Genomic DNA, 55,856 nt, shown 5'->3' with positions numbered 1-55,856 from the left:
GGAGATCGCATACCGCTATCTGCCGGCGCAGGCCGGGGTGGGCGGGGACTGGTTCGACGTGCTGCCGCTGTCCGGTGCGCGGGTGGCGCTGGTGGTGGGGGACGTGGTGGGGCACGGGCTGCACGCGGCGGCCACCATGGGCCGGCTGCGTACGGCGGTGCACAACTTCTCCGCGCTGGACCTGCCGCCGGACGAACTTCTCGGGCTGCTGGACGAGTTGGTCGGCCGGATCGACCAGGACGAGAGCGCCGCGGACGGGGCCGCGGCGATCACCGGCGCGACCTGTCTGTACGCGGTCTACGACCCGGTCGCGCGGCGCTGCACGGTGGCCCGGGCCGGCCATCCGCCGCCCGCGCTGGTGCACCCGGACGGCCGGGTGGAGTTCGCCGAGGTGCCGGCGGGTCCGCCGCTGGGTCTTGGCGGGCTGCCGTTCGAGACGGCGGAGCTGGAGCTGGCGGAGGGCAGCCGGCTGGTGCTGTACACCGACGGGCTGGTGGAGGACCGCGAGCGGGACATCGACGTGGGTCTGGAACTGCTGAGTGACGCGCTGCGCGGTGCGCCGGGCGCCTCGCCGGAGGAGACCTGCCGGGCGGTGCTGGGCCGGTTGCCCGCCCGGCCGAGCGACGACGTGGCGCTGATCGTGGCCCGTACCCGGGTGCTGGGCGCCGACCGGGTCGCCGAGTGGCAGGTGCCGTCCGACCCCGCGGCGGTGTCCGAGGTACGGTCCGAGGTGACCCGGCGGCTCGCCGACTGGGGGCTGGCGGAGCTGGACTTCACGACGGAGCTGATCCTGAGCGAGCTGGTCACCAACGCCATCCGCTACGGGCGCGCCCCGATCGGCGTCCGGCTGCTGCGCGACCGCACGCTGATCTGCGAGGTCTCCGACCGCAGCACGACCTCGCCGCATCTGCGGTACGCGGCGAGCACCGACGAGGGCGGCCGGGGCCTGTTCCTGGTCGCGCAGCTCGCCGAGCGCTGGGGTACCCGGTACACCTCGCAGGGCAAGATCATCTGGGCGGAGCAGCCGCTGCCGCGAGCCCCGGGGGAACCTGTTGGGGACACATCATCCGACGGGTGACGAGCTCCGGCATGGGCGCGCAGGAACCCACGACCGTACTCCGCCGGTCTCCGCACGAGCGGGGCCCGGCGTACGACCGGCCGGAGGCTGAGATCGCCGCCGGGGTCACCGCTGCCGCGCCGGCCGCCGGCCCGGGGCACGGCGAGGGCCCAGGGGACCACGACGCGGAGTCCACCGCGTGCGCCAGGGCCGTGAGGGGCACCTGGCTGCGCGGAGACCGGGCACGTGTGCGGTCCGCCGGGCCCGTTCCGAGTTCCCGGTTCGCCTGAGCGGAGGAGTGCGGTCAGGCGCTGAGCCGCGAGCGCAGCAGCTGCTTCCCCATCTCGGCGCCCTTGCGGCTGTCGGACTGAGCCTTGTGGAACAGGTCGATGAGCTCGGTGTCGTGCTCGCGTTCGGCGTCCTGGATGTACGTCTCCAGGCGCAGGGCGTTGTCCAGGCACGCCTCCACGTACCAGATCAGGTCGTAGTTCTTGTCGCGCGTACCGGTGACGTGGCCGGTCTCGCTGGTGCTGGTCATGCGGGTCTCCTCCTTCTGTGGACCCTGCGTCGTTCTCCTTCCGGAGACTCCCGGGTACCCGTGCGACCTGCGCACACACCACCCCGTTGGTCAGCCGAGGGCGCGGTCGAGGTTGAAGGCGGCGCTGATCAGGGACAGGTGGGTGAACGCCTGCGGGAAGTTGCCCTGTTGCTCGCCGGTGCGGCCGATCTCCTCCGCGTACAGGCCGAGGTGGTTGGCGTAGGTGAGCATCTTCTCGAAGGCCAGCCGGGCCTCGTCGAGCCGGCCGGCCCGCACCAGTGCCTCGACGTACCAGAACGAGCAGATGGAGAAGGTGCCCTCGTCGCCGCGCAGTCCGTCGGGGCTGGCCTGCGGGTCGTAGCGGTAGACCAGGGAGTCGGAGACCAGGTCCTCGGTGAGGGCGTCCAGGGTGGACAGCCATTTGGGGTCGGTGGGGGCGACGAACTTGGCGAGCGGCATCATCAGCAGGGAGGCGTCCAGGACGTCGCCGCCCTCCGACTGCACGAAGGCGCCGCGCCGCACGGACCAGCCGCGGTCCATGATCCGCCGGTAGATCGTGTCGCGGGCCTGCCGCCAGCGGGGCAGCTCGGCGGGCAGTCCGCGCCGGTTGGCCAGGCGGATGGCCCGCTCGATGGCGACCCAGCACATCAGCCGCGAGTACAGGAAGTTCTTGCGGCCGCCGCGGGTCTCCCACACACCCTCGTCGGGCTGGTCCCAGTGGGCGCACACCCAGTCGACGAGATGGCACACGTCGTCCCACTGGCCGCTGGAGATCGGCTGGGCCCACTTGTCGTACAGGTAGATGGAGTCGATCAGGGCGCCGTAGATGTCGAGCTGGAGCTGCCCGGCGGCGGCGTTGCCGATCCGGACCGGGGCGGAGCCCAGGTGGCCCTCCAGGTGCGGGAGCACGAACTCGGGCAGCTCGGTGCGGCCGTCGATGCCGTACATGATCTGCAGCGGGGCGCGTCCGTCGCCGTCGCACGGCGTGATGTGGGTGGTGAGGAACCGCATGAAGGCCGCGGCCTCCCCGGTGAAGCCGAGCCGTAGCAGCGCGTAGACGGCGAAGGCGGCGTCGCGGACCCACACGTACCGGTAGTCCCAGTTGCGCTCGCCGCCCAGCTGCTCGGGCAGGCTGGTGGTGGGGGCCGCGACGATCGCGCCCGTGGGGGCGTAGGTGAGCAGCTTCAGGGTGAGGGCTGAGCGGTGCACCATCTCGCGCCAGCGGCCCCGGTAGCGGGACTGGTGCAGCCAGCGCCGCCAGTAGGCGACCGTGACGTTGAACTCGTGCTCGGCCTCGGCGTGCGCGCAGCCGCGGGGGGCCACCGCGGCGCCGAGCTGGTCGAGCGCGAACACCGCGGTCTCGCCCTCGGCGAGCTTGAAGTCGGCGCGCGCGTCCCGGGCGTCGCACTCCAGGACGACCGTGGAGGTGAGCGCCAGGGACCGCTCGGCGGACTCGAAGACGACGGTGCCGGCGACGGTGCGCAGGGTGTGCGGCACGGCGCCGTAGCCGAAACGGGGGGCGACCAGCACCCGGAAGGGCACGGTCCCGCGGACGCAGACCACCCGCCGGATCAGCCGGTGTCGCCCCGCCTCGCCCGTGCCGTCCGCGCTGTCGCAGGTCACCGGCATGAAGTCCTGCACCTCTCCGACGCCGTCCTCGGTGAAGAACCGGGTGATCAGGACGTTGGTGTCGGGGAAGTAGAACTGCTTGGTGCGCGCGGGTACGGAGGCGGCCAGTTCGAAGGAGCCGCCGCGCTCGGCGTCGAGGATGGCCGCGAAGACGCTGGGCGCGTCGAAGGACGGGCAGCAGTACCAGTCGATCGTGCCGTTCGTGCCGACCAGGGCCACGCTGCGCAGGTCGCCGATGAGTCCGTGCTCGGCGATCGGCAGATAGCGGGGGCTGTGGCGGGCGTCCTCGGAAAACGGGGTCTCGGCCATCGGTGGCCTCCCGGTGAGTGTGCGAGATGTTTTCCAGCTTAGGAGCGAGTGCTTCGCGGCGGGCTGGGAAGACACTCCTCACCCGCTCCCCGCGCGCCTGAAGATGCAGGGTGCGCCGATGCGGGCAATGGTGAGAGGGTGCCCCGTTCGGCGGCACCGGCACGGATGCGGTCATCCGGACCGAGGAGGAGGCATCATGTCGACATCCACACCCGACGAATCCCGGTCGTCCGACGACCACTGCACCCCGGACGCCCTGCTCCACTCCGCTCCTTCCCGGGACATCACCCCGGAGGACCTGGTGATGGCGGCGGGCAGGGACGTCACACCGAAGAACCTCGACTGGGCCCGCCGCAAGATGGAGAAGGAGGGCCCGACGGCCATCGAGAGGCTGCTGCCGTAGGGCGGTCCGGGGAATCCAGGGGAACAGGTCAGACGGGGGCTGAGCAGCCGGCCGAAAGGGGCGCGGGGACCACGCAGGGCCCGCGCCCCGCCCTACGGCACCAGCCCCTACGGCGACTCGGCGACGCCGGCGCAGACGACCCGTACCCAGCGCACCGCGTTGTTGCCGAACCCGCCTCGGTTCCAGTACTGGTCAAGGGGCTGGGCACGACCCGTGGCATCCGTCGCACGCGCACCCACCGCGTGCTCGCCGGGCCGCGCGGTCCAGTCGTGGTGCCAGGCCCGCCAAGCCCAGCGGTGCCCGTGCGGCACAGGGCCGAGGAGGGCCGGCTCCCAGGTCGCGCCGCGATCCGTACTCACCTCCACCGCCGTCACCGGTCCCTGCCCGGACCAGGCCCGCCCCTCCAGCCGCACGTGCCCAGGCCGCACCACCCGCGTACGGGACATGAAGTCGGGAAACCCGGGCGGCACGAACAACGCGCGCGGCGCGATCCGCGTGACCGGCTCGCCCTGCTCGTCGGCGGTGCGCCGGATCCGGTAGGCGACCGACTGCTGGAAGCCCGTGAACGGTACGTCGCTGACGGTGACGCGGCGCAGCCACTTCACCTGGGCCATGCCGTACCAGCCGGGCACGATCAGCCGCAGCGGCCGGCCGTGCTGCGGCGGCAGCGGCGCGCCGTTCATGGCGGTGGCGACCAGTACCTCGGGATCGTCGCCGTCGGCCGCGGCCAGGGGCAGGGCGCGCCGGTAGTCCTGCTCGACACCGCGCTCGACCCCGTGGTCGGCGCCGGTGAAGACGACGTCCACGGCCGCGGGGTCCGCGCCCGCCTCGGCGAGCAGCAGCCTGAGCGGTACGCCGGTCCAGTCGGCGGTGCCGACCGCCTCCACGAGCCAGGGCTGGCTGACCGGCCGGGGGGTGAGCAGGGCCCGGCCGTTGCCCGCGCACTCCAGGGTCACGCGGGTGGTGACCTGCGGGAACGACAGCAGGTCGGCGAGGGAAAGGTCGAGCGGGCTGCGCACCCGGCCGTCGACGGTCAACCGCCAGGCACCGGCGTGCGGGACGTACGGGATGTCGTAGTGCGTGAGGACGTAGTGCAGTCCGGGCGGCGTGATGTCGTAGCGCAGGGCCTCCAGGGGCAGGGCGTGGTTGCGGGCGGCGAGCGCGAGTTCGTCCGCGCCGATCCCCTCGTCGGGGCCGGCCAGCCTGGCGGGAGCGCTCAGGTCGCCGGGTCGCTGACCCATGGCGTCATTGTCCTCCCGGCGCAACCGCGTGGCGAGGAGAGCGGACGGCGACCGCAACTCCCGGGCGGGCCGGGGTGTTTCGGCACCGGCGATCGCTTCCGGAGCGGGCCGGAGGGCTGTCAGACTCCCGAGGGTGCCCGACTTCGACATGCTCGTCATCGGATCCGGACCCGGCGGTCAGAAGGCCGCCATCGCCGCGGCCAAGCTCGGCCGCCGGGTCGCCGTCGTCGACCGCCCCGACATGCTCGGCGGGGTCTCCCTGCACACCGGAACCATCCCCTCCAAGACCCTGCGCGAGGCCGTGCTGTATCTGACCGGTCTCACCCAGCGCGATCTGTACGGGCAGAGCTACCGGCTGAAGGACGACATCACCGTCGCCGATCTGACCGCGCGCACCCGTCATGTCGTCGCCCGCGAGGTGGACGTCGTCCGCAGCCAGCTCGCCCGCAACCACGTGAGCGTCCACTCCGGCACGGCCCGCTTCGCCGACCCGCACACCATCGCCCTGTCCGAGCCGTCCGGACGGGAACGGCGGCTGAGCGCCGGGCACGTCGTCATCGCCACCGGCACCCGGCCGGCCCGTCCGGACAGCGTGGAGTTCGACGGGCGGACGATCATGGACTCCGACAACGTGCTCTCGCTGGAGCGGGTGCCGCGGTCCATGGTGATCGTGGGTGCGGGTGTCATCGGCATGGAGTACGCCTCGATGTTCGCCGCGCTGGGCAGCAGGGTCACCGTGGTGGAGAAGCGTGCCGCGATGCTGGACCTGTGCGACGTCGAGATCGTGGAGTCGCTCAAGTACCACCTGCGCGACCTGGCCGTCACCTTCCGCTTCGGCGAGACGGTCGCCGCCGTCGAACGCCATCCGCGGGGCACGCTCACCGTGCTGGAGAGCGGCAAGAAGATCCCGGCGGACACGGTGATGTACTCGGCGGGCCGGCAGGGCCTGACCGACGAACTGGACCTGCACAGCGCCGGGCTGGCGGCGGACGCGCGCGGCCGGATCACGGTGGACGCGCACTACCGCACCGAGGTGCCGCACATCTACGCCGTCGGTGACGTCATCGGCTTCCCGGCGCTCGCCGCGACCTCGATGGAGCAGGGCCGCGCGGCGGCGTACCACGCGTGCGGGGAGCCGGCCGGGCGGATGCACCAGCTGCAGCCCATCGGCATCTACACGATCCCGGAGATCAGCTTCGTCGGGCGGACCGAGGACCGGCTGACCGAGGACCGGGTGCCGTTCGAGGTGGGCGTGGCCCGGTACCGGGAACTGGCCCGGGGACAGATCATCGGGGACTCGCACGGCATGCTGAAGCTGCTGGTCTCCCCGGTGGACCGGACGCTGCTCGGGGTGCACTGCTTCGGTTCCGGGGCGACCGAGCTGATCCACATCGGGCAGTCGGTGATGGGGTGCGGGGGGACGGTGGACTACCTCGTGGACGCGGTGTTCAACTACCCGACGCTCGCGGAGTCGTACAAGGTCGCCGCGCTGGACGCGACGAACCGGCTCCGCCAGGTGGACCGGTTGGACTAGCGCCGTCGGGGTGGCCGGGAGGCTCAGGTTTCTTCCTCGACCACGTGTACCGCCGCCTCTTCCGCGCCCGCCGCTCCCGCGTCGACGCCCACGTCCTGGGCGACCTCCTCCTTGACGGTGGCGGGGTGGGCGCCCTCGTCGGGGGCGACCAGGCGGCCCGCGCGGGACGCGCCGGCCTCGGGGTCGAGCGGCTCGCCCTCGCCGCCGGGGAGGTCACCGATCGCGTCGCCGGGCGTGGGCTGCGCGTCCGGGACTTCCTGGGCGAGCCGTTCGTCCAGGGTCTCCCCCGCGCGCTGCTCGGCGGCCGTGGTGCCCTTCTTGGTGACGCCGAGGGGGCGTTCGGGCGGGGAGTAGCCCTCGTCGAGGATGTCGTCGTAGGTGCGCTCGTCGACCGCGTCCTGGAGGTCCAGGGGACCGGCGTCCTCCTGTTCCTCGTTGGACCCGGTGGGCTGGTAGGCGTCATCCGCCATCGGGGTCTGCTCGGGCTGCTGGTCGCTCATGGTCCCCTCCTTCGCGGCTCGCGGTCGGTCCTCGTCCGCGTTTCCCGCAGCCGGGCGGTTAACCCCGTCGGCGCGCGCTCGGGTCAGTCGGCGGGCTGTTCCGCCAGGCCCGCCGTCCACTTCTCCTCGATGCGGCCCGTCTTCCACACCAGCAGGGCGATCGCCCAGGTGGCGACGAAGAGACCGACGACGACGAAGCCGACGGTGTTGAGGTCGAGGCCGGAGATCCGGTCCCAGAACGGCCCGTGGAGGTCCAGCCGGTCGGCGAGGAGGCCGAGGAGCTCCACCGTGCCGATGACGAGGGCGACGGCCACGGACAGGCCGGTGATGGTGAGGTTGTAGTAGACCTTGCGGACCGGCTTGGAGAACGCCCACTCGTAGGCGAAGTTCATGAACGAGCCGTCGATGGTGTCGAGGAGCGACATGCCCGCCGCGAACAGGACCGGCAGGGTCAGGATGGCGTACCAGGGCAGGCCGGAGGCGGCGCCGGAGCCGGCGAGGACGAGCAGGGCGATCTCCGTCGCGGTGTCGAAGCCGAGGCCGAAGAGCAGGCCGAGCGGGTACATCTGCCAGGGCTTGCTGATCGAGCCGGTGACCCGGCCGAGCAGGCGGTTCATGAAGCCGCGGTTGTTCAGCTGCGTCTCCAGGGCGGCCTCGTCGTAGGCACCGGAGCGCATCTGCCGGAAGACCTTCCAGATGCCGGCCAGGATGACGAGGTTGATGCCGGCGATGAGGTACAGGAAGGTGCCGGAGACCGTCGTGCCGATCAGGCCGGTGACGTCGTGCAGGTGCGAGTGGTCGTCGCGGACCGGTCCGGCCAGGGTCTTCATGCCGAGCGAGAGGAGCAGGGCGAGGCCGAAGACGATGCTGGAGTGGCCGAGGGAGAACCAGAAGCCGACCGACAGCGGCCGCTGTCCCTCACCCATGAGCTTGCGGGTGGTGTTGTCGATCGCCGCGATGTGGTCGGCGTCGAAGGCGTGCCGCATGCCGAGGGTGTAGGCGGTCACGCCGATGCCGACGCCGAAGGACTGGGTTCCGACACTGAAGTGCTGCGGCGCGATGATGCCGACCAGCGTGCCCCAGCCGATGACGTGCAGGGCGAGGACGAAGCCGGCCATCCCGCCGACCCTGGTCCACTCCTGCCGGGTCATGGAGCCCCGGACACGGTGCCAGGCCGAGCGCTTGCCGTCGGCCTGGGCGGGGAGGGACGGAGCGGAACCAGGGGCGGCCGTCATCGGGAGGGTCATCCTTCGGTGGTGCGGGTACGGCTGCACAGCGCAGCCTTGTGCCATCCTTCCGTACTTGCAACACATGTGCAGTAAAGGCGGCGGCAGGCCTTTCCCATGGGGAGGGAAAGGCCTGCCGCCGGAAGAGCGGGAGGCGGGGGACGCGGCGGCCGGTCAGGCGGAGAGCATGCCCCGGCCGAGCCAGTCCTTCGCGTCCCGGACGCCGGGCAGGGCGAAGAAGTAGCCGCCGCCCGTCGGGGAGATGTAGTCGACCAGGGGCTCGTCGATCAGCCGGGTCTGCACCGCCTCGAACTGGCGCTTGACGTCCTGGTTGTAGCAGCAGAACACCAGGCCCATGTCGAGGTTGCCGACGTTGTCCACGCCCCGGTCGTAGTTGTAGCCGCGGCGCAGGATGCGGGAGCCGTCCGTCTCCGCCTTGCGCGGGTTGGCGAGGCGGATGTGCGAGTCGAGCGGGATCGCGGTGCCGTGCGGGTCCTTGGCGTACTGGGGGATGTCGGTCTCCCTGGCCCCGTCGAGCGGGGCGCCGGTGTCCTTGCGGCGGCCGAACATCTTCTCCTGCTCGGTGAGCGAGACCCGGTCCCAGAACTCCACGAGCATCCGGATGATCCGGATGACCTGGTAGCTGCCGCCCTCGGTCCAGGCGGGTTCGCCCTGGCCGGCGCCGACCCAGATCAGCTTGTCCGTCTCCCGGGCGGAGGTGACGTCGGGGTTGGCGATGCCGTCCTTGAAGCCGAGCAGGTTGCGCTGGGCGCCGGCGGGGCGCGGGGCGTTCTGGAAGCCGTCGATGCGCCACTTGATCTGCAGGGCACCCCGGGTGTGCCGGGCGATGTCGCGCAGCGCGTGCAGCACGGTGTCCTGACTCTGGGCGCAGATCTGCAGGGACAGGTCGCCGTGGCACTCGGCGGCGTTCAGGTTGTCGTTGGGGAAGGTCCGCATGGGGGTGAGCCGGGCGGGCCGGGCCTTGGCGAGGCCGTAGCGGTCGTCGAAGAGGGACGCGCCGACGCCGACGGTGACGGTGAGGCCGTCGGAGGGGACCTCGGGGCCGAGGATGCCGCTGTCGGAGGGCGGCGCGCCGACGCCGAGGTCGGCGGGGGTGCCACCGGAGGTGAGGAAGCGGGCCCGCTCGGTGATGGTCCTCAGCAGGTCGGTCAGGCCCTTGCGGTCGTCGGCGATGACGTCGAGGGAGACGAAGGTCGCGGCGGCCGGTGCCGGGGTGATGATGCCGGCCTGGTGAGCGCCGTGGAAGGCGACCTTGGCTCCGCCGTCCGGACCGGGGGTCCCCGCCTCGGCCGTGCCGCCGCTCTCGCCGAGGGCGAAGCCGCCGCCGGCCAGGACCGCTCCGGCGGCGCCGGCGCCCAGGGCGGTCCGCACGAAGGAGCGGCGGGCGGGGCCGGCGGGGCAGGTCGGCGTGTCGGCGGTCGGCATCGGCGGGTTCCCTTCGAGGTGCTGGCGGTGCGGGTGCGCGGTGGTCATCAGGCGGACTTCCGGATCTCAAGGAGGTCCGGGACGGGGGCGAGGTCTTCCAGCAGCTGCCCGGTGGCGCCGTCGAGGCGCTGCTTGTCGGCGGCGGCGAGCCGGTCGACGGGGGTCCAGTCGGTGCCGTGGTGGGCGGCGTCCAGGAGCTTCTGCACTCGGGCGGCGTCGGCGTCGACCGTCGGGAGCAGCCGGGGTGCACGGGTGGTGAGCAGCGGCTTGAGGACGGTGAGCAGTTCGCGGGTGCCGGCGAGGTTGGCGTCGGCGGTGGCCAGGTTCGTGCCGCTGCCCTCGTCGGTGTCGCCGGTCAGCTCGAACTGGAGGGTGTTCTCCAGGATCTCGTGGGCGCGCAGCGGCAGGTCGCCGGGGTCGAAGTCCTGGGCCGGGAACGCCGTGCGCAGTCCGGCGGCGTCGGCGGCGAGCTGCCGGGCGGGGGCCCGCAGGTCGTCCGCGCCCTGGCCGTGCCACAGGCCGTACTCGATCCGCAGGAAGCCGGTGAAGTCCTTGTCCCGCTCGCCGTCCGGCAGTCCGTCGGCGCGGCCGTCGATCTTCTGGTCGTAGTCCTCGAAGGTGCCGTAGGCGGCGCCGAGGGAGGCGTAGGTGCGGTGGGCGGTGAGCCAGTCGGTGCGGGCCTTGTCCAGGTGACCGTGCTCGATGTCGTCGTCGAGGGTGCGGGTCTGGGTGACGAGGGTGTCCAGGCCCTGCTCGACGTACGTCTTGTACGCCTTCAGGGGTGCGGCGAGGTCCTGCTCGGAGACGGGGACGACCGGCTTGGCCGCGCCGCCGCCGCTCACGGTCACCGTCCTGGAGGTGACGGCCCGGCCGCCGGTGGGGACGCAGCGCCAGGCGTAGGTGCCGCCCGCGACGGTGGCGACGAGGTCGCGGGTGGTGCCTGGGGCCAGGCCCTCGATCTCGCCGTAGACCGCGCTGGTCGACGGGTCGATGAGATACACCTCGGAGGTCTTGCCGCCGGTGTTGCGCATCTGGAAGGTCTGCCGGCCCGGCTTGGGCGCGCGGAAGCCCTTGCCGCACTCGGTCTCGGAGACGGCGACGGTCTGGTCGCCGGCGGGCTTGGGCCGGGAGAGGGCGACGACGAGCCCGGCGAGCACGGCCGGTACGGCGACCACGACGGCCGGCACCACCCAGACCGGCCGGCGCCGCTCGGGCCGGGCGGCCTTCGGCTCACCCGCGGGGCGCTCCTCCGCCGGCTTCGGGGGCGTGGTCCGTACACCGCGCACGAACAGGGTCATCACGACGGCCAGGTAGGCGGCGTAGGCCACCACCTGGAGCCAGGTCATGGTCGGGGTGAGGTTGAAGACGCCCTGGACCAGGGTGCTGTACCAGGAGCCGGCGTCCACACCGCCGGCGAGGTCCACCGCGTAGGCGGACCGGCCGGGCAGGACGCCACCCTCCTGCAGATCGCGCAGGCCGTAGCCGAGGACGCCGGCGGCGATGACGATCAGGACGGCGCCGGTGCAGGTGAAGAACCGCGTCAGGTTGATCTTCAGGACGCGCCGGTACAGGCCCCAGCACAGGCCGGCCGCGAGGACCAGGCCGATGCCGGCGCCGGTGAGCGGGCCGGCCGACTCGCCGGCCGCCTGCGCGGTGGTCCACAGGAACAGGGCCGTCTCCAGGCCCTCACGGCCGACCGCGAGGAACGAGGTGAGGATCAGCACCCCGGAGCCCATGGCGAGGGCGCCGGTCACCTTCTCCTTCAGCTCGCCGGAGAGGCTGCGGGCCGAGCGGCGCATCCAGAACACCATGGCGGTGACGAACGCGACGGCGATCACGCTGAGGGTGCCGCCGAACGCCTCCTGGGCGGTCTGCGGCATGGAAGCGGCGGTGAAGGTGAGCACCGCGCCGAAGCTCATCGCCACGGCGACGGCGGCCAGCACCCCGGTCCAGACCTGGGGCAGGCGGGAGCGCGCCCCGGCCCGCACCAGGGTGGCGACCAGGATGGAGACGATCAGTCCGGCTTCGAGTCCCTCCCTGAGTCCGATCAGGAAACTCGGAAACGCGTCGTCCCACATGCCCTGCAGCCCTCCCAGGTTAGTGAAGGCATGCCTTACCTTCGCGGACCATCATGACTACGGGCATGTAGTCGGTCGGTCATAAAGCGGCAATGGCCGGGCAAAGTCCCGGAACGTTGGACACCCTCCGTTCGTCTACAGGTCGGTAGACCGTCTACAAATATGTAGTCGGATCTTGTCGGAGCAAGTCGAAGGAAAGGGCGTACGGCGATGGCCACTCCCCCACACCTGGCGTCGCAGCTCGCGGTCAACGTGCTCGACGCACACTCCCTGCTCGCCGCCTTCGGCGTGCTCGGCGTCGGCGTGGTGCTCTTCGCGGAGACGGGCCTGCTGATCGGGTTCTTCCTGCCCGGGGACTCCCTGCTGTTCACGGCGGGGCTGCTGTGCACGGGCGCGTCCGATGGCTCGGTGCACCTCTCGCTCGGGCCGCTGCTCGTCACGGCGGCCGTCGGCGCCCTGGCCGGCTCGCAGTGCGGGTTCCTGCTGGGCCGGAAGGCGGGCGGCGCGCTGCTGGCCCGCAGCCGGTCGGCGAAGCTGCGCGAGGGCGCGCGGCGCGCGGAGGAACTGCTGGAGCGGTACGGCCACGCGAAGGCCATCGTGCTGGCGCGGTTCGTGCCGGTGGTGCGCACGGTGCTGAACCCGATGGCGGGCGCCCTCGGCGTCCCGGCGCGGACCTTCACCCTCTGGCAGGTGGCGGGCGGGCTCGTGTGGAGCCTCGGCCTGACCCTCGCCGGATACGCGCTGGGCTCCTCGATCCCGAACGTCGACCGGTACCTGCTGCCGGTGATCGCGCTGATCGTCGTCGTGTCCCTGCTCCCGCTGGTCGCCGAGGTACTGCGCTCCCGCAGGGCGGCCAAGGAGGAGGCCCGCGGATGACGTACGCCCTGTCGGGCTCGTCGGTGGACGGGCCGCTCTACACCGGCGTGGTGGACCTCGCCCACCGGTCCCCCGCCTGGCTGGACGACCTGATAGCCGGCTGGTCGGCGTACGGGCTGGCGGTGTTCGCGCTGCTGATGGTCGTGGGCTGGTGGCGGGCCCGCCGGGACGGGGCGAACGCGGCGCTGACGGCGTTCGCCGTGCCGGTGGCGGTGGTGGTCGCCTTCGGGGTGAACAGCGCCGTGAAGCCGCTGGTGGCCGAGGACCGGCCGTGCCGCCGGCTGGTCCTGCGCACACTGGAGGCGTGTCCCGCGCGCGGTGACTGGTCGTTCCCGAGCAACCACACCGCGGTCGCCTTCGCCGCCGCGGTCGCCCTGTTCTCCGTCTCCCGGCGCCTCGGCGCGGTGGCCTCGGTGTGCGCCCTCGCCATGGCGGCCTCCCGGGTGTGGGTCGGGGTGCACTATCCGCACGACGTCGTCGCGGGGGCGGCGCTCGGCGGGCTGGTGGCTCACCTCACGATGCTCGCCCTGCGGCGCCGGCCGAAGGGGCTCGCGGACCGGCTGTCGGGCACCTGGCTGCGTCCGCTGCTGGTGTCGGGACCGGCATGAGGCCCGGCAGGCTCGCGGACGCGGGGGGCACGGCGGCGCTGGGCGCCTGGATGGCGTTCGCGGCGTTGACCGCGCTGGTGGTGAGCCGTCGGGGCGGCCCGCTGTATCCCGACCAGGCCCTGCTGTCCTGGTCCGTGGGACACCGGCCGCCGGTGGCGGTGACGGTGGCCCGCGCGCTGACCGCCACGGGGACCGGGGTCGTGCCGTACGTCCTGGTGGCCCTGGCCGGGCTGATCGCGGGACGCACCGTGCGGCAGCGGCTGGTGGCCGTGGCGCTCGGCGCCCTCTGCCTCGCCGCGGGCCAGGCGGTGCGGTACGGCGTGCTGGACCTGGTCGCAAGGGCCCGGCCGCCGCGCTGGGAGTGGCGGACCCACGCCTCCGGCTGGTCGTTCCCCTCCGGCCACACCACCACCAGCGCCCTGACGGCCGGCCTGCTGATCCTCGCCCTGTGCCTGCGCGCCCCGCGCGGCCGGACCGTGCTGTGCGCGCTGGCCGCCTGCTGGGGAGCGGGCGTCGGGCTGACCCGGGTCTACCTCGGCGTGCACTGGTTCACCGACGTGGTCGGCGGCTGGCTGTTCGCCGTCGGCTGGCTCGGGGTGCTCGTCTGCGCCGCGGCCCGGTGGCTGCCCGGCCCACACGTCCCGCGTGCCCCCGAACCGGGCACGTCCCATCCCAGCGACACGGCCGACGGGCCGGTGGAGAGAGATGCGCCCCAGGATCCTCATCGTCGAGGACGATCACGCCCTGCGTGACGTGCTGCGCCGTGGGCTGCACGACGAGGACTTCGACACGGTCTGCGCCGGCGACGGCGCCACCGCCCTGCGCCTGGCGGCACCGGACGTGTCCGCCGTCGTGCTGGACGTCGGACTGCCCGACGCCGACGGCCGCGACGTCTGCCAGGCGATGCGCGCCAACGGCTTCCTCGCCCCGGTCCTCTTCCTGACCGCACGGCAGGGGCTCACCGACCGCCTGTCGGGCTTCTCGGCGGGCGGCGACGACTACCTGCCCAAGCCCTTCCACCTCGCCGAGCTGGCCGCGCGGCTGCGCGCCGCCCTGCGCCGGACCGCTCCCCCGCCCGCCTCCGCCCCCGCGGGCGGACTGCTCCTGGACGCCGTCCGGCACAGCGCCACCGTGCACGGCAGGCGCGTCGACCTCACCCCGACGGAGTTCCGGCTGCTGGCGGCGCTCACCGCGGCCGGCGGGGAGCTGGTGCGGCGCCGCGATCTGCTGCGCGCGGGCTGGCCGGAGGGGGCGCAGGTCAGCGACAACACGCTGGACCAGTACCTGACCCGGCTGCGCCGCAAGCTGCGCACGGCGGGAAGCGAACGGACGATCGCCACGGCACGCGGGATCGGCCACCGCCTCACATGACCCCCACCGGCCGCACCCGCCCCCTGCTCGCCCGCATCCGGCCACTTCGCCCCCGCTCCCGACCGCTGCCCGCGAACGGACGGCCGCCGCTGCCCCGCGACGCCGGCCCGTCGGGCAGCCGTACGCCCTCGTCCCTGGGCCGTGTCGGCGCCCGTGCCTCCGCCCGTCTCGCGCCCCGCACGCTGCGCGGCCGGCTCTCCCTGGCCGCGCTGACCACGGCCGCGCTGCTGATGGTGATCCTCACCGTGGTGTTCAACACGGTGGTCCGCCACCGTCTCCAGCGGGAGGCGGACGACGAGCTGCGCACCCGCGCCGCGGCCGTCGCCACGACGGTCGACACCCGGCACGGCCGGGTGCGGGTGCTGGAGACCTCCGGTGACCGGCTGCTGGACACCAACGCGTGGATCTACGCGGGCGGCCGGCTGCTGGAGCAGCCTCCGTCCGGGGCCGGCGCGCTCACCCGCGCCGCCGGCGCCCTGGCCGCCCGCGGCCGGCGGGGCTGTGCCGTGGTGCACGGCCCCGACACGGTACGGCTGTGCGCGGAGCCGGTGCCCGGTGCCGGCGCTCGGGCCACCGTGGTCACGGCCCTGGACCTCGCGCCGTACCGCAACTCGGCCGAGACGCTGTTGCTGGGCTCGTTCGCGCTGGACGCGGTGATGCTCGCCTGCACCTATGCGCTGACCCGGCTGGCGGTGGGGCGGGCGCTGCGCCCGGTGCGCGCGATGACGGAGCAGGCGACGCAGTGGAGTGCCGTGGGCTCCCAGGAGCGGTTCACGGGCCGGGGGCGGCCTGCCGAACTGGCCGCGCTCGGCGCCTCGTTGGACGCCCTGCTGGACCGGATCCGGGCGGTGCTGCGGCACGAGCAGCAGCTGACCGGCGAGCTGTCGCACGAGCTGCGCACCCCGCTCAGCCGGATCGTCGCCGAGCTGGACTGGTGGCGCTCCCGGCCTCGCTCCGCCGCCGAGACCCGGGCCTCCCACGAAGTGCTGGCCGGGGCCGCGCAGTCGATGCGCACCGTGTGCGACACCCTGCTCACCGAAGCCCGCGAGGGGGTGCCGACGGCACCCGGCACCGCCGATGTGCCGGCGGTGCTGCACCGGCTGTCCGCGGCCGTGGCCGCCCCGGACGCGGTGCGGATCACCGTCGGGGGCGCTGCCGGAGCGCTGACGGCCGGGGTGCGGCCCGCGCTGCTCGAACGGATCGTCAGCCCGCTGCTGGCCAACGCGGTGCGCTATGCCCGTACGACGGTCACGCTCACGGCGAGCCCGGTGGACGGCGGCGTACGGGTGGAGGTGACGGACGACGGTCCGGGGGTGCCCGGCGACTTCACGGAGGTGCTCTTCCAGCCCGGCAAGCGGGCCGACCCCGGCGACGGGCACGGCGGCGCCGGCCTGGGGCTTCCCCTGGCCCGCCGCCTGGCCCGGTCGGCCGGCGGCGAGGTGTTCCACGACCCCCGGCACGGGCCCGGGGCGCGGTTCGTGGTCACGCTGCCCGCTGGATGACCGCCGTCAGCGCGTCGGCTGGTCCGGCCGCTCCTCGGTGACGTCCTCGCGGGTCACGATCAGGAAGACGACCATCCCGAGGATGACCGCGAGGTGCCGACGCCGCCAAGGGGACCTGAACGCATCCTGAGCGCCCGGGCACGGGACGGGGTCAGGGCAGGGCGTGCGGTCCGTCCGGGCGGGTGTGCGTCCCCGGCGTGAAGAACGCCTCGCTCGGCAGCCCCGCGGTGTCGTTGCCCGGCATGGCTCTCCCCCTCGTGTGGCAGCACGTGACATCCGAGTCCTACCTGCGGCGGGCGCGCCGGAAACTCCGCGTCCACTCACAGCGCCTTGCGCCGCACCAGCACCGCGAGGACGAGCAGTCCCGGAAGCAGCGGCAGCCACACGGTCAGCAGCCGGTAACCGAGCACGGCCGAGGCGGCGGCCGCCCCGGGGGCACCGGCGACGGTCAGGGCGAGGGCGAGCGCCGCGTCCAGGGAGCCGAGGCCGCCCGGGGTCGGCAGCAGCGCGGCGGCGCTGCTCGCGGCGAGGTACAGCAGGGCCACCTGCAGCGGCGGCAACGGCAGTGCGACCGCCCGGCCGACGGCGGCGAGGACCAGGCAGTGCAGCGCGGCGAAGGCCAGCGAGCCGCCCCACAGGGCCGCGGCTCGCACGGGGCGCAGGTGCAGGGCGCGGATGTCGGCCAGGACGCCGGACAGGGCTCGTCGGCAGGGGCCCCACCAGGGGCTCGCCGGCAAGGCCGCGAGCAGGAGGAGGCCGCCGAAGGCGACGGCGAGGGCCGTGGGGCTGAGAGACGGCAGGCGCAGCAGGCCCGGGCAGCCGGGGGCGAGCACGGCGATCAGCGCCAGCCGCGCGGTGGCACCGGCGGTGGCCTTGACGGCGACGGCGCTGGCCGCGCGGCCCGCCGGCAGTCCGCAGCGCATCAGGAACCGCAGGTTCACCGCCCCCGCACCGAGCCCCGCGGGCAGCAGGTGCCCCGCGGCGGAGGCCGCGAACTGGGCGGCGACCAGCCGCGGCCCGGGCAGCGGTGGCACGACCGCGCCCTGCTGGGCGAGCGCCGAGGCGGCCCAGGTGCACACGGCCACCGCCGCGCCGGCCAGGAGCCAGCCCGGGTCGGCGCCGGCCAGCCGCCAGGCCCCGTGCTCGACCGCGGGCCAGTGCCGGCGGCCCAGGTACAGCCCGCCGAGCAGGACGGCGAGCAGGACGCCGGCGTGCCAGCAGGCGCGGCGCCGGCCGAGGGAGACGGTGAGCTGCGCCGGTGCCGTCATCGGCCGCTCCCCGGCACGTGGTGGTACAGCCGCCCGCCGTCGAAGGACTCGGCCGGCCAGTCGCGGGCGTATCCGGGCGGCCGGGACCCGGCGGGGACCAGGACGGCGACGGGGATCCGCCGGGCGGTGCCGGCGATGGCCTGCTCGGTGCTGTTGGCGTTGTGTCCGCTCGTCGCGGCGGAGGCGCAGCCGGTGGAGAACGCGATCGGGATGGCCTCGTTCCCGGTGAGCAGGCAGGGCGGGCGGACGCCGAGCCGGTGGAGGGCGGCGGCCGTGCGGGACCAGCTGGCGTGTTGCGCGGTGGTGGCGTCCACCGTGTGGGTCAGGACGGCCAGTTGCACCCCCAGGTGGGCGGCGAGCCCCAGGCCCAGCAGCGTGACGGCGGCCGGCCGCCTGCGCCTGCGCGGTGCGGTGACCAGGTGCACCAGTGCGTCGGCGGCCGGGAGGGCGAGCAGGGCGTAGGCGGGCAGCAGGAAACGCGGGGCCGCGTAGTCGATCAGGAACAGGTAGGGGAAGGCGGTGGTCGCCGCACAGGCGAACGGCAGCAGCGTGGGCACCGTACGCCGGGCGCGGGCGGCGACGGTGAGCCCGAGCACGGCGAGCAGCGGCAGGACGAACCACCACACCAGGACCACCGGCGGGGGCAGCTCGCCGGTGCAGGGGCGGCACAGGGTCCGGCCGCCGAGGCTGCGCAGCTGGTCGACCACGGCGAAGTGCCGGCCGAGGCCGCCCTGGATCGCCGAGCCGTCGGCCAGGCGGCGCACCGGGCCGCCGTAGCGGACGTAGGCCTCGGCGACCCACTCGGCGGCGCCGGCCGCGAGTCCGGCGAGCAGCACCGCGAGCGGCCGCCAGTGGCGCCGGGCGACGGCGAGGACGAGCAGCGGCAGCACCGCCCAGACCGCGTCCATGGGCCGCATCCAGGCCATGAGCGCGGCACTGGCCGCCAGTCCCCGGTACGGGGAGCGCCCGGGGCCGGTGAGGGAGCGCAGGAAGCAGCCGGCGGCGGCCAGGGCGCCCACGGCGACCCAGTAGTTGGGCATGGCCTGCGGGCCGTAGAAGAGGGTCACCCACAGGGACGCGAACAGGGCGCCGGCGAGGCCGAGGACACGGGCCGGGAACAGGCCGCGCCAGGCACGCAGGGCCAGGAACAGGGCGAGGCCGGACAGGACCGCGAGGTAGATCCGCAGCAGCGCCGTGGAGGACGACCAGGAGGCGACGGGCGCGACGAGCAGGGAGACGCCCCGGGCTCGGGGCGCGCTGAAGAAGGCGGCGGGGGCGTGTGCGCTGACCTGGCTGACGTAGACCGTCTCGTCCCAGCCCAGGCCCATGCCGGGCCGGACGAGGAGCAGCTGGGCCAGGGTGAAGGCGGCTGCCACGGCCGCGAGCGTGGTCGTGCACCGGGTCCGCCGGGCCCCGTCCGGCGTGCGGTGCGGACGCTCGCGCCGCAGCCCGGCGAGTGTGGCGTGCGGGCTCCCGGCCATCGTCACCCCTCTGCCCCTCGGCGTGCGGATCACGGTCACCCTACAGCCTGTAGGGGCGCCGCGGGGTGGCGCACACGGCGACATGAGGACCTCGTCGATCCACGGGAAAACACCGACAAACTAACCCGATTCCGTGCCCTGTGCCGGGTGGACGGGGCCAGCCGGCCGCCGGCACTACGCGCTGTAAGGTTGGAGCATGGCTGGCACAGGGTCCCGCGGCAGGGCGGAGCGGCGCAGCGCCGGTGCGCTGGAGAGCGAAGTGCTGGCCGCTCTCTGGGCGACCGAGCGGCCGCTGACCCCGGCGGAGATCCAGGCCGGGATCGACGGCGCCCTCGCCTACAACACCGTGCACACGATCCTCAAACGCCTCTACGACAAGGGGCTGGTGCTGCGGGACGCCGACGGGCGGCGCGGCGCGTACCGGCCGGCGAAGAACGCGGCCGAGCTGACCGCCGAGGCGATGCACGAGGCCCTGGACCGGGGCCCGGACCCGATCGCCGCGCTCCAGCAGTTCGTGACCGGTCTGCGTCCCGAGGAGGAGCGGGCGCTGCGCGAGCTGCTCGCCGGAGGCGGCGCATGAGGTTCGACGTGTACAGCCCGCTGGTGCTGTCGCTGCTGCTGTCGGCGGCCGGGCCGGTGATCGCCCGGCGGGTCGCTCCGGCCCTCGCCGCGCGTGTGCTGACCTCGGCGGCGGTGCTGACCGCCGTGGCCACCGCCTGGTCGCTGGTCCTGCTGGCCGCCGCGCTCCTCGGGGACGTGCCCCCGGTGATCCGCGAGGCCCGCGAGGACGGGCATCCGGTCGCCGATCCGGTGCCCGGGGTGATCGGGTTCGCCGCGTGCCTGGCCCTGGTGGTGATCGCCCTGCGGGTGCGGCGGGCCGTGCGCGCGGAGTTCCGTACCCGGCGGGCCCTGCGCCGGCTGTGCGCGGGGCATCCGGCGGACACCGAGCTGATCGTCGCCGCCTCCGCGACGCCGCGGGCTTTCGCGATCCCGGGCCGGCCGGGCCGGATCCTGGTCACCTCGGCCATGCTGAGCGCCCTGCGGCCCGCCGAGCGGCGGGTGCTCCTCGCGCACGAGCGGGCCCATCTCGCCCACCGGCACGGCCCGTTGGTCACGGCGGCGACGCTCGCGGCGGCGGCCGATCCGCTGCTCGGCCCGGTGCGTACGGCCGTCGGCTTCCTCGTGGAGCGGTGGGCCGACGAGCAGGCGGCGGCCGCGGTCGGCGACCGGCGGACCACCGCCCGGGCGCTGGCCCGGGCCGCGCTCACCGCGGGCGGGGCCGGGCCGTGCGCGCTGCACTTCACCGACCGGGCGGTCACCCGGCGCGTCGCGGCCCTGCAGACGAGCCCGCCCCCGCGCCTGTGGCCGGTCGCGCTCGCCGTCCTCCTGCTGGGCACGCTGGCGGCGCTGCTCGCCGCCGACGCGACGAGCGACCTGGTGCGACAGCTGTCGGGCGTGCTCAGCTGAGAGCGCCCACGAGAAGCGCGTGGTGGTGCCGACATGCGGGCGGGACCGGGAGCCCGGTGGTGCGCGGACGCCTGCCGGCATGTCGCGGCCCGCACAGGGGAGCGCCTAGCCCCCGTTCGGGGCGCGATGCGGCGGCTGCTCCGGAGCCGGTCGCCGGCGGGCCGGCGGCACGGTCCGCACGGCCGGCTCGTCGGCGGACACCGTGACCGGCTCACCATGGTGGCGCAGGGTCAGCGGCGGCCCGTCCAGCAGCGCGTACGTCGCCTTGTCCGCGCCGATGTCCACGCGCAGCCGCCGGCCGCGGAACTCGACGTTGAAGGCGAGCCGGCTCAGCCGCTCGGGCAGGCGCGGCGCGAACCGCAGGCGCTCGCCGTCGCGGCGCATCCCGCCGAAGCCCGCCACCAGCGCCATCCAGGTACCGGCCAGCGAGGCGATGTGCAGCCCGTCGCGGGTGTTGTGCTCCAGGTCCTGCAGATCCATCAGGGCCGCCTCGGTGGTGTAGGCGTAGGCGAGGTCGAGATGGCCCGTCTGGGCGGCGATGACGGCCTGGCAGCAGGCCGACAGGGAGGAGTCCCGGACGGTGAGCGGCTCGTAGTAGGCGAAGTTGCGGGCGACCTGGTCCGCGCCGTCGGCACCCGCCTCGCCGTGCCCCTTCTCGAAGAAGTCGCCGCAGGTGTACATGGCCAGCACCAGGTCGGCCTGCTTGACGACCTGCTTGCGGTAGAGGTCGAAGTAGGGGAAGTGCAGCAGCAGCGGGTACTGGTCGGCGCGGGTGCCGGCGAAGTCCCAGCGCTGGTAGCGGGTGAACCCGGCGTGCTGCTCGTGCACGCGCAGTTCGTCGTTGTACGGGAAGTGCATCGCCTCGGCGGCGTCCCGCCAGGACGCGGTCTCCTCCTCGTCCACGCCGAGCCGGGCCGCCTCGCGCGGGTGGCGTTCGGCGGCGTCGGCCGCGGCGAGCAGGTTCTGCCGGGCCATGAGGTTGGTGTAGGTGTTGTCGTCGGCGACCGCGCTGTACTCGTCGGGGCCGGTGACGCCGTCGATGTGGAAGGCGCCGTGTCCGTCGTGGTGGCCCAGCGAGCGCCACAGCCGGGCCGTCTCCACCAGCAGCTCCACGCCTACCTCGCGCTCGAACACGGTGTCGCCGGTGGACTCGACGTACCGGATCACCGCGTCGGCCACGCCGGCGTTCACATGGAAGGCGGCGGTGCCGGCGGGCCAGTACGCCGAGCCCTCCGGTCCGGCGATGGTCCGCCAGGGGAAGGCCGCCCCGCCGAGCCCGAGCTGGGCGGCGCGCTGGCGGGCCTCGTCCAGGGTGTTGTACCGCCAGCGCAGGGCCTCGGCGACGGCCGCCGGAGCGGTGTGGGTGAGGACGGGCAGTACGAACATCTCGGTGTCCCAGAAGGCGTGCCCGTCGTAGCCGGAACCGGTCAGGCCCTTCGCCGGGATGGCGCGCTGCTCGGCGCGGCTGCCGGCCTGCAGGACGTGGAACAGGGCGAAGCGGACCGCCTGCTGGACCTCCTCGTCACCCTCCACCTCCACGTCGGCGCGGGCCCAGAAGTCGTCCAGGCAGGCTTGCTGGTCCGCCAGCAGGCCCCGCCAGCCGTCGTGTGCGGCGGCGGCGAGCGCGGCGTCCACCTGGTCGGCCATCGCGGGCAGCGAGCGGGTGCCGGACCAGCCGTGGGCTACCAGCTTCTCCACCCGCAGCGTCTGCCCGGGCTCCAGTACGGAGGTGACCGTCAGCCGGGCCACGTCGGCGCCGCTCTCGCTGCGGGTGGTGGTGCGCTCCGGGCCGCTGACGACGTGGTCGGCGGCCACGGCCACCCTCAGGCCGCTGCGCCGGGTGCGGTGCACCAGCCGTAGGCGGCTGCCGGAGGCGAAGTGGTCCTCCGGCTCCAGCGGCGACTGCAGTGCCATGGCCGCGCGCGGGTCGCCGTTCGGCTCCGGCAGGGTCTCGCCCGCGACCAGTTCGGACTGGATCACCACCCGGCTGCGGTCGTCGACGGCCTCCACCTCGTAGGCGATCGCGGCCACCGCGCGCTGGGTCAGCGACACCAGCCGGGTCGAGCGCACCCGGATGGTGGAGCCCGCCGGGGAGGTCCACTCGCAGGTCCGCTCCAGCACCCCGCGGCGCAGGTCCAGGACCCGCTCGTGGGCGACGAGCCGACCGTAGCGCAGGTCGAACGGCTCGTCGTCCACGAGCAGCCGGACGATCTTGCCGTTGGTGACGTTGATGACCGTCTGGCCCGACTCCGGGTAGCCGTAGCCGGCCTCCGCGTACGGCAGCGGATGCACCTCGTGCACGCCGTTGAGGTAGCTGCCGGGCAGGCCGTGCGGTTCGCCCTCGTCCAGGTTGCCGCGCCAGCCGACATGGCCGTTGGACAGCGCGAACACCGACTCGCTCTGGGCGAGGACGTCGAGGTCGAGGGCGGTCTCGCGGACGGCCCACGGCTCGACGGCGTACGACCGGTCGGTGATCACTGCTTGCCTCCCAGCTCGGCGAGATCCTGCACCACGACGCTCGCGCCGTGGGCGTACAGGGCATCGGTCTGCCCCACCCGGTCCACCCCGACGACATACCCGAAGCCGCCCGCGCGGCCGGCGTCCATGCCGGCCAGCGCGTCCTCGAAGACGGCGGCCCGCGGCGGCTGGACGCCGAGGTCACGGGCGGCGGCGAGGAAGGTGTCGGGGTGCGGCTTGCCCGGCAGCCGGCGTTCCGCGGCGACCACGCCGTCGATCCGTACGTCGAAGAAGTGCTCGGCGCCGACGGAGCGCAGCACGTCCTGGCAGTTGGCGCTGGAGGAGACGATCGCCGTACGCAGCCCCTCGGCGCGGACCGCCTCCAGATAGCGCAGGGTGCCCTCGTAGGCCTCGACGCCGCCGGTGCGGATCTTCTCCAGCAGCAGGGCGTTCTTGCGGTTGCCGAGGCCGTGCACGGTGCGGGCGTCCGGTGGGTCGTCGGGACCGCCCTCGGGCAGCCGGATGCCACGCGAGTCGAGGAAGGCGCGGACGCCGTCGGCTCGGGGACGGCCGTCGACGTACTCGTCGTAGTCGGCGACCGGATCGAAGGGCCTGCCCCGCTCCCCCGCGTAGTTCCGCAGGAACGCGTCGAACGTCTCCTTCCAGGCGGCCGCGTGCACGACGGCCGTCCTGGTGACGACACCGTCGAGGTCGAACAGACAGGCCTGGATTCCGTCGGGAAGACCGAGCTGAGTCATACCCAGCACTGTTCCCCGTGGGGCGCCGTCCAGTGAGTGGCGCACGCCACACATCGCGCGAACTCCTGGTGACACACTGTGCTGTGTGCCGCTGACCTTCGACGACCTCCTCGACCGCGCCCGCGCACTCCCCCGGGACGGCCGACGCGCCGTGCTCGGCATCGCGGGCAGCCCCGGGGCCGGCAAGACGACCCTCGCCGAACATCTGGTGCGCGCCCTGAACGCCGGCGGGCCGCCCTGGGCGGCGCACGTCCCGATGGACGGCTTCCACCTCGCCGACGCCGAACTGGACCGGCTCGGCCGCCGGGACCGCAAGGGGGCACCGGACACGTTCGACGCGGCGGGGTACGCCGCGCTGTTGCGGCGGTTGCGCGAGGACCCCGACGAGGTGGTGTACGCGCCCGGGTTCGAGCGGGTGCTGGAGCAGCCGATCGCGGGCGCGATCCCGGTGCCGCCGGCGGCCCGGCTGGTGGTGACCGAGGGCAACTACCTGCTGCTGGCGGAGGGTTCGTGGGCGCGGGTGCGGACCTGTCTGGACGAGGCGTGGTTCTGCGAGTCGGACGAGGACGAGCGGATCCGCCGGCTGGTCGCCCGGCACGAGGAGTTCGGCAAGGACCACGCGGCGGCCGTGGCCTGGGTGCGGGGCACGGACCAGCGCAACGCCGACCTGGTCGCGGCGACCAGGGGCCGGGCGGACCTGGTGGTGTCCGCCACCTGGGCGCCCCTCTAGGCGCGCGGGGCGGTGACGGCACCCGGCTCCGCCGCGCGGGCGCGACCCGCCGCGACGGACCCGCGGACGGCACCGCGCGGCACCTCCTGTCGCGGCGCCCGGCGGCCTCTGCCGTGCAGCCGCGGTCGGGCCTCGCCTCCCGGCTCTCCCACCACCGCGACGAACGCCTCGGTGCGCAGCGTCAGGCCCTGCCGGTCGTGAGCGAAGGCGGGCGTGAAGGCGCCGCCGGGTCCGAAGCGCACGGCGAACAGGTGCGGCCCCTCCGGTGCGCCCGGGGCCGGGTCGGCCTCCAGGGCGGTGGAGGAGACCAGGTGGCCCCAGCCCTCGTCGGGGTCGCCGTAGCCGCGCGGGTCGGCGGCGAGCGCGAACGCGGCCTGTTCCTGGGTGAGTTCGGCGCCGGAGTCGAAGTGGTCGGGCCCGCGGCCCGCGGGGTGGGTGAGGCGCGGACCGCCTGCCGAGGTGACCTCGCCCTCGGCGGTACGGCGCACCCGGTCGCCGTCGTCGGCCGCGTACGGCAGCCCGGACAGCAGGGAGGGCGCCCCGGCGAGCCGCTCCACGGCGACCGTCACCACAGGCGGGTGCCGTCGCCGAGCGGCCGCCGGCGGAGGGCGGCGTCCTGCCGGTGCCGGACGTTCCCCGGCTGCGCGGGCGGTTCAGCCGGATCGCGGTGAACTCCCACCGGCTGCGGGCCGTACCCGTGTACACGGCAGAAGGTCTGCCGGTACGACTCGTGAAGCGGTGACGCCGCCGGTGGCGGGAGCGGTGCGACAGTAGGGCCATGATCCGGCCCGCGCACGTTCCCGCCGCCCCTCGGCCGGTGCCACCGCGGGGCGGATGATGGCGCGCGCACAGTACCCGGTCCTCACCCGGACGACCCCCGCCGAGGGGCCGCCACGGCCGGCCCCCGGCCGCCGGTACGTCCGGCTGCGCCGCCACCGGCGGTGGCTGGTGCCCCTGCTGGCCGCGCTGCTGCTCGCGCAGATGGCCGCGGCGATGGTCACCACGGCCGTCGAGCAGACCCCGACCATCGACGAGCCGGTGTACGTGGCGACGGCCACGGACTATCTGCACGAGCACCGGATCCGCTACAACCCCGAGCACCCGCCGCTCGGCAAACTGCTGATCGCGGCCGGTGTGGCGGTGGCCCGCCCGCACTACGACCCGTCGTACACCGGCACCCAGGGGGACGTGGGCCGGCATCTGCTGTACGCGTCGGGCAACGACCCCTGGCGTGTGATGCTGTGGGCGCGGCTGCCGGTGATCGCGCTGACGCTGCTGTTCGGGCTGGTCGCGTTCGCGTTCGCCCGTGATCTCGCGGGCACGGCGGGCGGTCTGGTGGCGCTCGCGCTGTACGCCTTCTCGCCCGACCTGATCGCGCACGGTTCGCTGGCGACGCTGGACGTGCCGATGGCCGGGTTCGTGCTGACGTCGGCCTGGCTGGTGTGGCGGGCCCGGCGCCGGCCCCTGCGGTATCTGCCCCTCGCCGGCGCCTGTCTCGGCGCGGCCGTGGCCACCAAGATGAGCGCCCTGCCCGCGGTACCGGCACTGATGGGCCTCGCCGCCCTGTCCGTGCTCGCCGCGGGCCGGGGCCCGAAGGGCGCGGCGAGGGGTGGGCCCGCCGCGAGCACGGGCGCGAGACGACCGGCCTCCCCGGCGGACGCCGGCACGGGTCCGGGGCGAGAGGTCCGGCCGGGCACACGGGACGCGCCCATCGCCCTCGCGGGCCCGGCCGCCGCGCGCCGCCGCACCCCCATCCCCTTCCTCGCGGGGGCGCGCGGCGCTCGCCCGCACGGTGTCCTGCGCCTGCTCGCCGGGCCGGTCGGCGGAAGGCGGCAGAAAGCGTTGTCCGCTCTCGTCGGCGGCCGGTGCCGGAAACCGCTGTCGGCGATCGCCGGGGCGGGCGTCGTGGCGCTGGTGGCCGTCGGTGTCGTCTGGGCCGTGTACCTGGCCGTCGATCCGCGTCTGCGGTTCACCCCCGCCGAGCCGGTGCCGGCCCTGCACGGGCTGCGCGGGCGCCTGGTGGACCTGCTGCCGGTGCCGGACGCGTACCGGGCCGGAATGCGGGTGCAGTTCGCGCTGGAGGACCAGCCGTGGCAGGGCTTTCTGTTCGGGCACCTGTACACCGGCGCGCTCTGGTACTACCTGCCGGCCGCCCTGCTGGTGAAGACACCCCTCGGGCTGCTGGGGCTGGGCGCGGCCGGTGCCGTGACGGTCGTGGCGCTGCGGCGGTTGCGGCCCGCCGCGCCCCACCTGCTGCTGCCGCCCGGGGTGCTGCTCGCGGCGGCCATGACGGGGTCACGGGACTTCGGGACGAGGTACGCGCTGTTCGTGCCGATGTTCCTCGCGGTGGCGGCGGCCTGTGTGCCACGGCCCGCCCGGCGGTGGACGGCGGCGGCCGCGGCCGCGCTGGTGCTGTTCACGGCCGTGAGCTCGGCGCGGACGTTCCCGTACTACCTGCCGTACTCCAACGAGGCGTTCGGCGGCCCGGCGCACACCCATCGGCTGCTGCACGACTCCAACGTGGACTGGGGCCAGGACCTGGGCCGGCTCGCCGACCGGCTCCGGCAGCGGTATCCGGGCGAGCGGGTGTGGCTGGTGTACAAGGGCAGCGGTGTGCCGTCGTACTACGGCATCCACGCCGCCGATCCGCGTACGGTGCCGCCGGTGCGGGTGCACGGGCTGCTGGTGGTGTCTGACTCCGCGCTCGCCAAGGCGCACGGACGGCTCGCCGAGCTGGTCGCCAGCAGCCGGCCGGCCGGTGCGGTGGGCCGTTCGATCAGCCTCTTCCGGCGCTGAAACCTCCTGCTCAGCCCCTGTTCAGCACGGTCTGTGAGCTATGTTGAGTGCTTGTGGCAGACAAAGGAGACGGACCGGTGCCCTCGCCGCAGCAGGCCCGCGCACAGGCGTCAGCGATCACCTCGGGCAAGGCCGGGCCCGAGACCGAGGCCGCACCGACCTCCCGGCTCAGGGAACTCTTCGACGGCCCGCGCCTGTCGCCGGGACAGCGGCGCATCGCCCAGTACCTGATCGAGCACATCACCGAGGCCGCGTTCCTGTCCATCACCGAACTGGCCGACCGGGTCGGGGTCAGTCAGCCCTCCGTCACCCGCTTCGCCGCCGCCGTCGGCTTCAGCGGCTATCCCGCGCTGCGCGAGAGGCTCCAGTCGATCGCGCTGAGCACCCTGGCCGGCGGCCCGGGCGAGGAGAACCGGGCCAACGAACTGCAGGCGGCCGTCGACGCCGAGATCGAGAACCTGGAGAACCTGCGGCGCGACTTCGCCGACCCCGACCGGGTGATCCAGGTCGGCCGGGCGCTGTCCCGGTCCACTCCGCTGACCGTGCTGGGCCTGCGCATCTCGGAGTCGCTGGCCGAGTACTTCGGCTACGCCGCCCGCCGGATCCACCCCGACGTCCGCCTGGTCACCCGGGGCGGCAGCGTGGCCTACGACGCGCTGCTGCAGTGCCGCGAGGCCGGCGGCACCTGGGTGCTCGCCTTCGCCATGCCCCGGCACTCCGGGGAGACGCTGCAGGCGGTCCGGGTGGCGCGCGGGGCCGGGCTGAAGGTCGCCCTGGTGACGGACCTGGCGCTGGGGCCGCTGGCCGACGAGGCCGACGTCACCTTCGCCACCGGTACCGGCTCACGGCTGGTGTTCGACTCCTACGCCGCGCCGGGCGTGCTGGCCGCCGCGCTGCTGCAGGCCATGACCGACGCCGATCCGGAGCGCACCCAGGCCCGTCTGGAGAAGTACGAGCAGCTGTCCGAGCAGCACCAGTTCTTCATGAAGGACTGATTCCGGCAGGTTGGCGCGTCCGCATGCCGCGCTCGTGAAAATCCTGCGGTCTTCCGTGCCCTGGACAGGGATCATCCACGACAAATCACGCATGAATGTTTTCATACGTCTTGCAAAGCAGTCGGCATATATAAATACTGCTCACGGATCGCGCCCGGCCCGCTCCGGGGACGGTCCGCACCCGCGGACTCACCGCTCGCACACCGCCCCGAGAAAGCCGACGGACCGCCCATGCGTACGCACGTCCCCACGCAGCGCGGGATCCCGACGCCCGGGGCCCCCGCACGGACACCCCCAGCCGCCGTCCCCTACCCACGTCGGCGCCGGGGGTGCGCCGGGGCGCTTCGTCTGCACGACGCGCCCGTGGCGGCCCCGGTCATCCCCTAGACCGGGGCCGCCCCGCACCCGTCGGACCACCCTCACGACGCCGCCCACCGGAAGCGATGATCATGACTCTGACCAGCATCCGTATCAGCTCAGACTGGCCCTGCCAGGTCAAGACGCCGGGCTCGTACGACTGGGAGCGCTCGGCGGCCAAGTGGCTGCGCGAGCTGATCCCCGCGCGCTACGCCAGCTATCCGGCGCTCATCCGCCACCCCGTCCTGCTCGCCCGGCACGCGCAGCTGCAGGTCCAGCAGGAGATCCGGGTGGCCCGCACCGCGCTGCAGACCGCACGGGCCGAGCTGCCGATGCTCGGACTGCCCGAGTCGGTCATCGAGCACACGATCAAGCTGTACGCCGCCGAGGTCCTGCAGCTCCAGCACATCGCGCGCAGCGTCCGCGCGGTCAGCGAGGCCCTGGCCGCACGGGGCGCGGGCCGCTGATCCGCCGGCCCGGCCGGCGATCCCGCCGGTCAACGGCTCGGCGCAGCACTCCCCGCGCGCGAACGGTCCGCGGTGCCGCCCGGCGCCCCGGGCAGGGGCTGGTGTGAACCCCTTGCAAGAAGTTCGTGCACAGCTCATATGAATCCCGACCCGGCAGACGAGTGATCGAACGGCTCCGCATGTGCCATGCTCGTCGCGTGACGAGCGAGCCCGTGCACCCGCTGGACCCGGCCGGCGCAGATCTTGCAGCGTTGGCGAAGGTCGTGGCCCGGCAGCGCGCGGAGATGGAACGACTTCGGGACCTGGCCGCCACCTCGGCGGTCCTGGAGCGGGCCAAGGGCGTGCTGATGGCCGTCGCCGGGTGCACCCCGGAAGCCGCGCACGACGAGCTGCTGCAGCGCGCCCAGGACGGCAACCGCACGCTCCTCGAACAGTGCTGGCTCACCCTCGGCGCCCTGCTGCCGCCGAAAGGGCAGCCCCCCGCCGCACCGACGGCCCCCGCCGGAACGCGCTCCGCCGGATCCTGGGACGTCGCGCCCACCGGCACGGTGGAACTGGCGAAGATACTCGCGCACATCGGCCGGGACCTGGTCCGGGTCGGCACGCCGCACGAACTGGCCCAGTGCCTGCTCGACCACCTCGCGCCCGAGACGGACGCCGACGCCGTGATGCTGTACGAGCGGCTGCCCGAGGACGGGCTGGAACTGATCGGGCACGCGGGCATCGACGCCACCCTCGCCGCGCAGTGGCGGTTCGTGCCCCCGGTGAGCGGAGTGGTCCCGCTCGACGCCCTGCGGTCCGGCGAGCCGCGGTGGCTGGAGGACCTCGAAGCGGAGAGCGACCGGTTCCTGCTGCTCGGGCAGGCCCCGGAACGGTGGCCCAGCCGGGCCTGGCTGCCCGTGCCGGCCGGGGACACGGCAAGCGTCGCCCTCGGTGTGCTGTGCCGGCGCGGCGGACCGTTCGCACCGCGGCAACGCGAGCTGCTGCGGGCCGTGGCCCGGCTGTGCGCGGGCCGGCTGCGCGCCTTCGACACCTCCCAGGAACACACCGGTGACGGCGTCGCCCAGACCGTGCAGTCGGTGTTCGACGCGCTGCCGGGCGCGGCGATCCTGCTGACCCCGCTGCGCGCCGCCTCGGGCGAGGTGGAGGACTACCGGATCGAGGCCGCCACCTCGGAGGCGGTCGACGTGTTCGGCCGCACCGGCCGGGAAATGGTCGGCAGACAGGTCCTGGAGAGCTACCCGTCCGTCGCCGGCGAGCCGCTGTGGCACGGCTACCTCCAGGCCCTGCACACGGGCGTGCCGTTCGAGAGCGAGCCGTTCGTCTACCAGGACGCGGTCGGCGAGGTGCCCCTGGCCGCCACCTACTCGGTGCGGGCCGCGCCGCTGGGCGACGGGCTGCTGGTGACCTGGCTGCGGCACGACACCGCGGACCGGCAGGAGCAGCGCCTGTCCGACGTCCAGCGGCTCGGCAACCTCGGCTGGGCCAACTGGAACCTGCTCACCCAGGAGATCTCCTGGTCCGAGCAGGCGTACGCCGTTCTCGGCCGGCCCGGCGGGCAGCAGCCGCTCGGCCTCGAACGGCTGCCGGACCTGGCCCTGCCCGAGGACGCGGGGCCGCTCACCCACGCGATCGCCGAACTGATCCGCCACGCCCGGCCGTTCGACATGCCGTTCCGTATCGACACACCCGAGGGTGTCCGGCACCTGCGGCTCGTCGCGGAGGCCGTCACCGCGCCGGACGGCACCGCCGTCGAGGTGCACGGCTTCGTCCAGGACCTCACCCCGCAGCGCAGCGCGGAACTGGCGCTCGTCGAGAGCGAGCGCGCGATGCTTCTGCAGCGCGGGATCCTGCAGGCCGAGCGGGCTCTGGCCGCCCGGCTGCAGCACGCCCTGCTGCCGCTGCCGGTCAAGCCGGTGCGGCTGGCCGGGCTGCGCGTCGAGGTCGCGTACCTGCCGGCGCAGTCCGGCATACACGTCGGCGGCGACTGGTTCAGCGCCATCGAACTGCCCGACGACGACGCGTTGTTCGTGGTCGGGGACGTGGCGGGCCATGGCATCGACGCCGTGGCCACGATGGCCCAGCTCCGGTTCACCGCCAAGGGCATGGTCACCACCGGCTCCTCGCTGACCGGGGCGCTGGCGCGGCTCAACTACCTGCTGCTGCACTCCCGCGACAACCAGAGCACCGCCACCTTGGTCCTCGCCCGCTACAACCCCGGCCGGCACGTCCTCGCCTGGGCGCAGGCCGGCCATCTGCCGCCGCTGCTCGTGCGCCGGGGCGAGGTGCGCTACCTCGACCGGCCCGGCGGCATCCTGCTCGGCGCGACCGCGGCCCCCGCCTACGAGTCGGCGGAACTCCGTCTGGAACCCGGGGACCGGCTGCTGCTGTACACCGACGGCCTGGTCGAACGCCCCGGCGAGAGCCTCGATGCGGGCCTGGACCGGCTGGCCGAGGCGGTGCGCACCCATGGCTGCGGCGCAACGGACTCCCTGGAGACGCTGCTCGCCACGATGCTCGCGGACGAGCGGCGGGACGACGTGTGCGTGGTGGACATCAGGATGCCGCTGGAGGGCTCGGAGGGCACGGCCGACGGGGCGGACGCGTAGGCGCGGGATCTGCCGGCGCGGCGGCCCGGTGCCCGTGTCGGGGCGGCGCAGCCGGCGTCAGTCGTCGTCCTCGTCCTCGCCCCGGTGCCGCCAGTACCAGCACACGCCGACGACCAGGGCCAGCAGGAAGACAGCGGGCACGAGCAGGCCCGGGATGCGGGAGCCGGTCATCGGGCTGGCCTTCGGTCGTGGTGCGGCGGAGCACGCGGCCGTCGGCCGCGGGCTGACCAGCATGGGCCCGGCCCGCCGCGTCCGCCGCCAACTTTTCTGAAGTGTTGCCCGGCGTTCGAATCCGCTCAGTCCACGGGGTGACCGGCGGCGATGCCGGCCGCGTCGGACAGCCGCAGCAACGGTCCCTCCCGCCCCTGACCCCACTCCACCGGGTCCAGGACGAAGCCGACATGGTCGCCGCCGTCGGTGCGGTGCAGGATGGTGCCCACGAACCAGGCCGCCGCGTCCCGCAGGACCACCGCGCCGCCGTGCCCCTCGGCCCAGGCCAGGTGCACGAACTTGTCGATCTCGTCGCCGGTACTGCCGCCGAAGAGTTCCGCGAGGTCTCGCTGGTCACGGGTGAGCAGGTGGACGGCGAGGTGCTGTGCGGCCCGGGCGACCCGGTAGGTGTGGTTGGCCTTGGACAGCCAGACGGTGAACCGGGGCGGCCGGATGGAGCACTGCGAGGCGAAGCCGACCAGGCACCCCGCCCGCTCGCCGTCGGCCATGGCGGTGACCACGCACATGTCGGGGTCCAGCCGGTCGAAGAAGCCGTCCATGCCGGCCGTGCCGGGCCCGCCGTCCGCCGGACCGCCGTTCACCGTGCCGGCGCCGCCGGCCGCGTCCGCCCTGCCGTCCGCCCTGCCGCCGCTCGCCGTACCGCCCACGTCCGTCATCCACCACGCTCCCGTCCGCCGCTCCTGCCCGCCTCTGGCCTCACCCGGAAAGACCCGGGCCCGGCCCGCGCCTCCCCGGTGTTCCCCGCGTGCCGCTCACGCATCGTCGCCGGAGCCGGTGCGCGACTCAAGCGCGCGGCGCGTGTCGTCGCCATAGACCCCGGTCTCGTCACCACTGATGCCGTACCAGAGCTGGAAGCGGGCCACGGCCGCGGTGAGGGTGGCGTCAAAGGTGCCGCTGGTGGAGCCGTCGCGGTAGACGTCCGGGACGCGCAGCAGGCGCTGCTGCAGATCGGTGACCTCGGGGCCGGTGTCGCCCTGGCGGAGGGTGCCTGGGCCGTCCGGGTCGGCGGTGGCGGCGGGGGGCGCGAGGGACGGGGTGGGGGCCGTCGCCGGTGTGGTGGCGGGCGGTGCCGCGGTGGTCGCCGGCCGGGACGGCCGTGCGGTCGCGGCGGCCTCCCGGGCGGAGGGGAGCAGCAGGGCGCAGCCGAAGCCGAGGAGGGCGGCGGCGGCCACGGCACCGGCGACGACCGGCGGGCGCACACCGCGGCGCCGTCCGACGGCGCCGGAAGGGGCGGTGGCGGGCGGTACGGGCGGCAGTTCCTGCGTCTCCGCCTCCTCGGTGTGCGCTGTCCGCGCCGGGGCGGTCTCCATCTCGCGCATCAGCTCCGCGAGGGCGTCGAAGCGGCGGGTCCGCAGGACCCGGACGGGTTCCAGGACCGGTCCGGGATGCGGCCGTCGAGGATCGGGCGGTGTCGGCACCTGGCTCTCCTTCCGTCCCGGCGGACGGGACTCACGAGCTCCCCGTGCTCAGATACGGCGCGGACGGCGACCCCGTTCAAGAGCCGGCTCGTCGGCCGTCGGGGCCGCGCCGGCACCGGCCCTCGGCGACCCGGCGGGTACGGCCGGGGCCACCGGCGGGTCACCGTCAGGCTGGGCTGAGCACTCCCTGCACGAACCGGCTCAGGGACGCCGTGAACGCGGTGACGAAGGCCTCCCTGGGCTCCTCCGGCAGGGCCTGGAGGGACAGGTAGGGGTTCAGGTCCTCCAGTTCGACCAGCAGGAGGCCGCCGTCGCGGGTGCGGCAGGCGTCGACGCGCTGGATGCCGGTGCCGAGGTCGTTCCAGTCGATGAAACGGCGCGCGAACTCCAGGTCGGCGGCGGTGGCCGCATAGGGTTCGAGCTCCCAGCGGCGCTGCGGGTCGGGGGCGTACAGGGCGTACTGGAAGTCGTCGTCGACGAAGTAGAAGGACACCTCGTGGACGAAGTCGACGCAGGGCTGGATCAGCACCTGCCCGGTGGCGAGCGCGGCGACCTGGCCGGCGGGGACGATCCGCAGGCCGAGGGAGTCCGCGCCGAGCATCGGCTTGACGACGTACCGCTCGGCGGCGGGCAGCAGGTGCAGGTCCTCGGCGCGGCCGACCGTCGGGATGACGGGGAAGCCGGCGGCGCTCAGATCGAGCAGGTACTGCTTGCCGGCCATGTCCGCCTTGCCGGTGAGCGGGTTGTACACGCGCGTGCCGGTGCCGAGCGCCCGCGTGCGGAAGGCGTCGTACGCGCTCTGGTGGCCGAGGACGGGGCCGCTGTTGCGGACGACCACGGCGTCGAACCCGTCCAGCAGCGCCGCGGCGTCCCGCGGATGGCACAGGGCGAGGTCGAAGCGGTCGCGCAGCCGGGAGGTGAGGAAGATGTCCTCGTCGCAGTAGCGGCGCCCGCGGGCCTCGTACGCCAGGTCGGTGACGTAGAGCAGGCGGGGGCGGGCGGCGGGCATGGGGCGTCTCCTCGGGCGGTGCGCCGGTGTCGGGGCGGCCGGCCGTCCGGGGCCGGGAGGCGGGGCCGCCTGCCGGCGCGGACCGGTCCCGGCACGGTGGAGAAAGGTTACGTCGCAGGGTGCGCGGCCATGTCGGGCGGGGTCCCGCTGCCGTGCCGGAGGCCCGCCGCCCACCGTTCCTCGGCACGAAGGCGGGCGAGGCCGCCGCGGACGGATCGCTCCCGGGGCCGCCACCAAAGCACTCAGTTCCCCCATAAGCCCACTCAGACTGCACTGAGTGTCACCCGACCCGTCCGGGTGCTACGTTCCCCTCCATGAGCTCCAGCAGCGCGGCGCCGGCCGCGAAGCCGCCGATGCGGGAGGCCCTCGTCGCGGCGGCCTTCCAGCTCTTCCTGGAACGCGGGTACGAGCAGACCACCGTGGACGACATCGCGGCCCTCGCCGGGGTCGGCCGGCGTTCGTTCTTCCGCTACTTCCCCTCCAAGGAGGACGTGGTCTTCCCCGACCACGAGCGCTGTCTGGCCGACATGACCGCCTTCCTGGCCGCGGGCGGCGAGGAGCACGAACCGGTGCGGCGGGTGTGCGACGCGGCCCGTCTGGTGCTGGGGATGTACGCGGAGAACCCCACCTTCTCCGTGCAGCGCTACCGCCTCACCAAGCAGGTGCCGGGCCTGCGCGCCTACGAACTGTCGGTGGTGTGGCGCTACGAGCGCGCGCTCGCCGAGTACCTGCGCGGGCGGTTCGCGGGGCGGCCCGACGGAACGCTGCGCGCGGACGTCGTCGCGGCCGCGGTGGTCGCCGCGCACAACAACGCGCTGCGCTCCTGGCTGCGTTCGGACGGCCTGGGTGACGCGGGCGCGGCGGTGGACCATGCGCTGGGGTATGTGCAGAAGGCGTTCGGGCGCGGCACCGAGCCCGGCGCGTCGCCCGTCCGGGCCGCCGCGGTGACGGCCGGCGAACCGGCCGGCCCCGGCGAGGACGTGGTGGTGCTGGTCTCCCGCCGGGACGCCCCGCTGTGGCGGGTGGTGCAGGAGCTGGAGACGGCGCTCGGTCGCTGCTGACGAGGCTCGCGCTCGCCAAAAAGGGGTACGGAGTGCCTTTACGAGTGACACTCAGTGCCATACTCTGTCGGCGTGCACGGCGGCACGGCCACCGCGCACGCGTGTGCCCGGTGCGCGCCGGACACGCGGGATTCCGGCCGAGCGCAGGGAGTTGACCAGCGTGTACCACCACTCAGCAAACGCTTCGCATCCGGCGGCCGGCTCCGCGGCGGGTGTGCTCGATCCCGTCTCCGCGGACCCCAGGGACGCCATCGTCTTCCAGCGGTGCACCTGGTGCGGCACCGCGATGTACCACCGGCTGCTGTGTCCGGTGTGCCAGGGCAGCGAGCTGTGCACGGAGCGCAGCGAGGGCGTCGGGACGGTCCGGCACTCCACCGTGGTGCACCGCAACACGCCCGCGGCCCGCAACGTCTCGCTGATAGAGATGGCCGAGGGGTTCGTCGTACGGGGCCGGGTCATGGGTCCGCCGGTCGGCATCCACAGCGGTGACCGGGTCCGGCTGTCCACCGCCCAGGATCCGGTGCGCGGCGAGCCGGTCTTCCAGCTGCTGGACGAGTCGTACCGGAGCGCCTGGACCTGACGGCCAGGCGGTCGGGGCGGGCGCCGGGTGAGCCGTACGCCACCGGCGTGCGGTTCGGCCACGACTCCGCGCGCGGTGACGACCGTGGCCGGGGCCCGCCATCGGCTCCCCTGGACCGGCCGAGCCTCTCTCCGGCACCTCCCGTGTGCCGCATCGCCGGCCCCTGCGGGACGGGCCGGCGGAACCGGCGCGCAACTGGCCGTATGAAGACCGTCGTTGGCCTGGTCACATCATGTGAACGATCACTCTTCCTTCACAGGCAACCCACAGCCGCCGCCTTCCGTCCTCCGGAGGCGAGGGGCTCCCGGGACGGTCGGGACGCCCGAGGTCGGGGGCTGAAGGAGGAACAGTGGTCCGTGCCCGGCGCATATGGGTGACCGCCGCCGCGTTGCTCGCGGTGGCGGGGGCGTCCCCAGGGGCGGCAGTCGCTCAGGTTCAACCAAGGTCGCAGGCAGGTACGTCGGCCGTCCCTGAGGACGGGACGCTGCCGCCGGGATGGCGGCTCGCCGGCGGCCGGGCGGCGCCGCAGCTGGTGTGGCGGTCGGACCGGCCGGTGCCGATGGGTGACGCCCGGGTCGAATTCCGGTCGGGCGGACGGCTGTTGGGAGTACCGCGGCCCGACGCGGACGGGCACACCTTCCGGCTCCCGCTGGACGGGCACCGGGCCGGTGTGTCGCCCCCGCTGCGGGGCCTGCAGGTGTGGTCCGGCGGGCGGCGGCTGGACGCGCCGCGCGCCACCGGGGCCGTGGCCGCGGCCCGGCCGCCGGCCCCGCTGCCCGCGAACGCGGTCGATCCGGGCAAGCCCGGTGCGTACCGCACGACGACCGGTGAGTACAGCCTGAAGTCGGTGAAGCTGCCGGGGCTTTCGGCGCCGGTGGAGATGCGCGGGGTGGTCGTCGCCCCGGTCGGCGCCCCGGGCAGGCGTCCGCTGGCACTGTTCCTGCACGGCCGCCACTTCACCTGCTACAAGGGCCGGGGCATCACCGGCGACTGGCCGTGCAAGCCCGGTACGCGGCCCGTGCCCAGTCACCGCGGCTACCTGCGTGACCAGAAGCTCCTCGCCTCGCAGGGCTATGTGACCGTCTCGGTCTCCGCCAACGGCATCAACGGCCAGGACGACGCGGCCGAGGACGGCGGCGCCCAGGCCCGCTCCTCACTGGTACGGCTGCACCTGGCCCGGTGGGCCGACTGGGCCGCGCACCCCGAGACCGCCCCGCCCGTCGTACGCCACTCCCCCCGCGCCGACCTGTCCCGTGTGCTGCTCGTCGGCCACTCCCGCGGCGGCGAGGGCGTCAACCGGGCGGCGCTGGACAGCCTTTACCCGCCGCCCGCCGACCAGGACGGCTACCACGGCCCGGTCCGCTGGACCATCCGCGGCATGGTCCTCATCGGCCCCACCGTCTTCGGTCAGAACCCGGTGCCCGACGTACCGTCCGTGACGATCCTGCCCGGCTGCGACGGTGACGTCTCCGACCTGCAGGGCGAGGTGTACGTCGACGGCACCCGCGCGGTCGGCGACGGCCGGGCGCTGCACAGTGCCGTGTACGTCATCGGCGCCGACCACAACTTCTTCAACTCCGAGTGGACGCCGGGCCAGGCCGCGGCGCCCGCCGAGGACGACTTCTCCGACGACCCGGGGCACCCCGACCCGGTGTGCAACAAGCACGCGGCGACCCGGCTCACCGCCGACCAGCAGCACCGGGCCGGTTCGACGTACATCGCGGCCGCAGCCCGGCTGTTCCTCGCCGGGGACGACCGGGTGCGTCCGCTGCTGGACGGCTCCGGGAAGCGGGCGCCGTCGGCGGACCCCGCGCGGGTGCTCAGCCACGCGGTGGGCGCGCGCCGGAGTGCCGGGTTCCTTCCGGACGGCGGGGTGTCGGTGACCGGCGCCCGGCTGTGCGACGCGGTGGCCACCAGCCCGGCGAAGGCCTGTCTGGACCCGCGTGCGAAGGGCGCGTCGCCGCACTTCGCGCAGTGGGCGACCGCTCCGGAGACCGGCCGGCAGGCGATCGCGCTGCACTGGACGCGCACCGGTGCCCCGGCGCGGGTGAGTCTGGCGCGGCCCGTGTCGCTGTCCGGCTCCGAGGCGCTGGCGCTGCGGCTGTTCGTGCCGCCGAACTCACGCGGCACGAAACTGGACGTGTCCCTCACCGACTCCGCCGGCCGTACGGCGAAGCTGGGCGGCATCAGTGCCGACGGGCTGCCGGGGAGCGAGCGGACCGCGTCGTACTGGGCGCGCGAGTTCCGGGTGCCGCTGACCGCGGCCGGCCGTGCCGGGCTCGCGCTCGGCTCGGTCAAGTCCATGGAGCTGACGGCGCGTTCGGCGTCCGGACAGGCCTGGCTGATGGACGCGTGGGGCTGGCGGCCGGGAACACCCGCGGCACGGGCGGCGGCGCTGCCCCGCGTGGACCTCGGCCGCAGGACGGTGGCCGAGGGAGACTCGGGCGTGCGCACCTACCACGTTCCGGTCTCGGTGACGGGCCGCGGCAGCGGACAGGTCCGGGTGTACGTCGTCGACCCGGCCACCGGGAAGGCCGGCAACCGGCTGGTGACGGTGCACCCCGGCGGCCACGACATCGACGTACCGGTCGAGGTGAAGGGCAACACCCGCTACGGCACGGACGTGTCGTACGACGTCCTGGTCAAGGCGGTCCACGGTGCGGTCGTCGGCTCCTACCGGGGCGGTGTCACCGTCCACGACGACGATCCGGCCCCGGCGATGACCGTCACCCCGCTCGCCGGCCGGGTCACGGAGGGGCATGCGCTGAAGTGGCGGCTGTCCCTGTCCGAGGCGGTCGACGTCGACATGAGCGCGCTGTTCGCGGTGGCGCCGGCCACCGCGCCCGAGCTGTCCACGAAGGACGTCCCGGCGCGCTGGCTGGAGGAGACCGCCGGGGCGAAGGCCGACCCGGAGCGTCCCCTGTCGAAGGTCGGCGGTCTCACCCTGTGGGTCGACATCCCGGCGGGGCGGACCAGTGCCGACATCACCGTGCCGACGGTCGCGGACCGGGTGCGGGAGCGGGCGGAGTCGGTACGGTTCCGGCAGCTCGACATGCAGACCGGTGAGCCGCGCCCCGACGGGCTGGTGCTGTCCGGATCGGTGCGGGACGCCTCGTAGCGGGCCGGTTCCGGGTGGCCCTCACTCGGCGAGGGTCACCCGGATGCCGACCGTGCCGTCCCGGCCGCGCCGGAGCCTGCTGCCCAGCAGGGTGAGGCGGCCGACGAGGCCGTACTTGCGTGCGATGAGGTCGCGGTAGCGGGCGGTGCCGGCGGCGTCGGTGATCTCCGCGGTGGCCGGCAGCTGATCGCCGGTCGGGTTGCCGCGCAGATCGCAGGGGCCGACGAGGACGTCGGGGCGGCGCCGGATCCGCTTGACCTTGAAGCTGTCGGCGGCCGTCCACACGCCGAGACCGGCACCGTCCCGGACCACCCACACGGGGGTGGCGACCGGGGTGCCGTTCTTGCGGTAGCTGGTCACCAGCAGGTACTTGCCGGCGCCGAGCCGGTCCAGCCGCGTGTCGTCCATGCCCGGCAGTCTAGGGGGCGGCCCGCCGTCCGGGACCGGCCCGGTCAGCTCAGAACCCATCTCTGGACCTCTTCGTATGGCCGCCGCGACCACCACACCGCAAAGCCCAGAACCGATAGCCCTCGTAAACACCCAGGCCTCCACCGAGGCGCGCTATGCGTTGACATCTGCGCCGGTACGCGTACAAGTACCCACTTTGAGCTGTAAGTGCCTCGCTTCCGTCCTTCCAGGTGGTTTGCGGCGACGGCAGGTTCCAGCCCCCTCGCGCCGCGCAGGAGCAGGGTGACGCCAACGAGAGGAGGTGAGGGTGATGCGCAAGATCTCCTTGAACGCCAAGGCCGTGGTCCGGTCCGACCGTGGACGGGCAGCCAAGCGGTACTACATCCACGAGTACAAGTAGCACCGGCCAGGCAGGGGCCGGGAGCGCAGCTCCCGGCCCCTGTGCCTTGCGGCAACGTTCGTATTCCTGGAGGACTGATGCGTCATCGTCGCGCCCGCGGCCTGGTCTGCTACTGGTACGACAGCCAGTTCATCGTGCACCCCTACCCGCACGGCACTGTCACCGCTGTGCACCCCGCCGCCGCCGAAGTGCTGGCCGCGTACGAAGACTGGGCCACGCCGAAAGAAGCCGGGAAAGACCTGGCACACCTCAGCCTCGACACGATCGAGGACGCCGTGTCCGTCCTGACCGAGGCCGGCGCCCTGGTCTGCGAAGACACCCCGCGGGCAGCCCGGGACGAGGAAATCGACCGCCACTGGGGGGCATGGGCGCCCGAAGCCGCGTTCTTGCACTACGCGTCCCAGGACATCTACGACGACGGCGTCGTAGAAACCGACCACGACGCATCCGTGCTGGTCGAAGCCCAAGAGCCGGCCCTGTTCACCGAGTACCCGAACGCCGCCCGGGTGCTGTTGCCCCGGCCAGGCAGCCAGCCAGAACTGGACACCCCCTACAGGCACGTGTTGTACGGGCGGCGCACCCACCGCGACTTCACCGCCGAACCCGTAGCCGTCGAGACGCTGGCCACGCTCTTGGCCACCTGCTTCGGACCGGTCGACTTCATCGACTCCGGCCGCTCCGCGCTCTACCGCCGCACCAGCCCGCAAGGCGGTTCACGCCAGGAACTCGACACCTACCTGGGCGTCCTGAAGGTAAGCGGTCTGGAAGCCGGCTGGTACCACTACAACGGGCTGCAGCACTCCCTCGAACTCCTCAGCAAAGGCTTGACCCCCGAGGAAGCCAGCGCACTGTGTGCCGGCCAGGAGTGGGCCGGTGAGGCCGCCTTCCTCGTCGTCCTGGCCGCGCGACTGGAGCGCATGAGCTGCAAATACGCCACCCCACGGGCCTACCGGGTGTCTCTGCTCAACGCCGGCCACCTCGGGCAGACATTCGCGCTGACCGCCACCGCACTCGGGCTCGGCCCCTTCCAGACCGGAGCCTTCTGTGACACACCCCTGGCCGAACGCTGCACCCTCAACAACACCAGCCATACCCCCCTCTACGTCCTTGCCGCAGGCCATCCCAGCCCTCAGCCCCAGCAGGCCCCGCACCGGGCCACCGCCGCCACCTTCACCTCCACTCGGATCAGGCCGGGAGCTGAGGGCTGACAAATCGACGAGGTTCAAAGATGGGTCATCAGGGCCGCCGCCATGCGCCGTACGCCCTCGGTGAGGATCTCGGGCGAGGTCGCCAGGTTCAGCCGCACGTGCCCCGCGCCGCCGGTGCCGAAGGGCAGGCCCGAGCTGAGGGCGACCCGGCCGCGGTCGAGGAAGACCTGCGCGGGGTCGTCGCCGAGGCCGAGGGCGCGGCAGTCGAGCCAGGCCAGAAAGGTGGCCTCGGCGGGCTGCGGGCGGATCGCGGGCAGGTGTTCGGCGAGCAGGCCGGTGAGCAGGGTCCGGTTGGCCTGCAGCCCGGCGAGCAGGGCGTCCAGCCAGCCGGTGCCCTCGCGCAGGGCGGCCGTGTGGGCGATGACGCCGATGTGGCTGGGGCCGTGTCCGACCTCCTCGGGCAGCCGGTCGAGATCGGCGGCGGCCTCGGGTCCGGCGACGGCGACGGCGGCCTTGAGACCGGCCAGGTTCCAGCCCTTGGAGGCCGACATCAGGGACAGGCCGCGTCCGGCTCCGGGCACACTCAGGTACGGCACGAAGGGGACGCCGGGCGCCACGAGCGGGGCGTGGATCTCGTCCGCGACGACCCGGACGCCGTACCGCTCGGCGCGCGCGGCGACGGAGGCCAGTTCAGCGGCGGTGTGGACGGTGCCGGTGGGGTTGTGCGGGCTGCACAGCAGGAAGGCGGCGCGGCCGGAACCGGTGGTCGCCTGCCGGAACACCTCCTCCAGTGCGGCCAGGTCGATGCGCAGGTCCGCACCGAGCGGGGCTTCGACCACCCGGCGGTCCATGTGGGTGACGAACTGGAAGAACGGCGGATACACCGGCGGGTTGACGATCACGGGATCGCCGGGCCCCGTGACCAGTTTGATCATCTCGACCACGCCGAGCATCACGTCCGGAACGATCGCGGTGCGCCGCACATCGAGCCCGTCCCACTTCCAGCGTACGGCGGCGAAAGCGGCGAGCGCCTCGGCGTAGGCGGTGCCGGCCGGGTATCCGGTGTCGCCGAGGGTGAGCGCGTCGGTCACGGCGCGGACCACGGGTCCGGCGAGCGGTACGTCCATCTCGGCCACCCACAGCGGCAGCACGTCCTCGGGGTAGGTGCGCCATTTCATGCTCGTACGACGGCGCAGCTGCTCCAGACCGAGGGCGCGCAGCGGGTCGGGTTCGCCGGGAGTGTCGTGCGGGATGCTGGTCATGGGGCTCACGATAGGGCCTGGGGCGCGAGCGGGCGCGGGCGGAAGACCGGGGGGCGCGACGGAGATCAACTCGGGCGTCTAGATTGCGTCTTGCACGCTGTATCCCTCCGGCAGGCATCCCATCCGCATCCAGGAGTTGACCCACGTGACCGACAACCCGGCAGCCACCGACGACGTGGCCGTGTCGCTGCGCGCCCGCATCAACACCGGCCAGCCGCACACCGCCCGGATCTGGAACTACTGGCTCGGCGGCAAGGACAACTACGAGGTCGACCGCGCGGCCGGTGACCAGATCCGCCAACTCCACCCGGGCATCGGGGAGTACGCACGCGCCGACCGGCTGTTCCTCGGTCGGGCCGTGCGGCACCTGGCCGGTGAGGTCGGCATCCGGCAGTTCCTGGACATCGGCACCGGGCTGCCCACCGCCGACAACACGCACGAGGTGGCCCAGCGTGTCGCCCCGGAGTCGCGGATCGTGTACGTCGACAACGACCCGCTGGTCCTCGCGCACGCCCGTGCCCTGCTGACGAGTACGCCCGAGGGCCGTACGGACTATCTGGACGAGGATCTGCGCAACGTCGACGCGATCCTCGAACACGCGGCGAAGACGCTGGACTTCAGTGAGCCGGTGGCGCTGATGCTGCTCGGCGTGGTCATCTTCATCGGCGACGAGGAGGACCCGTACCGCCTGGTGCGGGAGTTGACCGGCCGGCTGCCGGCGGGCAGCCACCTGGTGCTGTCGCACACCGTCACCCATCCGTCGATGCCGGACGTGGACGAGGCCGTGAAGTTCTGGAACGAACACGGCACCCCGAAGCTGACCCAGCGCACCCCCGAGGACGTGACCCGGTTCTTCGACGGTCTCGAACTGCTGGAGCCGGGTGTGGTGTCCTGCTCGCGCTGGCGCCCGGAGCACGACCACGGGGCCGAGCCGGAGGAGGTCGCGATGTTCGGCGGGGTGGCCCGCAAGGGCTGAACCCGGGCGGCAGGGATCGGCGCCGTGGCTGAACGCCGCGGGCGCGGGCCGCGTATGGAGGTGCGGGCCCTCGACGACCCGAGGGCCTCGCGCCGCCCGCCACCGCGGCGCGCGTATCGGTTCGGCTTCGGGAGCCCTGCATGCGGCACGCACGACGACGGATCGTCAGGCGGGTGACACGCCTGGCGGCGGTCGGCGGACTCCTTCTCGGGGGCGCGATGGTCGCCCAGGCGGCCATGGCGAGTGAGACGCCTTTGGCCGCCAGACCGTTCGCCTCGGCCACCGGCGGCGCGGACACCGGCGCGGCGCTGGTGGCGCGGCTCGGCACGGCACGGACGGCGGGCAACTGGATCGGCGCCGACGGGCGGACCGTCGTGGCGGTGACCGACGACGCGGCGGCGCGGGAGGTACGGCGCGCGGGGGCCGAGGCGAAGGTCGTGTCGCACAGCATGGACGAACTGAAGTCGGCCACGGCCGCGCTGCGTGCGGCGCCGCGTGTGGCGGGCACCGCGTGGGCGGTGGACTACCGCACCAACCGGGTCGTGGTGCGTGCGGACAGCACGGTGTCCGCCGGCGACTGGTCGCGGATGGGTCATGTCGCCGCGGGGATCGGCGGCTTCGTGCGGATGGAGCGCACGAAGGGTTCGTTCACCACGCGGCTGAACGGTGCCCAGCCGATCCTCTCGACCGGCGGTCGCTGCTCGGCCGGGTTCAACGTGACCAACGGACAGAGCGACTTCATCCTCACGGCCGGTCACTGCGGTCCGGCGGGGTCCACCTGGTTCGCCGACAACCAGGGCAACCAGCAGCTGGGCCGGACGGTGAACAGTGCCTTTCCCGGTAATGACTTCTCGCTCGTGCAGTACGCCTCCGGCAAGGCCGGTGACGGCGCGGACGTCGTCGCGATCGGCGGCGGCAACGGAGTGCGGATCACGGGGGCCGCCGACGCGGCCGTCGGGCAGCGGGTGTTCCGCAGCGGCAGCACCAGCGGGCTGCACGACGGGACGGTCACCGCGCTGAACGCGACGGTCAACTATCCGGAGGGGACGGTCACCGGCCTCATCGAGACCAATGTGTGCGCCGAACCCGGTGACAGCGGCGGCCCGCTGTTCTCGGACGGGATCGCGCTCGGGGTCACCTCGGGCGGCAGCGGTGACTGCACGGCCGGCGGGACGACGTTCTTCCAGCCGGTGACCAAGGCGATGGCGGCGTTGAACGTCAAGCTCCTCGTGTCCGCGCAGAACGCCGGCGGGGCCGCCGGCCAGGGCTCCGCCTCCCCCGCGCCGTCCGCCCCGGCCGGGCAGGGCGCGGTCGCGCCGAGCGCGGCCTCGCCCGGCGCCTCTGCACCGGTGACGGGCGCCACGGGGCAGACCCTGCTGGCGCGGCTGACGGACACCCGGAACGTGGGTCCCGGGCTGCTGGTCATCGCGGGCAGTCTGATCGCGCTGGTCGCCACCCGCTACATCCGGGCGGAGCAGGACCGCAAGGCCTATCAGCGGTACTACTCGGCGACCTGGGGCTGACGAGAGGACGGCGGGCGGGAGCCGCCTGGAGGAGCCATGAGAAGGCCACCCGTGCGCTCACGGGTGCCCTGGACGAATGCGGTGCGGTCCGCGCGAGGCCGGTCAGGCCGCCCGGTGCGACTGCGGGGTCACGGCGGCCCACTCCATCACGAGGCGCTGGTACTGCGCGCGCTGCTCGGTGGTCAGTGTCCCGCCCGACCGGCGCCACAGGGCCCTGATCTCCTCGTTGACCTCCGCGGCCGATCGCTCGGGGGCGGCTTCAACAGTGGTGGACATGCTGTGAAGCATATGCCGATCGACGTGAAGGCGCTGTGAGTAAGTACACCCGATACGGACATTCCGGACCGTGTTGCTCATCACGTCAATGTGTCAAGCGCAGGGCGGGAGTTCACACCGGGCCCTCACCCGGCAGGAGCCCCGGACCGGGCGACGGTGAGCCACGGCACAGCCCCGCCGCGCCCCCGCGGCGGGGCCCCGATCCCGGGCCGGCCGGTCGCTCAGGTGCCCGGCTTGCGGCCGTAGACGAAGACGTCGTCGCCGGTCCTCAGCAGCGACCAGTACGCCTTGGCGTCCTTGGTCGTCATGTTGACGCAGCCGTGCGAGCCCGGCGGGTTCCACATGCTCAGGCCCACCGAGTGGAAGGCCTGGCCGCCGTCGAAGAACTGGCTGTAGGGCATCGGCACGTTGTAGACGGTCGAGACGTGATCGATGTCCCGCCAGTAGACCTTCTTCAGCCCGGTGCGGGTCGCGTAGCCCTTGCGGCCGGTGCGCACGGGTACGGGACCGTGGACGAGCCTTCTGCCGTCCTGGATCCAGCTGAGCTGGAGCGTGAGGTTCACGCAGGCGATCCGGCCCTTGTTCACCGGGCACGCGCCGTCCTTGTTGGGGTTGTTCCCGACCGCCTTCTGCTTGTTCATGAGGTCCATCACGCCCCAGGTGACGGGTCCCGCGTAACCGATGGCGGGCGTGATGCCGTGCTTGTTCTGGAAGGCCTGGACGGCCCTGCAGTCACCGGCGGACTGCCGGCCGTCGACGGGCCGGCCGAGGAACTTCTCCACCTGCTTCTGGTACGGCCCCGTCTGCGTGGTGCAGCTCGCGGCCTGGGCCGGTGCCGCGGTCAGGGCGAGCGTGAGCGGCGCCACCAGTGCCGTGACGCCGAGCGCGACGACACCTCGTCTGCGTATGTCCCCCATCTGCATCTTCTTCTCCCCTTGTCGCCCAGGGACTGCCCCGGGTACCTCCCTGCGCGATTCCCGCGATTTCGGACTACTAGACCCGCGCGGCGGCCGAAGGGTTGTGGTTCCGGTCAGGCTGTGACGAAACGGTGAACTTCGTCACCGCGCAGCCGGCCGGCGGGGAGCCTGCGGCCGTAGGCGACCAGCAGGAGGTCCTGGCCACGGCCGTGCAGGGGCGCGCCGGAGCCGAAGGACCAGTCGAGGTCCTCCGCGCACAGCCGGACGCCGCTGAGGTCGGTGCCGAAGACCCGGAAGGCGCGCGGGTCGATCGCGTCGAGGAGGATCCGCAGCCGGTCCTCGGGGACGTCCCGGTCCAGGCCGAGGGCGACGGTGACGTCCAGGCCGTGCACGACGTCGTGGCCGAGGGCCGAGGTGAGGCCGCCGACGGGGGGCGTCCAGGGGTGGTGGGCGTGGGTGCGCAGGAAGGCGGCGAGTGCGGTGTCGGGGTGGGCGGCGGCGTCGCGGCGGGCGAGCCGGCCGGTCATGCGGTGCAGGCTGCCGCGCGCCTTGACCAGTTCCACCAGCACCTGCCCGGTCCGGTAGCGGAACCCCATCGACATGTGCGCGACGACCTCGCGCACCCGCCAGCCCGCGCACAGGCTGGGCGCGTCCCACTGCCCGGGCGTCAGCGCGTCGAGAAGATCGGCCAGTTCTCGCCGTTCGGCGGCGATGGCGGCGGCCGTGATGGCGGTGTCCGCCGCGGTGTGTGCTGCTTTCCCCATGCCTCCAGGGTGTTGGCGCGGCGCCCGGAAGTCCAAGACACGCTGTGTCTCGCGTCTAGCATGATCGGTTATGGGGTGTCGAGCATGGAGCTGAGGCAGCTGCGGTACTTCGTGGCAGTGGTGGAGGAGGCCGGATTCACCCGGGCCGCCGAACGGCTGCACCTGGCCCAGCCCGGGCTGAGCGCGCAGGTGCGGCAGCTGGAGCGGGAGTTGGGGCAGCCGCTGCTGGACCGCTCGGGCCGCTCGGTGCGGCCGACGGAGGTGGGTGAGGCCGTGCTGCCGTACGCGCGGGCCGCGCTCGCGGCCGTCGACGGGGTGCGGCAGACGGTGGAGGAGTACACGGGCCTGCTGCGCGGCCGGGTCGCCGTCGGGCTCGTCCCCGGCACCCTCGCGCACGCCTTCGACATGGCCGGGCGGCTGGCGGACTTCCATGACGCGCACCCTCAGGTGGAGGTCACCCTCACCGAGGACACCTCGGACCGGATGCTGGCCGCGCTGCGCCGGGGCGGGCTGGACCTGGCCGTCATCGGGATCGCCGGGGACGCGCCGCCGGGCGTCGGTCTGCACGTCGTGATCGACGAGCCGCTGGTGGCGGCGGCCGTCCCCGGACACCCGCTGTTCGTCGAGTACGACCGCGCCGACGGGCTCCCTCCGGCGGCCCTGCGCGGGCACCGGCTGCTCGGGCTGCCCCGCGGAACCGGGGTGCGTGGGGTCCTGGAGCAGCTGTGCACGGAGGCGGGATTCCGGCCGCACATCGCGTTCGAGGCGGCGACCCCGGACGCGCTGTGCCGGTTGGCGGCCCGCGGCCTCGGGGTCGCCGTCGTGCCCGGTCTCGGCCCCCGGCCGGGTCTTTGCGCACTGCCCGTGGCCGATCCCCTCGCCCGCGGTCGGGTGGCCCTGGCATGGCGCTCGGCGGGACCCGTGCCGCCGGCGGCCCGGGAGCTCCTGCGACGGCTGCGCGAAGGGGTGGGCGGGGGCGGGTGAGCGCCGCGGGAGGCTTCGGCGGCCAGGCCCCGGCCGCCCTCCTCGGCCGCCCTCCTCGGCGAGCCTTCTCGCGGCGGCGGCGCCGATGCCGCGGGCCGCGCCCGTGACGAGGACCCCGTCGTGTCCGGCGGCGCCGGGCTGATCGGCCGTGGGAGTGCCCGCACGGGCCCTCGGGCGTCCTCTCAGCGGTATCCGGTGACGTCCGCCGGCTTGCCCGCGTCCTGGACCTCGACCAGGTACCGCCAGGCGTCGGGGCGGCTGCCGTCGAGGTCGGTGAAGCCGTACACCCCGGCGAGTCCGCCACTGGACAGGGACTGCCCGTTGAAGCGGGCCACGTCGGGGTCGGCGGCGAGAGCGGCGACGGCACGGCCGGTGAAGTGCGGGGTCTCGGAGATCGCGAAGTGCGGTTCGCGGGCGAGGGCGTCACGCCAGTTGTCCTCGCGGACGCCGTACGCGTCGAGCATCAGCTCCGAGCGCAGCCAGCCCGGCGTGAGGGCGACGGCGGTGGCGCCGCGCGGGCCGAGTTCGTGGCCGAGGGCGAAGGCCATGCGCAGCACGGAGGCCTTGGCGAGGTCGTAGAAGAAGTTCACGCGGTAGGTGTCGCGGTTGTACTCGGCGGTGCCGTCGGTGACCTCCACGACCAGACCGCCGGGCCGGCGCAGCAGGAGCGGCAGCGCGAAGTGGCTGGTGACGGCGTGTGTCTCGACGGCGAGCCGGAGCAGTCTGAGTCCGTTGTCCAGGTCGTGCTCCCAGACGGGGGTGTTCCACTCGAAGAGTTTCTCGCCGCCCCAGATGTCGTTGACGAGGACGTCCAGGCGGCCCTGTTCGCCGTCGATGCGGTCCACGAGGGCGCGTACGGCGTCCTGGTCCAGGTGGTCGGCCGGTACGGCGATGCCGTGCCCGCCGGCCGCGGTGACGAGGTCGGCGGTGTCCTCGACGGTCTCGGGGCGGTCGTACTCCGAGCGCCGTTCGCGGGTGCTGCGGCCGGTGACGTAGACGGTGGCGCCGGCCGCGCCCAGTTGCACGGCGATGCCGCGTCCGGCGCCCCGGGTCGCCCCCGCGACCAGTGCCACCTTGTCCTTGAGCGGTCCTGACATGTCCGGCCTCCCGTGCGCCACGGCTGCTGTCGCCGTCCACTGTCGCGGGAAAGCCGGACATCTCCTGTCGGGATTGCCGGGGAGTTCCTCAGTGTCCGCGCCTGATCCACTCCTCCAGGTGAGGTGCCTCGGCGCCGATGGTGGTGGCGTCGCCGTGACCGGGGAGGACCTTGGTCTCCGGGGGGAGGGTGAGAAGCCGGTCGCGGATGGAGTCGATGATCGTCGGGAAGTGGGAGTAGGAGCGTCCGGTGGCGCCCGGGCCGCCCTGGAAGAGGGTGTCCCCGGTGAAGACGGTGCCGAGCCCGGGCTCGTACAGGCACACGGCGCCGGGGGCGTGGCCGGGGGTGTGGAGCACGGTCAGGTCGGCGCCGGCGGCCTCGATGACCTGGCCGTCGAGCAGGTGCCGGTCGGGGTCGCGGTCGGGGTGGGTCTGCTTCCACAGCGGCAGGTCGTCGGGGTGCAGCCAGATGGTGGCGCCGGTGAGGTCGGCGAGTGCCGGTGCGGCGTTGACGTGGTCGTTGTGGGCGTGGGTGCACACGATGGCGATCAGGTGCCGGTCGTCGACGGCGCGGGCGATGGCCTCGGCGTCGTGGGCGGCGTCGATGACGACCACCTCCCGCTCGTCACCGACGATCCACACGTTGTTCTCGACGTCCCAGGTGCCGCCGTCGAGGGTGAACTGCCCTGAGGTGACGAGGCGTTCGATGCGTACGGTCATCAGAACTCCACCACCGAACGCAGCACGTCGCCGTGGTGCATCCGCTCGAACGCCTTCTCCACCTCGTCCAGTTGGATGGTCTCGGTGACGAACGCGTCGAGCGGCAGCCGCCCCTGCAGGTGCAGGTCGATCAGCAGGGGGAAGTCGCGGGAGGGCAGGCAGTCGCCGTACCAGGAGGACTTCAGTGCGCCACCGCGGCCGAAGACGTCCAGCAGGGGCAGTTCGAGCTTCATCTCGGGGGTGGGGACACCGACGAGGACGACCGTGCCGGCGAGGTCGCGGGCGTAGAAGGCCTGCCGGTAGGTCTCGGGGCGGCCGACGGCCTCGATGACGACGTCGGCACCGAAGCCCCCGGTCAGTTCGCGGATCGCCTCGACCGGGTCGGTCGTGGCGGCGTTGACGGTGTGGGTGGCGCCCAGGGTGCGGGCCTTGTCCAGCTTGCGGTCGTCGATGTCCACGGCGATGATCTTCGCCGCGCCGGCGAGTTCCGATCCGGCGACGGCCGCGTCGCCGACGCCGCCGCACCCGATGACCGCGACGGAGTCGCCCCGGCCGACGCCGCCCGTGTTGATCGCCGCGCCGATACCGGCCATGACGCCGCAGCCGAGCAGGCCGGCGACCGCCGGGGAGACGGACGGGTCGACCTTGGTGCACTGGCCGGCGGCGACGAGGGTCTTCTCGGCGAACGCGCCGATGCCGAGGGCCGGGGACAGTTCCCGCCCGGTGGCGGCGAGGGTCATCTTCTGCTTCGCGTTGTGCGTGTCGAAGCAGTACCAGGGGCGGCCGCGCAGACAGGCCCGACAGTTCCCGCACACGGCACGCCAGTTGAGGATGACGAAGTCACCGGGTGCCACACCGGTCACCCCCTCGCCGACCGACTCCACGACACCGGCGGCCTCGTGACCGAGCAGGAAGGGGAAGTCGTCGGAGATGCCGCCCTGCTTGTAGTGCAGGTCGGTATGGCAGACACCGCAGGCCTGGACGCGCACCACGGCCTCGCCGGGGCCCGGATCCGGTACCACGATCGTCTCGACCCGTACGGGCTCGTCCTTCCCCGGTGCGATCACGCCGCGTACTTCCTGCGCCATGGTCTGGCCCCTTCCTCGTTTGCCTTCTCCGCCGACCCTACGCGCGACCGACAGGGAGCGGGACGGACCACGACGATGATCGTGGATCTTTCCGGCCTCCGGCGGGACCGGAGTTCTCGGCCCCGCGGCCCCGGCGCGGCGACCGCGTCCTTACCGACACTTTCGAATCACTTAAGAATGTGACCAAAAAACGTCATTCTATGATGACAATCTTTTTGCAGGCTGCGGGAGTTCGCCTGGTGTGTGCGCCGGACCCGGGCGTGCCTCAATGGGGGCATGCCTGTCGACGGCCGTACCGGACGCACCGCATTCCTGTTCTCGGCCGGCGCCGCGCCCCGGCTCGGAAAGAGTCGTGAACTCCGGGATTCCTTCCCGGTGTTCGCCGACGCGCTGGACGACATCTGCGCGCGCCTCGATCCGTATCTGGAACTCCCGCTGGAACGCGTGATGTCCGCGGACGACGGCACACGCACGGCCGCGCTGCTGGACCGGGAGTCGTTCGCCGGGCCGGCGGTCTTCGCGCTCCAGGTGGCGCAGTACCGGCTGCTGCACAGCTGGGGAGTCCGGCCGGACATGGTGTTCGGGCAGGCGTCCGGGCGGATGGCCGCCGCGTACGCCGCGGGTGTGTTCTCCCTTGCGGAGGCCTGTCACGCGGTCGGCACCCTGGCCCGCCTCCTGGGCGGCCCGCCGGCAGCGGGGCCGAGCTCCGCGCGCCCGGACGGCATCCTCGACGCCTACGGCCGTACCCTCGCCACCCTCCATCCGCGTGCGCCGCGCCTCCCCCTGCTCTGCGACGTCACGACCCGCCCGGTGGGCGCCGAGACCGCCGAGCCGGAGTTCTGGGTGCGGCGCGCACCGCTGCGCTTCGCCGAGGCCGCGGGCCTGCTGCACCGCGAGGGGGTCCGCACCTGGCTGGAGCTGGGCCCCGGGGACGGGCTCACGCGGCAGCTCCCGGACTGTCTCCCGGGCGGTCCGGCCGCGGCCTTCGTGCTCTCCCGGGACTGGGCACTGCTGCGGTCGGGGCCGAACGGCGGGGCGCAAGGCCCATGACGGGGCGGGAGGGGGCGCCCGCCGCGAGGAGCGTGACGGGGCGGGGCCCGGGGCCGGGCACGGCCGGGCGCCCGCCGCGAGGCCCGTGGCCGGGCGGCGGGACCGGGGGTGGGCGGCCCGCGTACCGGTTCGTGGGGCCGTGCGGCTGCGCTTGCCGGCCGGTTGTCTGCGCTTGCCGAGGCCGCCGGGCCGGAGGAGCCTCTAAGAGTGGGGGTCCGCCCGGTCCGCCCCCGCCGGGCCGCGGGCGCCCGAAGGAGGTCACCATGGGCACCGCACGGGGTTCCGCCTTCGACACCGAGACGTTGCGCCGGGGCATAGAAGGGAACACCGGGAACTCCCTTCTGTCGCTCTACGCCGACGACGCGGAGATCCGCATCGTCGACCACAACCACCAGCCCAGCCACCCCACCGTCCTGCGCGGCCGGGGCCAGATCGCCGAGTTGCTGGACGACATCTACCGCCGCGACATGACGCACAAGCTGGACGCGTGCGTCGTACAGGGCGACCACGCCGCGTTCACCGAGTCCTGTCAGTACGGGGACGGCACCCGTGTCCTCGCCGAGTCGATGGTCACCCTGCGGGACGGCAAGATCACCAGCCAGCTGATCATCCAGGCCTGGGACGAGTAGACGCACGCACACACCGGCATGGCAGGTGCCGGAAGGACGCCAGGGTCCAGGTCACCTCCCGGCCGACCTGGACCTTCTCGGCCCGCGCGGCCCTGGGGCGGACGCCCCGGGCCCGCGCCCGGCGGCCGTGCCGTGCGCGTGCCCACGCGCGATCGGCCACGGTCTCCCCGACCGGCCGCCCGGGTGTGCTCGGTTAGGCTGTACGCGGGCCGTGACTGGCGCTGAGGTGGAGTACCACCGGGGAGCGGTCCGTGGTGGATGCCGCGCGCCTGGGCGAGAGAGTCGATCCAGCTCAGGAGTGTGCAGCATGACCCAGGCCCGTCTCATGGACGGTACCGCGCTCGCCCGCCGTGTCGTCGAGGACACCGCGAAGAAGGCCGCCGACCTCACCGCGCGGACCGGCGCCGCGCCCTGTCTCGCCACGGTGCTCGTCGGCGAGGACCCGGCGTCCGTGACCTACGTCCGCATGAAGCAGAGCCGCTGCCGCAAGGCCGGGATCGAGTCCCGGCACGTGGCCCTTCCCGCCACCACCACGACCGGTGAACTCGTCGGCGCACTGAGGGAGTTGTCGAGTGACCCGGCCGTCCACGGCATCCTGCTCCAGCACCCGGTCGGCGCGCACATCGACGAGCGGGCCGCGTTCGAGGCGATCGCGCCGCACAAGGACGTCGACGGTGTCACGTTCGCCTCGTTCGCCACGATGAGCTTCGGTCTGCCGGGCTTCGTCTCCTGCACGCCCGGCGGCATCGTGCGGCTGCTGGACGAGTACGGCGTCGACCCCGCCGGGAAGCGGGCGGTGGTCGTGGGCCGCAGCGCGATCCTCGGCAAGCCGGTGGGGATGCTGCTGCTGGCCCGGGACGCGACCGTGACGTACTGCCACTCCCGGACGGCGGACCTGTCGGCGGCGGTCCGCGAGGCGGACATCGTGGTCGCCGCGGTGGGCCGGCCCCGGCTGATCCGCGGGCAGGACATCAAGCCCGGGGCGGTCGTGATCGACGCCGGCTACAACCCGGGCAACGTCGGCGACGTCGACTTCGACTCCGCCGTGGAGCGGGCCTCGCTGATCACGCCCGTGCCGGGCGGTGTCGGCCCCATGACGATCGCCACGCTGCTGGAGCAGACCGTCGAGGCCGCCGCCCGGCAGCTCGGGGCGTGATCAGCGCATCCAGGCGCTGTATCCCATGACGTCCCCGGCCTTCACGCCGTACTCGGGGTCGTTCCTGAGGAAGGTGGCCTCCATCCCGAGGACACTGCCGGTGCGCGGTTCCAGGACGAGCATGCGCCTGACGGCGCCGGCGTCGTACACGTAGGCCTGACCGGGGCGGCCGAGCCGGTCGGTCACCTGCCCGGCCGGGCGCAGCCCGTGGGCCTGCGCGAACACCCGGACGAGGGCGGCCGACTCGCGGGCACCGAGGGTCCAGTGGTCGAGCAGTTCCCCGACGGCGTCGAAGAGTTCGGCGGTGCTCAGCGCGGCCGGGTCGCGGTGGACACCGGGGCGGGCGACTTCGGTGAGGTAGGCGCGCAGGGCATCCGCGCTGTGCGGCGGGGGCGCCTCAGGCGGGGCGTCGCTCCAGCTCGGCGGGTAGCTGGTCCGGCTCAGCACATGGCCCTCCGCCACGAGGCGGGGCTCACCGCCCTCGTCGGTGAGGACGGGGCGGCCCGGACTGCGCGGGTCGGTCGCCACGACGAGTTCGGTGTGGCTCGCGTCCGCCCGCCAGCGCACCACGCGTTCCTCGGGGAGCGTGACGGGCGGCTTGTCGTCGCTCATGCCGAGGGCCCACACCTGCACGTGCGTCCCTTTGCGCAGGTCCGGCGAGCCGTCCGCCGCGGCCGCGTCGGCCAGGGCCGTCATGTCCCGCAGGGACACGGGCGTGGAGTGGGCGCGGACGGCCAGTGGGCGCGGCGCGGCGACGGCCGCCGGAGTGCTCGCCCCACCGAGCAGCGCGGTGAGGACGGTCACCAGGACGACGGCGGTGGCGGCGATGCTCCAGACCAGCCGGGCGCGGGGGGTACGGCCGTGCGGTCGCGGAAGCAGCCGGACGCGGCGCCGGGGGCCCTCCCCGCGCAGCAGCCGCTGCAGATGCCGCTCGGCGCGGTGGTCGAGGGGGCCGTCGCCGAAGTGGGGGCCGTCGGCCGGTACCGGGTCGGCGCGGCCCAGGAGTTCGAGCTCGTCAGGCATGTCGGTGGTCCTTGCTGAGGTGTGCGCCCCGGACGCCGGCGGGGTGGGGTGGGCGCGGGCCGTGACCGTGGTCCCGGGCGGGCGTCGCGCGGGCGGTGGCCACGGCGTGTCCGGGGTCGGGCCGTCCGTCGGCCGGCGGCGACTGCTCGACCGGGGGCGGCTCGGCCACGGTTGCGGGGCGTATCCGGTCGATCTGGGCCCGGAGGCGGTTGCGGGCCCGGTGCAGACGCATGACTGCCGCCCGTGTGCCGCAGCCCAGGGCGACCGCGATCTCGTCGGTGCCCAGTTCCTCCCAGGCCGCGAGGCGCAGCACCTCCTGGTCCGCCGGGGACAGCCGGGCCAGCGCCTCGTGCACCCAGGCGCCGGGGCCCTCCGTGTCGGGGCTGTCCATGATGTGCCGGCCGTGCGCGGCCTCGTCGTTGCCCAGTCGGTCCACCAGCCGCCGCCTGCGGCCGTAACCGCGTACCGCGTTCGCCAGGCAGTTGCGGGCCACCCCGTACAACCAGGGCAGCGGCGCGTCCGGCAGGTCGCGCCGCCGTCGCCAGGCGACCGTGAACACCTCCGCCACCACTTCCTCCACCTCGTCGGGCCGTCCGGGCAGTCGCCGCGCGACATAGCGGCTGACCGCCCAGTAGTGCTCGCGATAGGCAGCGGCGAAGATCTCGTCGTTGCTCATGTTCGGTTCGTGTCCGGCACGGCCCGGATCGTCACACCCTTCGTCCGTGATGCTCATCGCGTCGTCCGAGTGTGACCGGTGGGCCGGGCGCGGACACAGGCGGGGCGTGAAGAGGATCAGAGACATCAGAGGCATCCGGGCCGTGCGGTGGCTCACCACCACCGATCACAAGACGATCGGAACGCTCTACTTGGTCACCGCGTTCGCGTTCTTCCTGATCGGTGGTGTGCTGGCGCTGCTGATGCGTGCGGAGCTGGCCCGGCCGGGCCTGCAGATCATCTCGAACGAGCAGTTCAACCAGGCGTTCACGATGCACGGGACCGTGATGCTGCTGATGTTCGCCACCCCGCTGTTCGCCGGATTCGCGAACTGGATCATGCCGCTGCAGATCGGCGCGCCCGACGTGGCGTTCCCGCGGCTGAACATGTTCGCCTACTGGCTGTACCTGTTCGGCTCGACCATCGCCGTGGGCGGCTTCCTCACCCCGGAGGGTGCGGCCGACTTCGGCTGGTTCGCCTACTCCCCGCTGTCGGACGCGGTCCGCAGCCCGGGCATCGGCTCCGACCTGTGGATCATGGGTCTGGCCTTCTCCGGCTTCGGCACCATCCTCGGCGCGGTCAACTTCATCACCACGATCATCT

Annotated in this window: 51 protein-coding genes, 1 pseudogene and 1 riboswitch (1 of these 53 running past the window's edge); of the genes and pseudogenes, 27 read left to right on the top strand and 25 right to left on the bottom strand. The window is 73.7% G+C overall.

Annotated features, from left to right (window positions below; all coding sequences use genetic code 11):
• Positions 1-1,078, top strand: the 3' end of a protein-coding gene (locus tag IE244_RS17525) for a SpoIIE family protein phosphatase (protein WP_191874458.1). It extends 1,703 nt beyond the left edge of the window; only the last 1,078 of its 2,781 coding nucleotides appear in the window; the start codon falls outside the window, past its left edge; its stop codon occupies positions 1,076-1,078.
• The gene (locus tag IE244_RS17520; RefSeq protein ID WP_229854164.1) at positions 1,075-1,347 is read left to right on the top strand and encodes a hypothetical protein; all 273 of its coding nucleotides are present in this window, start codon (positions 1,075-1,077) and stop codon (positions 1,345-1,347) included. The genes IE244_RS17525 and IE244_RS17520 overlap by 4 nt, the downstream gene beginning before the upstream one ends.
• 14 nt (positions 1,348-1,361) lie before the next feature.
• Here IE244_RS17520 and IE244_RS17515 read toward each other — a convergent pair whose 3' ends face one another.
• On the bottom strand, positions 1,362-1,595 hold the full coding sequence (locus IE244_RS17515; protein WP_191874457.1) for a hypothetical protein: 234 nt from the start codon (positions 1,593-1,595) through the stop codon (positions 1,362-1,364).
• A 90-nt stretch (positions 1,596-1,685) separates the two neighbouring features.
• Entirely contained in the window at positions 1,686-3,533 is a 1,848-nt protein-coding gene (locus IE244_RS17510) for a glycoside hydrolase family 15 protein (protein ID WP_191874456.1), read from the bottom strand.
• Between the two features lie 196 nt (positions 3,534-3,729).
• Between IE244_RS17510 and IE244_RS17505 the strand changes: the two genes are divergently transcribed.
• Positions 3,730-3,936, top strand: coding sequence for a hypothetical protein (locus IE244_RS17505; RefSeq protein ID WP_191874455.1), 207 nt, complete (start codon positions 3,730-3,732; stop codon positions 3,934-3,936).
• A gap of 107 nt (positions 3,937-4,043) precedes the next feature.
• Here IE244_RS17505 and IE244_RS17500 read toward each other — a convergent pair whose 3' ends face one another.
• Positions 4,044-5,177 (bottom strand): molybdopterin-dependent oxidoreductase, encoded by a 1,134-nt coding sequence (locus IE244_RS17500; RefSeq protein ID WP_191874454.1) that lies wholly within the window; start codon positions 5,175-5,177, stop codon positions 4,044-4,046.
• Between the two features lie 133 nt (positions 5,178-5,310).
• On the opposite strand from IE244_RS17500, the gene sthA reads away from it, so the two are divergent.
• The gene (gene sthA, locus IE244_RS17495) at positions 5,311-6,711 is read left to right on the top strand and encodes a Si-specific NAD(P)(+) transhydrogenase (protein WP_191874453.1); all 1,401 of its coding nucleotides are present in this window, start codon (positions 5,311-5,313) and stop codon (positions 6,709-6,711) included.
• Between the two features lie 23 nt (positions 6,712-6,734).
• Here sthA and IE244_RS17490 read toward each other — a convergent pair whose 3' ends face one another.
• From IE244_RS17490 to efeU, 4 genes are all read right to left on the bottom strand, one after another.
• On the bottom strand, positions 6,735-7,211 hold the full coding sequence (locus IE244_RS17490) for a DUF5709 domain-containing protein (RefSeq protein ID WP_191874452.1): 477 nt from the start codon (positions 7,209-7,211) through the stop codon (positions 6,735-6,737).
• An 83-nt stretch (positions 7,212-7,294) separates the two neighbouring features.
• The gene (gene nicT / locus IE244_RS17485; protein ID WP_191874451.1) at positions 7,295-8,446 is read right to left on the bottom strand and encodes a Nickel transporter NicT; all 1,152 of its coding nucleotides are present in this window, start codon (positions 8,444-8,446) and stop codon (positions 7,295-7,297) included.
• A gap of 165 nt (positions 8,447-8,611) precedes the next feature.
• Positions 8,612-9,883, bottom strand: coding sequence for an iron uptake transporter deferrochelatase/peroxidase subunit (gene efeB, locus IE244_RS17480; protein WP_191874694.1), 1,272 nt, complete (start codon positions 9,881-9,883; stop codon positions 8,612-8,614).
• A gap of 47 nt (positions 9,884-9,930) precedes the next feature.
• Complete coding sequence (efeU, locus tag IE244_RS17475; RefSeq protein ID WP_191874450.1) at positions 9,931-11,961, bottom strand: iron uptake transporter permease EfeU; 2,031 nt, start codon at positions 11,959-11,961, stop codon at positions 9,931-9,933.
• A 210-nt stretch (positions 11,962-12,171) separates the two neighbouring features.
• On the opposite strand from efeU, the gene IE244_RS17470 reads away from it, so the two are divergent.
• From IE244_RS17470 to IE244_RS17450, 5 genes are read left to right on the top strand one after another with little or no spacing between them, the layout of a single operon-like run.
• Complete coding sequence (locus IE244_RS17470) at positions 12,172-12,837, top strand: DedA family protein (protein ID WP_191874449.1); 666 nt, start codon at positions 12,172-12,174, stop codon at positions 12,835-12,837.
• Positions 12,834-13,445 carry a phosphatase PAP2 family protein gene (locus IE244_RS17465; RefSeq protein WP_191874448.1) on the top strand — a complete coding sequence of 204 codons (612 nt, stop codon included), beginning with the start codon at positions 12,834-12,836 and terminating at the stop codon, positions 13,443-13,445. The genes IE244_RS17470 and IE244_RS17465 overlap by 4 nt, the downstream gene beginning before the upstream one ends.
• Positions 13,442-14,197, top strand: coding sequence for a phosphatase PAP2 family protein (locus IE244_RS17460; protein WP_191874447.1), 756 nt, complete (start codon positions 13,442-13,444; stop codon positions 14,195-14,197). Before IE244_RS17465 ends, IE244_RS17460 begins: the two co-directional genes overlap by 4 nt.
• On the top strand, positions 14,151-14,816 hold the full coding sequence (locus IE244_RS17455) for a response regulator transcription factor (protein ID WP_191874446.1): 666 nt from the start codon (positions 14,151-14,153) through the stop codon (positions 14,814-14,816). The genes IE244_RS17460 and IE244_RS17455 overlap by 47 nt, the downstream gene beginning before the upstream one ends.
• A complete protein-coding gene (locus IE244_RS17450) occupies positions 14,813-16,318 on the top strand; it encodes a sensor histidine kinase (protein WP_191874445.1) in 1,506 nt (501 codons plus the stop codon). Before IE244_RS17455 ends, IE244_RS17450 begins: the two co-directional genes overlap by 4 nt.
• Positions 16,319-16,638: 320 nt before the next feature.
• On the opposite strand, the gene IE244_RS17445 is transcribed toward IE244_RS17450, so the two are convergent.
• A complete protein-coding gene (locus IE244_RS17445; protein WP_191874444.1) occupies positions 16,639-17,586 on the bottom strand; it encodes a lysylphosphatidylglycerol synthase domain-containing protein in 948 nt (315 codons plus the stop codon).
• Positions 17,583-19,067 (bottom strand): hypothetical protein, encoded by a 1,485-nt coding sequence (locus IE244_RS17440; RefSeq protein WP_191874443.1) that lies wholly within the window; start codon positions 19,065-19,067, stop codon positions 17,583-17,585. The genes IE244_RS17445 and IE244_RS17440 overlap by 4 nt, the downstream gene beginning before the upstream one ends.
• A gap of 196 nt (positions 19,068-19,263) precedes the next feature.
• Between IE244_RS17440 and IE244_RS17435 the strand changes: the two genes are divergently transcribed.
• Positions 19,264-19,647, top strand: coding sequence for a BlaI/MecI/CopY family transcriptional regulator (locus IE244_RS17435; protein ID WP_191874442.1), 384 nt, complete (start codon positions 19,264-19,266; stop codon positions 19,645-19,647).
• A complete protein-coding gene (locus tag IE244_RS17430; protein WP_191874441.1) occupies positions 19,644-20,534 on the top strand; it encodes a M56 family metallopeptidase in 891 nt (296 codons plus the stop codon). The genes IE244_RS17435 and IE244_RS17430 overlap by 4 nt, the downstream gene beginning before the upstream one ends.
• Before the next feature lie 105 nt (positions 20,535-20,639).
• Here the strand turns inward: IE244_RS17430 and IE244_RS17425 are convergent, their stop codons facing one another.
• The gene (locus IE244_RS17425) at positions 20,640-23,012 is read right to left on the bottom strand and encodes a glycoside hydrolase family 65 protein (protein ID WP_191874440.1); all 2,373 of its coding nucleotides are present in this window, start codon (positions 23,010-23,012) and stop codon (positions 20,640-20,642) included.
• Positions 23,009-23,749 (bottom strand): HAD family hydrolase, encoded by a 741-nt coding sequence (locus IE244_RS17420; RefSeq protein ID WP_191874439.1) that lies wholly within the window; start codon positions 23,747-23,749, stop codon positions 23,009-23,011. The genes IE244_RS17425 and IE244_RS17420 overlap by 4 nt, the downstream gene beginning before the upstream one ends.
• Positions 23,750-23,834: 85 nt before the next feature.
• Between IE244_RS17420 and IE244_RS17415 the strand changes: the two genes are divergently transcribed.
• Positions 23,835-24,479, top strand: a complete 645-nt coding sequence (locus tag IE244_RS17415) for a nucleoside/nucleotide kinase family protein (RefSeq protein ID WP_191874438.1) — start codon at positions 23,835-23,837, stop codon at positions 24,477-24,479.
• 128 nt (positions 24,480-24,607) lie between these two features.
• On the opposite strand, the pseudogene IE244_RS17410 reads toward IE244_RS17415, so the two are convergent.
• A pseudogene (locus IE244_RS17410) lies at positions 24,608-25,065 on the bottom strand (hypothetical protein); the annotation flags it as partial.
• Positions 25,066-25,313: 248 nt separating this feature from the next.
• Here IE244_RS17410 and IE244_RS17405 point away from each other — a divergent pair.
• From IE244_RS17405 to IE244_RS17390, 4 genes are all read left to right on the top strand, one after another.
• Positions 25,314-27,275, top strand: coding sequence for a phospholipid carrier-dependent glycosyltransferase (locus IE244_RS17405; RefSeq protein ID WP_191874437.1), 1,962 nt, complete (start codon positions 25,314-25,316; stop codon positions 27,273-27,275).
• A 77-nt stretch (positions 27,276-27,352) separates the two neighbouring features.
• Positions 27,353-28,270 (top strand): MurR/RpiR family transcriptional regulator, encoded by a 918-nt coding sequence (locus IE244_RS17400; RefSeq protein ID WP_191874436.1) that lies wholly within the window; start codon positions 27,353-27,355, stop codon positions 28,268-28,270.
• Positions 28,271-28,713: 443 nt separating this feature from the next.
• Complete coding sequence (locus tag IE244_RS17395; RefSeq protein ID WP_031170029.1) at positions 28,714-29,094, top strand: hypothetical protein; 381 nt, start codon at positions 28,714-28,716, stop codon at positions 29,092-29,094.
• Between the two features lie 179 nt (positions 29,095-29,273).
• A complete protein-coding gene (locus tag IE244_RS17390; RefSeq protein ID WP_191874435.1) occupies positions 29,274-31,703 on the top strand; it encodes a SpoIIE family protein phosphatase in 2,430 nt (809 codons plus the stop codon).
• 296 nt (positions 31,704-31,999) lie between these two features.
• On the opposite strand, the gene IE244_RS17385 is transcribed toward IE244_RS17390, so the two are convergent.
• The 3 genes from IE244_RS17385 to IE244_RS17375 form a co-directional block, all read right to left on the bottom strand.
• Positions 32,000-32,473: a flavin reductase family protein gene (locus tag IE244_RS17385; protein ID WP_191874693.1), complete on the bottom strand. Its 474-nt coding sequence runs from the start codon at positions 32,471-32,473 to the stop codon at positions 32,000-32,002.
• A 213-nt stretch (positions 32,474-32,686) separates the two neighbouring features.
• Complete coding sequence (locus IE244_RS17380; protein WP_191874434.1) at positions 32,687-33,352, bottom strand: peptidoglycan-binding domain-containing protein; 666 nt, start codon at positions 33,350-33,352, stop codon at positions 32,687-32,689.
• Positions 33,353-33,518: 166 nt separating this feature from the next.
• The gene (locus IE244_RS17375) at positions 33,519-34,361 is read right to left on the bottom strand and encodes an ATP-grasp domain-containing protein (protein ID WP_191874433.1); all 843 of its coding nucleotides are present in this window, start codon (positions 34,359-34,361) and stop codon (positions 33,519-33,521) included.
• A gap of 314 nt (positions 34,362-34,675) precedes the next feature.
• Here IE244_RS17375 and IE244_RS17370 point away from each other — a divergent pair, with 314 nt between their 5' ends.
• The 3 genes from IE244_RS17370 (at position 34,676) to IE244_RS17360 (ending at position 39,120) form a co-directional block, all read left to right on the top strand.
• Positions 34,676-35,422 carry a TetR family transcriptional regulator gene (locus IE244_RS17370; protein WP_191874432.1) on the top strand — a complete coding sequence of 249 codons (747 nt, stop codon included), beginning with the start codon at positions 34,676-34,678 and terminating at the stop codon, positions 35,420-35,422.
• Positions 35,423-35,582: 160 nt separating this feature from the next.
• Entirely contained in the window at positions 35,583-36,002 is a 420-nt protein-coding gene (locus IE244_RS17365; RefSeq protein WP_191874431.1) for a Zn-ribbon domain-containing OB-fold protein, read from the top strand.
• A gap of 349 nt (positions 36,003-36,351) precedes the next feature.
• Positions 36,352-39,120, top strand: coding sequence for an alpha/beta hydrolase family protein (locus IE244_RS17360; protein ID WP_191874430.1), 2,769 nt, complete (start codon positions 36,352-36,354; stop codon positions 39,118-39,120).
• 21 nt (positions 39,121-39,141) lie between these two features.
• Here the strand turns inward: IE244_RS17360 and IE244_RS17355 are convergent, their stop codons facing one another.
• Complete coding sequence (locus tag IE244_RS17355) at positions 39,142-39,528, bottom strand: PPOX class F420-dependent oxidoreductase (RefSeq protein WP_191874429.1); 387 nt, start codon at positions 39,526-39,528, stop codon at positions 39,142-39,144.
• Between the two features lie 477 nt (positions 39,529-40,005).
• On the opposite strand from IE244_RS17355, the gene IE244_RS17350 reads away from it, so the two are divergent.
• Complete coding sequence (locus IE244_RS17350) at positions 40,006-41,136, top strand: SagB/ThcOx family dehydrogenase (protein ID WP_191874428.1); 1,131 nt, start codon at positions 40,006-40,008, stop codon at positions 41,134-41,136.
• A gap of 14 nt (positions 41,137-41,150) precedes the next feature.
• Here the strand turns inward: IE244_RS17350 and IE244_RS17345 are convergent, their stop codons facing one another.
• Positions 41,151-42,338, bottom strand: a complete 1,188-nt coding sequence (locus IE244_RS17345; RefSeq protein ID WP_191874427.1) for a MalY/PatB family protein — start codon at positions 42,336-42,338, stop codon at positions 41,151-41,153.
• 145 nt (positions 42,339-42,483) lie between these two features.
• Between IE244_RS17345 and IE244_RS17340 the strand changes: the two genes are divergently transcribed.
• Together IE244_RS17340 and IE244_RS17335 are read left to right on the top strand one after the other, a co-directional pair.
• On the top strand, positions 42,484-43,314 hold the full coding sequence (locus IE244_RS17340) for an SAM-dependent methyltransferase (RefSeq protein ID WP_191874426.1): 831 nt from the start codon (positions 42,484-42,486) through the stop codon (positions 43,312-43,314).
• A 140-nt stretch (positions 43,315-43,454) separates the two neighbouring features.
• Complete coding sequence (locus IE244_RS17335; protein ID WP_191874425.1) at positions 43,455-44,837, top strand: S1 family peptidase; 1,383 nt, start codon at positions 43,455-43,457, stop codon at positions 44,835-44,837.
• Between the two features lie 102 nt (positions 44,838-44,939).
• Here the strand turns inward: IE244_RS17335 and IE244_RS17330 are convergent, their stop codons facing one another.
• The 3 genes from IE244_RS17330 to IE244_RS17320 form a co-directional block, all read right to left on the bottom strand.
• The gene (locus IE244_RS17330) at positions 44,940-45,125 is read right to left on the bottom strand and encodes a hypothetical protein (protein WP_031170052.1); all 186 of its coding nucleotides are present in this window, start codon (positions 45,123-45,125) and stop codon (positions 44,940-44,942) included.
• A 209-nt stretch (positions 45,126-45,334) separates the two neighbouring features.
• The gene (locus IE244_RS17325) at positions 45,335-46,030 is read right to left on the bottom strand and encodes a L,D-transpeptidase family protein (RefSeq protein WP_191874424.1); all 696 of its coding nucleotides are present in this window, start codon (positions 46,028-46,030) and stop codon (positions 45,335-45,337) included.
• Positions 46,031-46,143: 113 nt separating this feature from the next.
• Complete coding sequence (locus IE244_RS17320; protein ID WP_191874423.1) at positions 46,144-46,794, bottom strand: maleylpyruvate isomerase family mycothiol-dependent enzyme; 651 nt, start codon at positions 46,792-46,794, stop codon at positions 46,144-46,146.
• Positions 46,795-46,878: 84 nt separating this feature from the next.
• On the opposite strand from IE244_RS17320, the gene IE244_RS17315 reads away from it, so the two are divergent.
• Positions 46,879-47,778 (top strand): LysR family transcriptional regulator, encoded by a 900-nt coding sequence (locus IE244_RS17315; RefSeq protein ID WP_191874422.1) that lies wholly within the window; start codon positions 46,879-46,881, stop codon positions 47,776-47,778.
• 182 nt (positions 47,779-47,960) lie between these two features.
• On the opposite strand, the gene IE244_RS17310 is transcribed toward IE244_RS17315, so the two are convergent.
• From IE244_RS17310 to IE244_RS17300, 3 genes are all read right to left on the bottom strand, one after another.
• Positions 47,961-48,875, bottom strand: coding sequence for an SDR family oxidoreductase (locus tag IE244_RS17310; protein ID WP_191874421.1), 915 nt, complete (start codon positions 48,873-48,875; stop codon positions 47,961-47,963).
• 88 nt (positions 48,876-48,963) lie between these two features.
• Complete coding sequence (locus tag IE244_RS17305; protein WP_191874420.1) at positions 48,964-49,593, bottom strand: MBL fold metallo-hydrolase; 630 nt, start codon at positions 49,591-49,593, stop codon at positions 48,964-48,966.
• Positions 49,593-50,681 (bottom strand): S-(hydroxymethyl)mycothiol dehydrogenase, encoded by a 1,089-nt coding sequence (locus IE244_RS17300; RefSeq protein ID WP_191874419.1) that lies wholly within the window; start codon positions 50,679-50,681, stop codon positions 49,593-49,595. The genes IE244_RS17305 and IE244_RS17300 overlap by 1 nt, the downstream gene beginning before the upstream one ends.
• A 276-nt stretch (positions 50,682-50,957) precedes the next feature.
• Between IE244_RS17300 and IE244_RS17295 the strand changes: the two genes are divergently transcribed.
• From IE244_RS17295 to IE244_RS17285, 3 genes are all read left to right on the top strand, one after another.
• Entirely contained in the window at positions 50,958-51,731 is a 774-nt protein-coding gene (locus IE244_RS17295; protein WP_191874418.1) for an acyltransferase domain-containing protein, read from the top strand.
• Positions 51,732-51,994: 263 nt separating this feature from the next.
• Positions 51,995-52,360, top strand: a complete 366-nt coding sequence (locus tag IE244_RS17290; RefSeq protein WP_191874417.1) for a nuclear transport factor 2 family protein — start codon at positions 51,995-51,997, stop codon at positions 52,358-52,360.
• 201 nt (positions 52,361-52,561) lie between these two features.
• Positions 52,562-52,642, top strand: a riboswitch (ZMP/ZTP riboswitch).
• Between the two features lie 25 nt (positions 52,643-52,667).
• Positions 52,668-53,516, top strand: a complete 849-nt coding sequence (locus IE244_RS17285; RefSeq protein ID WP_191874416.1) for a bifunctional 5,10-methylenetetrahydrofolate dehydrogenase/5,10-methenyltetrahydrofolate cyclohydrolase — start codon at positions 52,668-52,670, stop codon at positions 53,514-53,516.
• On the opposite strand, the gene IE244_RS17280 is transcribed toward IE244_RS17285, so the two are convergent.
• Both IE244_RS17280 and IE244_RS17275 read right to left on the bottom strand, forming a co-directional pair.
• Complete coding sequence (locus IE244_RS17280; RefSeq protein WP_191874415.1) at positions 53,517-54,539, bottom strand: CU044_5270 family protein; 1,023 nt, start codon at positions 54,537-54,539, stop codon at positions 53,517-53,519.
• The gene (locus IE244_RS17275; RefSeq protein ID WP_191874414.1) at positions 54,532-55,215 is read right to left on the bottom strand and encodes an RNA polymerase sigma factor; all 684 of its coding nucleotides are present in this window, start codon (positions 55,213-55,215) and stop codon (positions 54,532-54,534) included. Before IE244_RS17275 ends, IE244_RS17280 begins: the two co-directional genes overlap by 8 nt.
• A 106-nt stretch (positions 55,216-55,321) precedes the next feature.
• Here IE244_RS17275 and IE244_RS17270 point away from each other — a divergent pair.
• On the top strand, positions 55,322-55,856 hold a 535-nt coding region (locus IE244_RS17270; protein ID WP_191874413.1), incomplete at its 3' end, for a cbb3-type cytochrome c oxidase subunit I.

The organism is Streptomyces filipinensis (assembly GCF_014649495.1).
GTDB classification, from domain to species: domain Bacteria; phylum Actinomycetota; class Actinomycetes; order Streptomycetales; family Streptomycetaceae; genus Streptomyces; species Streptomyces filipinensis.
The sequence above is the reverse complement of the archived record's forward strand: the minus strand, read 5'-3'. Positions and strand labels throughout refer to the sequence as shown.

Bases quoted from the DNA above. Each gene is read 5' to 3' on its own strand.
- IE244_RS17315 (WP_191874422.1), top strand. From the start codon at position 46,879: ATGGAGCTGAGGCAGCTGCGGTACTTCGTGGCAGTGGTGGAGGAGGCC.
- IE244_RS17330 (WP_031170052.1), bottom strand. From the start codon at position 45,125: ATGCTTCACAGCATGTCCACCACTGTTGAAGCCGCCCCCGAGCGATCG.
- IE244_RS17385 (WP_191874693.1), bottom strand. From the start codon at position 32,473: ATGGACGGCTTCTTCGACCGGCTGGACCCCGACATGTGCGTGGTCACC.
- efeU (WP_191874450.1), bottom strand. From the start codon at position 11,961: ATGTGGGACGACGCGTTTCCGAGTTTCCTGATCGGACTCAGGGAGGGA.
- IE244_RS17435 (WP_191874442.1), top strand. From the start codon at position 19,264: ATGGCTGGCACAGGGTCCCGCGGCAGGGCGGAGCGGCGCAGCGCCGGT.
- IE244_RS17345 (WP_191874427.1), bottom strand. From the start codon at position 42,338: ATGACCAGCATCCCGCACGACACTCCCGGCGAACCCGACCCGCTGCGC.
- IE244_RS17370 (WP_191874432.1), top strand. From the start codon at position 34,676: ATGAGCTCCAGCAGCGCGGCGCCGGCCGCGAAGCCGCCGATGCGGGAG.
- IE244_RS17395 (WP_031170029.1), top strand. From the start codon at position 28,714: ATGATCATGACTCTGACCAGCATCCGTATCAGCTCAGACTGGCCCTGC.
- IE244_RS17500 (WP_191874454.1), bottom strand. From the start codon at position 5,177: ATGGGTCAGCGACCCGGCGACCTGAGCGCTCCCGCCAGGCTGGCCGGC.
- IE244_RS17290 (WP_191874417.1), top strand. From the start codon at position 51,995: ATGGGCACCGCACGGGGTTCCGCCTTCGACACCGAGACGTTGCGCCGG.
- IE244_RS17390 (WP_191874435.1), top strand. From the start codon at position 29,274: ATGTGCCATGCTCGTCGCGTGACGAGCGAGCCCGTGCACCCGCTGGAC.
- nicT (WP_191874451.1), bottom strand. From the start codon at position 8,446: ATGACGGCCGCCCCTGGTTCCGCTCCGTCCCTCCCCGCCCAGGCCGAC.
- IE244_RS17305 (WP_191874420.1), bottom strand. From the start codon at position 49,593: ATGACCGTACGCATCGAACGCCTCGTCACCTCAGGGCAGTTCACCCTC.
- IE244_RS17430 (WP_191874441.1), top strand. From the start codon at position 19,644: ATGAGGTTCGACGTGTACAGCCCGCTGGTGCTGTCGCTGCTGCTGTCG.
- IE244_RS17450 (WP_191874445.1), top strand. From the start codon at position 14,813: ATGACCCCCACCGGCCGCACCCGCCCCCTGCTCGCCCGCATCCGGCCA.
- IE244_RS17320 (WP_191874423.1), bottom strand. From the start codon at position 46,794: ATGGGGAAAGCAGCACACACCGCGGCGGACACCGCCATCACGGCCGCC.
- IE244_RS17310 (WP_191874421.1), bottom strand. From the start codon at position 48,875: ATGTCAGGACCGCTCAAGGACAAGGTGGCACTGGTCGCGGGGGCGACC.
- IE244_RS17505 (WP_191874455.1), top strand. From the start codon at position 3,730: ATGTCGACATCCACACCCGACGAATCCCGGTCGTCCGACGACCACTGC.
- IE244_RS17455 (WP_191874446.1), top strand. From the start codon at position 14,151: ATGCGCCCCAGGATCCTCATCGTCGAGGACGATCACGCCCTGCGTGAC.
- IE244_RS17420 (WP_191874439.1), bottom strand. From the start codon at position 23,749: ATGACTCAGCTCGGTCTTCCCGACGGAATCCAGGCCTGTCTGTTCGAC.
- IE244_RS17460 (WP_191874447.1), top strand. From the start codon at position 13,442: ATGAGGCCCGGCAGGCTCGCGGACGCGGGGGGCACGGCGGCGCTGGGC.
- IE244_RS17325 (WP_191874424.1), bottom strand. From the start codon at position 46,030: ATGGGGGACATACGCAGACGAGGTGTCGTCGCGCTCGGCGTCACGGCA.
- IE244_RS17300 (WP_191874419.1), bottom strand. From the start codon at position 50,681: ATGGCGCAGGAAGTACGCGGCGTGATCGCACCGGGGAAGGACGAGCCC.
- IE244_RS17405 (WP_191874437.1), top strand. From the start codon at position 25,314: ATGATGGCGCGCGCACAGTACCCGGTCCTCACCCGGACGACCCCCGCC.
- IE244_RS17275 (WP_191874414.1), bottom strand. From the start codon at position 55,215: ATGAGCAACGACGAGATCTTCGCCGCTGCCTATCGCGAGCACTACTGG.
- efeB (WP_191874694.1), bottom strand. From the start codon at position 9,883: ATGCCGACCGCCGACACGCCGACCTGCCCCGCCGGCCCCGCCCGCCGC.
- IE244_RS17465 (WP_191874448.1), top strand. From the start codon at position 12,834: ATGACGTACGCCCTGTCGGGCTCGTCGGTGGACGGGCCGCTCTACACC.
- IE244_RS17295 (WP_191874418.1), top strand. From the start codon at position 50,958: ATGCCTGTCGACGGCCGTACCGGACGCACCGCATTCCTGTTCTCGGCC.
- IE244_RS17510 (WP_191874456.1), bottom strand. From the start codon at position 3,533: ATGGCCGAGACCCCGTTTTCCGAGGACGCCCGCCACAGCCCCCGCTAT.
- IE244_RS17350 (WP_191874428.1), top strand. From the start codon at position 40,006: ATGCGTCATCGTCGCGCCCGCGGCCTGGTCTGCTACTGGTACGACAGC.
- IE244_RS17490 (WP_191874452.1), bottom strand. From the start codon at position 7,211: ATGAGCGACCAGCAGCCCGAGCAGACCCCGATGGCGGATGACGCCTAC.
- IE244_RS17445 (WP_191874444.1), bottom strand. From the start codon at position 17,586: ATGACGGCACCGGCGCAGCTCACCGTCTCCCTCGGCCGGCGCCGCGCC.
- IE244_RS17440 (WP_191874443.1), bottom strand. From the start codon at position 19,067: ATGGCCGGGAGCCCGCACGCCACACTCGCCGGGCTGCGGCGCGAGCGT.
- IE244_RS17355 (WP_191874429.1), bottom strand. From the start codon at position 39,528: ATGGACGACACGCGGCTGGACCGGCTCGGCGCCGGCAAGTACCTGCTG.
- IE244_RS17280 (WP_191874415.1), bottom strand. From the start codon at position 54,539: ATGCCTGACGAGCTCGAACTCCTGGGCCGCGCCGACCCGGTACCGGCC.
- IE244_RS17470 (WP_191874449.1), top strand. From the start codon at position 12,172: ATGGCCACTCCCCCACACCTGGCGTCGCAGCTCGCGGTCAACGTGCTC.
- IE244_RS17335 (WP_191874425.1), top strand. From the start codon at position 43,455: ATGCGGCACGCACGACGACGGATCGTCAGGCGGGTGACACGCCTGGCG.
- IE244_RS17285 (WP_191874416.1), top strand. From the start codon at position 52,668: ATGACCCAGGCCCGTCTCATGGACGGTACCGCGCTCGCCCGCCGTGTC.
- IE244_RS17515 (WP_191874457.1), bottom strand. From the start codon at position 1,595: ATGACCAGCACCAGCGAGACCGGCCACGTCACCGGTACGCGCGACAAG.
- IE244_RS17375 (WP_191874433.1), bottom strand. From the start codon at position 34,361: ATGCCCGCCGCCCGCCCCCGCCTGCTCTACGTCACCGACCTGGCGTAC.